Consider the following 57,671-nt stretch of genomic DNA (forward strand, 5'->3'; position numbering starts at 1 on the left):
TATAAAGACTTTTTTAATGCCATTGGTTCCGAAGGGTCATCCGCATATGTTGCTGAAACATTCTTTCCCTGTATTTTCTTTGGGCCGCTTTTTTTGAATTTCTGGAAAACGTCCATAGGCAGATCACCGTACCGATGATGGATCCGATGACATATAGGGGCAATGGATTTTGCATATTTATCCCGGTAAAATACAAAGCTGTAGAAAAGCTCAACGCAAGCGTAACATAAAAAACGGTTTTCATGTTATAAAATTACTAAGAACTTCAATGAATAGTGCATCAATTTATCCACTTATCCACATTTTGTGCCTGATGTTTATAACGTGAAAAATAAGGCGACAGCCGCAGCACCCATAATGCCAAAGGTTGACCACAATAAGATTTTAGATAACCAGCCACTTTTATATTTACCCATAATTTGATCGCTGGCGGCAATCCGTACAATCAGGAACAACAATGGAACTGCTGCTACACCATTCATTACTGCAGTGTAAACCAAAGCCTTGAGGGGATCAATGCCGACAAAGTTGATGGCCAGTCCAACTATGGTTGCTACGATAATGACACCATAAAAACCCTGTGCTTTTTTGAGTTTCATGTTCAGACTGGCATTCCAATCGAAGGCTTCCGCTACCGCATACGCTGCAGATCCGGACAATACAGGGACAGCCAGCAAACCGAGTCCGATGATTCCAATAGAAAAAATCAGTTTGGCCAGGTAACCGGCATGGGGAAAGGACTTAACCAGCGGTTCCAGAGCTTTAGCGGCATCAGCTGCATTTTTGATGTCTGTGACACCACTGTTGTGCAAAACAGTTGCCCCAACCAACAGGATGCACCAGGTAGTGAATTCTGAAATCACCATGCCCACATTATTGTCTTTGCGCATGGCGTGGATATGTGGCCATCCGATTCTCGGTTTACCATTTCTGAATAAACCTTTTTCCTGTTCTTCTTCCACTTCCTGTGAAGCCTGCCAGAAAAACATATAAGGGGTAATGGTGGTTCCAAATACACCGGTGATGATAAACAGAAAGTCGAAAGAAAACTCAAAGTGTGGAATTACCGTCGCCTTAAGTACAGTAGGCCAGGGTTGGTCAATAATAAAAGCTGTAATGGGGTAGGCCAGTAAGGCAAGTGCAAGCCATTTTAATATTTTTGAATAGGTCTTGTAATTGGTGAAAATTTCAAGTAACAAAATTCCTCCTGTAAAAATTAAGGTTAAAAGAACAAAAGGCACAGGGATCAGCAACTGGGCAGCTGAAGCCATCGCGCCAATATCTGCACCAATATTAATGGTATTCGCGACCACTACCAATCCGACCACGGCATACAGTACTTTTCGGTTATAATGTTCTTTGACCACGGCTGCTATTCCTTTACCGGTTACCAGACCTATTCTGGCACAGGCTTCCTGTACAGCAGTCATAAATGGCAGCATATATAGCGCTGTCCAGAGTTGTCCGTAGCCAAATTGGGCCCCGGTTTGAGAATAGGTAGCAATGCCGGATGGATCGTCATCTGCAGCGCCAGTGGTTAAACCAGGCCCTAAAAGGCTAAAGAATTTTTTGATCTTTCTTAAGCGGAACTTCCGCATATTTTTCGGGGCCATGGCTGAATGTTTTATAATAGTGGCGATAACAGGCGCGCGGCTTTTTCCAGCAATTGTTTGTACATCGGACGCGCATCCCAGGCAATCGGGTCAATTTTTCTGGCTTCTTTAATGTCTTCATAGAACACCTTAGTCAGTTGACAGGCAATCTCCGTGTCATATACAATGGCGTTGACTTCGAAATTGAGGTCGAAACTTCTAAAATCCATATTAGCCGTCCCAATCATGGCTATTTTTTGGTCTGTAACCATTGTCTTTGCATGTACAAAGCCTTTTTGATACTGATAAATCTCCACACCAGCTTTGAGTAAATCTTTGTAATACGACCGGGCAGCTGAATTCACCAAAATAGAATCAGAGACACCGGGAACCAATAGCTTCACAGATATACCACTTAAGGAAGCTATGGTCAATGCGTCAAGCAAACTTTCACCAGGGATGAAATATGGACTGGTAATGAGAATTTCTTTAGTGGCCAGGTTAATTGCCTGGAGTATGGAAAATAGAATTGTTGGCGACTCTGAGTCCGGTCCGCTGGCAGCAATTTGAACCACTTTATTGGCCTCACTATTTTTTTGTGCCCTTGGTTTTGGGAAAAAGTAAACATCGGGTTGTAAAACATCTTCCGAACAGAAATTCCAATCACATATGAACAGATATTGTAAGTATTGCGCGCCTGGTCCGTCAATTCTCAAATGGGTGTCGCGCCAGTACAATTGCTTGTCTTTAACACCGTTGATATACCTGTCCGAGATGTTGATGCCTCCTACAAAAGCCGTAAAACCATCGATCACGATGATCTTCCTGTGATTACGATAGTTGAGGCGGTTGGCAAACAGGATAAAGTGTACTTTTAAAAAGGGATAGGCCAGCACACCATTTTCTTTGAGTCGCGGTACCAGTTTTTTCCGGATGTCGCGACTTCCAAAATCATCATAAATGAAGCGTACAGTAACGCCAGCTTTCGCTTTTTCAATCAGTGCGTCGGCAATTGCATTTCCAATCTCATCATCTTCATAGATGTAATATTCAATGTGTATGTGGTGTTTTGCACTTTTAATTGCAGCAAGTAGTTCCGGAAACTTTTGTTCGCCATTAATTAATAGTTTTAGTGAATTTTTGGCTGTTAGCGGACTCATAGAATCATTCAGCACCATAAAAGCCAGCTCTTTATTACTCAGTACCGCTTCCCCGTTTTCTTGAAGGGTTTGCGCTGAATATTGGAGCAGGTCCTGTCTGAATTTATTAGCGATGTCATCGTTCTCATACAGCTTTTTGCTGTACATTTTGCGGTGCCGGTAATTGATGCCGAAGAAGAAGTAAAAAATCATACCTGCAATGGGTACAAAAATGGCAAACAGCAGGTAAGCCAGCGTCTTCGTTGTACTGCGGGTGTCATAAATGATGCGCAGGCAAACCAGGCCAAGGATAATCGCGTAAACGATTTCGGCGATCAGGATCCAGTTTATTGTATAGTCCATTTGTCGCAACTTGCTAAAAACTCAGGATCTGCATCTGCACCAATTCCCGGTGTATCCGGTACATCCAGAAAATAGCCATCATAGCTTAGTCCGCCAATCACCGGATCTACCAGGTGTCCCAGCAAACAAGTGTCCAGATCGAAGAATACTACATTCGGACTTGCGAGTGCAAAGTGTAGATTCGCACTTAAAGCAATGCGGCTTTCCAGCATACTGCCGATCATGCATTTTACACCATGCTGTATGGCAATTTCATGGATTTTCTGGGCTTCTAATATGCCGCCCGATTTGGAAAATTTGATGTTCAGGTATTCACAGGATTTACTGTTGATCAGTTTTCTGGCGTCATGGTGATTGTAACAACTTTCATCGGCCATCAGACTGATGGGGGAGTTCAGGCAGAGTTCTGGTAACTGATCATCGTACCAGGTACGCATGGGTTGTTCACAAAATTCAATGTTGAACTCCTCCAGCGCAGTGAGCGCAAGTAAGGCATCATCAAAACTCCAGCCCTGGTTGGCGTCCAGACGTAAAATCATTGCGTTACCAACCGCTGCTCTGATTTGCCCTACACGCTCAATGTCATCCTGTATCTTTTTACCCAGTTTGATCTTGATGATGCGGCAACCCTGGTTCTGATATTTTAGGGCAGCTGCGGCCATGTTTTCCGCTGTATCAATGCCGATGGTCATGTCGGTCTCTATACTTCTTTTATGTCCGCCTAAAAACTTGTACAAGGGCAGTCCGGCTTTTTTTGCAGCAATGTCAAATAATGCCATGTCAAAAGCACTTTTGATCGTGCTGTTGTGAGCTGCGTAGCCCAATAAATCGTTCATCCTTTCCGGGATGTCCAATGGATCTTTACCCATTAGTATTTTGGCAAAGTCCTGTGCCATGGCCAGACAGGTTTCCTGTGTTTCGCCCACAATCATAGGAAAAGCGGAACATTCACCAACACCGTGCAGGCCTTCGTCTGTATAGATACGGATCAATACATTTTGTGCGAAATGCATGGTGCCCGTAGCAATCACAAAGGGTTCCATGGGGATGCTGAATCGGTAAATTTCGGTATGCGTAATCTTCATGATCAATCGGCTTTATCGTAAAAGTACAGCTTAATCACTAAATATAAGATGGGGCAGTGCCGAATTGTTTTTTGAATGTGTACGAAAAATGAGAAAGATCTTCAAAGCCCAATGAAAGATAAATCTCTGAAGCCATTTTTTGCTGTTCTTTAATCAGGTAATACGCCTCCTGAAGACGTCTTTTTAACAGCCATTTGCTGGGTGTGGTATGAAAAATCTTTTCAAAATCCCGTTTAAAGGTCGATAAGCTTCTGCCGGTCAGGTACGCGAACTTATTTAGTGCAACATTAAAATGGTAGTTTCTTGCCATAAAGGCTTCCAGGTCTATTTTTCCCGGCTCGGAGAAATCAAAAAGGATGTTGCCAATTTTAGGATCTGATTTAAGGAGCAATAAAACGGCTTCCTTCTGCTTAAGTGCAATCAGTTCAGGATCATTTTTTTGCTGAAATATGGCTTCGAATCCTTTCAATGAACTCATATAAGCATGTAAAAGTGACGTTGAAGGCAATTGCAGAAAAGCAGGAGAAGACTCCTGTTTTTCTGAGGTATACCCAAACTCCATACTGAAATTGCGCAAGCTTTCCTGATCAAAAAAGATGGATATCGATCTGAACTCGCCACCTTCAGGTGGATATTTTGTGTATTTCATTAAGCTGTTCCTTCTGCAAAAGTACAGGTCGCCGCTTTTAAACTTGCTGATGCTTTTACCATCATTCAACTCCAGATCGCCAGAAACAATTAAACTGATGGCGTGTTCAGGTACAAATTGCTCACCTGCACTGCTCCTTGTAAAATAGCAGGAGTATTGTATGGGAACTTTTTTGTTGTCAAAGCTCATGGTATGTCGATTTTATTTTAAAGATAAGGAATCTAATTAAACCAGGATGGTTTTAGGCTCTAAGTAAGTCTCCAGTCCATATGAACCAAACTCCCGGCCTATGCCAGATTGCTTAAAGCCACCGAAAGGAGCGAGGGGATCATGGCTCAATTGATTGATCAGTACGCGGCCGGCAGCTATTTGTGCTGCAACTGTGCTGGCTCTTTCCAGATTGGAAGAACTGACATAAGCCTGCAAGCCATAATCTGTATCATTGGCAATTTCAATCGCTTCTTCCTCTGTTTTGTAGGTGATGATGGAAAGAACAGGGCCAAAAATTTCTTCCCTTGCAATCCGCATGTTGTTTTTTACCTGTATAAATACCGTCGGTTTTACAAAATTCCCGGCTTCCAGTCCTTCAGGTTTTCCAGGTCCGCCAATTAAAAGTTCTGCCCCTTCGGCCATTCCAAGTTTAATGTAATCCTGAACCCTGTTGTATTGTTTTATGCTAACCATTGGGCCAATATTGGTGTCCTCATTTTCAGGAGCACCCACTTTTACTGCAGCTACGGTGCTTTTTACCAGGTTTTTTACTTCTTCCAGGCGGTCTTCAGGTACCAGGAGGCGCGTACCTGCAATACATGCCTGTCCGCTGTTCATGTAGGCAGCAGCAATTGCAATTGGAATGGCTTGCTCAAAATCTGCGTCGTCAAGCAATATATTGGGTGATTTTCCGCCAAGTTCAAGCGTAACCCTTTTCATCGTGTCAACAGCTGCACGCGCAATGGTTTTTCCCACGAGGGTAGAACCTGTGAATGAAATTTTTGCAATGTCTTTATGTCGGGTAATCTCGGCGCCTACCACTTCGCCCAGGCCATTTACAATGTTAAATACACCCTTTGGCAATCCCGCCTCGTGCAGGCATTCGGTGATCAGTTGTGTTTGCATTGCACTCATTTCGCTGGGTTTGATGACTGCCGTACAGCCTGCAGAAATTGCTGTGGCCAGTTTGCTGCAGATGAAACCATTACTGGCATTCCATGGGGTGATCATCCCGACAACACCAAGGGGTTCCAGTCTTACTTTAGAGTGTCCTACAGTTCTCACAAAATCAAAATTTTTAAGCGTTTCAATCGCACTAGGAAATGCAGAAATCGCATGGTCGGTGCTCATCGTGGCAAATTGTAAAGGCGCGCCATATTCTTGCACCATCACGGCAATGAGCTCATCTCTTCTTTTGAGTACGGCATCGTGCATGGCCTGCAAATAAGCAATGCGTTCTGCTTTTGATGTGTTGGAAAAGTTTTTCAAGGCAGCTTTTGCACTGGCAATCGCATTTTGAGTGTCGGTCTCATCGCCTAAAGTAACGCTGCCAATCCGTTTGTTGCTGGATGGACTGATGAGGTCAAAAGTGGCAGTCCCATGCGGACTGACAAATTCGCCGTTGATGTAAATCTGATCTATTGCTTTCATCTGTTTAATGATTTGTTATCGTATTTGATGTTACAAATATCCATAAGATCTCCGTCCGCTACTTTGTTGAAACGTTCAATTTGTTTTGCTGAAAAGTTCAGCAATCGTCATCTTAAAGTTTTAAGGCGCTCAGATGATGGGATGTAAAACTTATCTTTTTACCTTTATCATTATGAATGCAGAACCAAATCGTCTGATTAAGGCCTCATCGCCTTATTTATTACAACATGCTTATAACCCGGTACAGTGGTTTGAATGGGGAGAAGAAGCTTTGCAAAAAGCAAAGGATGAAAACAAACTCATTCTGGTGAGTATCGGTTATTCAGCCTGTCACTGGTGTCATGTGATGGAACGCGAATGTTTTGAAGTGCATGAGGTGGCAGAGGTGATGAACAAACATTATGTATGTATTAAGGTGGACCGGGAAGAACGACCGGATATTGACCAGATTTATATGCTCGCCATACAATTGATGACTGGCAGTGGCGGCTGGCCACTGAACTGTATCTGTTTGCCAGACCAGCGTCCGATTTATGGGGGCACTTATTTTAAAAAGGAAGACTGGATCAATGTGTTGCTTAGTGTAGCCGATATGTGGACCAATGATCCGGATAAGGCCAGGCAATATGCAGATCGCCTGACCGATGGCATTCGTAATGCAGAAAAAATCATTCCGAATGTAAAGCCGGAACAATACACCAAAACACATTTAACTGAAATTATAGAGCCCTGGAAGCGTTATTTTGACATGGGCGAAGGCGGGTATAACCGGGCGCCCAAATTCCCGTTGCCCAATAACTGGCAGTTTATGTTGCGTTATAGCCACCTGATGGAAGACGATGCGACCCATGTGTCAGCCTTGCTTACCCTGGAAAAAATGGCTATGGGTGGTATATACGATCATGTGGGCGGTGGTTTTGCCCGCTATTCTGTAGATGGCGACTGGCATGTGCCGCATTTTGAAAAAATGTTGTACGACAACGGGCAACTGATCAGTCTTTATGCTGAGGCCCATCAGTATTCCAAATCGGCCCTTTTTAAGGAGATTGTGGATGAAACTGTGGTCTGGCTGGAAAGGGAGATGACCGCTCCTGAAGGGCTGTTCTACTCTGCACTGGATGCAGACAGTGAAGGTGTGGAAGGTAAATTCTATGTTTGGGATAAAGCGGAGTTTGACCAGGTTCTGGGAAAGGATGCAGCTTTGCTAACCGACTACTTTCATGTTTCTGAAGAAGGTAATTGGGAAGAGGAACAGACCAATATCCTGCTTAGAAAATTTTCTGAAGAAGATTATGCCGAAGTGAAAGGCATTTCAGTGGTAGAACTGCTTGAAAAAATCAGGCAGGCCAAGGCGAAATTACTTGCAGTGAGAAGTAAAAGAGTAAGACCCGGACTGGATGACAAGTGTTTAACTGCATGGAATGGCATTACGATTAAAGGCCTGGCTGAAAGTGCACAGATCATGGGCAATACCCATTACTATGATCTGGCCAAAAAAGCTGCGGACTTTATCCTGAACAGTTTAAAAATGAAAGATGGTGGGTTGTTCCGTAATTTTAAAAGTGGAAAAGCCAGTATACCCGGATTTTTAGACGATTATGCCTTTATGATCGAAGCACTCCTGGCCCTATACGAAACAGATTTTGATGAGCGCTGGTTGCGTGAAGCAAAAACCTTTGCAGATTATGTACTGGAAAATTTTGAGGACAAGGACAGTCCGATGTTGTTTTATACTGCTGCAAATGGAGAGCGGTTAATTGCCCGCAAACATGAACTGATGGACAATGTGATTCCGGCTTCCAATTCGGTGATGGCGCAGAATTTAAACAAGCTTGGGCTGCTGTTTGATGAAGATCGCTATGTGGATAAAGCCGCTGCCATGCTTGCTGCGGTACATCCCCAGATCAAAACCTATGGCTCGGCTTATTCCAATTGGGCCATTCAGCTGCTGAACGAAGTATTCGGAATCAATGAGATCGCGCTGACAGGTGCAGATGTTGATCCGGTAAGAAAAGTACTTAACCAACATTACATTCCGAATAAAATGACTTTGCATGGAACAAATTCTGCACTTCCTTTGTTAAAAGATAAGCAAAGCATTGAAACAAAAATCTATATTTGCCGAAATAAAGTGTGCCAGTTGCCCGTTACTACGGTTGAGGAAGCATTAAAATTGATAAACTAAATAACATTCTAATGAGTATTAAACCCAATACAGTGGTTTCATTAACGTACGAATTGCATACGACTAATGAAGAAGGACAACAAGTTTTTGTAGAGAAAGCCGATGAGCAAAATGCTTTGGTTTTCTTATATGGTACAGGAATGATGTTGCCGAAATTTGAAGAGCATTTGGCTGGTTTAAATGTTGGTGATGAGTATGGCTTTGAACTTTCTGCTGCAGACGGTTACGGAGAAATTGATCCAGGTGCTTTTGCTGATCTTCCGGTTGATATGTTTAAAGAAGCTGGATTGCCTGCTGTAGGTGATGTAATTCCTTTGCAAGACAACCAGGGTAACCATTTCAGAGCTGGCGTTACGGCTGTTCATGAAGATGTGGTTAATGTAGACTTAAATCACCCGATGGCTGGTAAAGATTTAATCTTTGCAGGTAAAATCATTGCTGTAAGAGAAGCTACTGAAGAAGAATTGGCTCATGGCCATGCACACGGTGCTGATGGTCATTCAGGTCACTAATATTCGGATCTAAATAAAAAAATCACGCCTCTTTTTCGACATGCGGATCTTATTTCCAGATCCGGGGAGAAAAAGAGGCGTGATTTTTTTATGAGACAATACTACTCCGGCCTAATTGCCCGATTGAAGTACACTGCACTTCTCACAAATGCCATATGCCGTGGTATTCACGGTAGAAGCAGTAAATCCGGCAGGCATTTTTATTTTAGGGATCATCACGTCTAAACAGTAAATCTTTAAGCAATTGGTGCAGTTGAAATGCACGTGTTCATCGTGATGGTGATCTACAGAACAAGATGGAGAGCAGATGGCGTAATTTGCGGTGCCATTCATATCCATGATTTTATGCAGAATGCCTTTTTCCTCGTAAGCATTCAGGATCCTATACAGCGTAACCCGGTCAATCTCTTTTCCAAGTTTCTTTTCCAGTTCAGGTTGCGAAATCGCTACCGAATCCATGGCAATCTCCTCTAAAACACGTACCCGTTGTTTGGTATGCTTTAAATCATGATCTTTTAAAATGTGAATTGGATCTATTTTCATGAGCGCTTGAGTTATATTGCTTTTGCGGCAAGCAGGGAAATTGGTGCATTGTCCATGGCATTGCCCGGATTTAGTTTTAATGTTCCTTTAATTTTCACGGTTTTATAAGTGAATTTAATGGGCTCCGTCAATTCTACCAGTACCATAATGGGTACGCCATTTTTTCCACAGTAAAAGCATTGGTTAATTGGAAGTGTAGAGAGCATAAATTTAGTTTGCTTCATCCCATCTTTTATGGGTACAATATAGCCTTCCAGTTCAAATGCCTTATTGGCATATTTTTTAATTTCGGGCGTAAAAACAGGCTGCATTTCTGTATCCTTCACAATTTTAAAATCTACGCCACCAACGATATCCCAATTTTCGGAATTGATCTGATCGTTTGGATTGTGCTGTGCCTTCGCGCCTATACCTGCAAACAGGAGGGCAATCAGTATGGTTTTCTTGATTAATTTCATGCAATCTTGATCTTGGATCTTCTTTAGTTTTTAGACAATATTTTTGAAATGTTGGAACGGTAAGCCTGCACAGCAGGAATTATAGCTGCAAATATACCAATCATAAGCCCCGCAACAAAAAGGTATAATTCTTTGTTCATAAAAACGAGTCCGCTGAGCTTAGCCTGTCCGCTCTCCTGGTAACTGCCAATGATTTGTAAAACCAGGTGTCCCAGTAAAACACCCAATAAGGTGCCTACTACTGTCAGCATAATCCCTTCTGCAATGACAATGACAAAAAGCTTGGTTTTTGAGGCGCCTAAAATGCGCATAATGGCCAGATCGTAACTGCGTTCTTTCAATGAGTTGTATAAATTGACGAATACGCTGATCGCAGCGATCAGCATAATCAATACTGCAAACCACTGTAAGGTGTCTACCCCAACACCAATTAAGGAGAACAGTCTGGTGCTTTCCTGAGCGGGCGCTGCAGCCTGCATATTGGTGGTTTCATTTACCATACGCGGAAACATGGCTACCGACATTGGTGAGCGGTATTGGATCAGCAAGGATGTGAGTTCTTTTGGCTGTTCAGTCTCTTCATGGTGATGATCGTGTTCTTCATGCATTTTCCATACACTGCCCACATTGGTGAGGATCAGGTTGTCGGTCACATTGCCTTGTGGTTCCAATATTCCATTTACGGTATACTGGTGACTTTTATGAACGTCCGTACTACCAGTCAAGCCATGTGCTCCATAAAAATGATCGCCTATTTTGAGTTTTTCGGCCTTAGCTACTGCCGAACCGATCGTGGTCTCGAAATCTTTTTGCCAGAATTTACCTGCTGCAACCTTCAAACCGTAAATCCTGACAAAATTACTATCTGTACCCACAATGCGGACGCCATTGTAATTGTCGCCCAAGGCTAAAGGTGCCGCACGTTTAACCAAAGGATTGTGCGCCAGTTCCATTGCTTCTTTTAACGGAATGTTTCCGGTAGGAAAATCGATGTAATAAATGCTGCTCAATATCAGTTGCAGCGGACTTCCTTTAGCACCAACCACCACATCAATATCTTTGGCGTTATTTTCCAGTTTATCACTGATCTGGGTAGAGGCCAAAAGCAGAATGGTTAAGATACCTGTTCCAAACGCAATCAGCATGATGTTCAAGGCAGCCGACAAGGGTTTTGACCATAAACTTTTCCAACTTATTTTTAATGGACTCATGACAATTGATAGGTGTTTTTAAAGGCGTCTTTAACTCTTTTATCGTGTGTGGCAATCACTAAGGTGGCCTGGTTAATGCCAGATTGTTTCAGCAACAGTTCCAATACGGCATGCGCATTCTTATCGTCCAGGCTGGAAGTCGGTTCATCGGCAATCAATAATTCTGGTTTGTTGATCACCGCTCTTGCAATAGAAACCCTTTGCAACTGTCCCTGGCTCAATTCATTGGGATAAGCATTTCGCTTTTCTGCAATACCAAGTGAGCTTAAAACTTCTTCAATTCTGGCCTCATTTACCGGAAGTTTTGCAAATTGTGGGGCAAGGGATAGGTTTTCTGCAATGCTTAAGCTTTTAATCAGGTGCGGGCGCTGGAAGATGATCCCGATATTTCTTCCCCTGAACTGATCCAGCGCTTTTGGCGATAAGCCATAAATTGAAGTGTCATTGATTTTAACTTCCCCTTGTGTAGGTTTTAAAATACCTGTTAAAATGTGTAGCAAAGTCGTCTTTCCACTTCCGGAATCTCCCAACAAAAGCCATTGTTCACCGTGACCAATGGTCCAGTCCTTAAACCCGATTGTTTTTCCTGTGGCATAACTGTGCGAAACCGATTTTAATGAAATCATATTGCGCTATTTGATGTGGCTTTTTAAATATTTGAGATATAGCTTCCTGCTATCCATTTGTTCGTGCTTGCAACCCGGATTGATCATGCTTACCACAATAAGCATGGCGGCAAATAGAAGTTTTTTATTCATAAGTCAATTTATATACAAACATAGCAAATGCAATCAAATTGCATATGTTATCCTTGTAAAGGATTTGCTACCGCAGTATTATTGTTTTTAAGATGGTTACAGGTCCTGCTGTACCTCCAGTTAAACAGATGGGCAGTTGCAATGCTGAAACCTCCCAGTGGGATTAAAACAGCCTCCAGATCTTCCAGCCAATAATGCCCGCAGGCGATCATGGCAAAACCAGCAAGAAGTACCAACAATGGGAGCGCTTTTTTATGCTTCGGATAGGAACTGGTTAAAGACCAGATGCCAATAATCAGCGATAAACAAATCATGCCCAGTTCTACCCAGCTGTGTGCCAGGAAATTTAAACCCCAAAGCGGGAGGGTAGTGATTACAAAAGGAAGGGCTGCACAGTGTATGGCACAGGCAATAGCGGCAGTCATCCCAAACTGGTCTAATTTGCCCGACTTAAATTTAGATCTCATCGTATTTAATTTTAAATGTATTTGTATTTCTTGCTGCAAATATAAATGCAATTAGGTTGCAAATGTAGAATATTATGAAATATATTTGCAACCTAATTGCATTTGTGATGAATAAGAAATTACCTGTAACCGTACTCAGTGGTTTTTTGGGGAGCGGTAAAACCACCTTATTAAACCATATCCTGCACAATAAGCAGGGGCTAAAAGTAGCTTTAATTGTGAACGACATGAGTGAGGTCAATATTGATGCACGGACTGTTCAAAATGGGCATCAGTTGTCAAGAACCGAGGAAAGGCTTGTCGAGATGAGCAATGGTTGTATTTGTTGTACGCTGAGGGAAGACCTGATTACGGAAGTCGAAAAACTGGCAAAAGAGGATCGCTTTGATTACCTTATTATTGAAAGTTCGGGCATCTCTGAGCCGATACCGGTCGCGCGGACCTTCAGCTATGTGGATGAACAGCTTGGTATCGACCTCCAGAAGTTCAGTAAGCTGGATACGATGGTTACCGTGGTGGACTGTTTTAATTTTAAAAAAGACTTCGGCACCAACGAACATTTGCGTGATCGAAACTGGGTGGATGATCACAGCGACCACAGAACTATTGTCAATTTACTCACTGATCAGATCGAATTCGCGAACGTCATTATCCTCAATAAAACAGACTTGATTGGTACTGAGGATTTAAAGCTGATTAGGGCAGTAATCCGGAAGCTTAATCCCGGGGCAAAACAGATTGAAAGTGTGTATAGTGCTGTTGATCTCCGTGAAGTTATCCATACCAATCGGTTTGATTTTGAAGCATCGGCACAGGGTGCCGGTTGGATCCAGGAGTTGAATACTGTTCATCAACCTGAAACGGAAGAATATGGCATCAGTAGTACGGTTTTTCGTGCTGCCCGGCCCTTTCACCCACACCGACTCTGGGAATATCTGAATGTAGATTTTCCGAGCAATGTACTGCGTACCAAAGGTCTGTTCTGGATTGCTGCCATGCCAGATCATGCACTTAATTTCTCGCAAGCCGGAGGTTCACTCAAAATTGAAAATGCCGGCAACTGGTGGGCAAGCATGACGGAAACGGAAAGACTGAATGATGTTGATTATGTAGAAAACAAGGATCAAATCAAAAGCCGATGGGATCCGAGTTTTGGCGACCGCCTAAATGAACTGGTACTGATTGGTCAGGATCTGGATCAGGAACAATTACATGCCGGGCTTACGAAGTGCTTGTTAAGCCCTAAAGAATTGATCTGTTACTGGCAGGGGGAGCATTTCGCTAACCCTTTTAGGCACTTAATCTAAAAACGAACAGCCCTTAATGCTTGACATTAAGGGCTGTTTAAATATATTGAAGCTAAGAACCGCTTATTTGGTCTGGTATAAAGACGCCCTCAATGCCGCTACATCATCACTCGTGATATATTCATCATAAGTCATCATCTTATCAATTGTACCGTTCGGTGTAATCTCAATAATCCTTGTTGCAACAGATTCCGTAAGTGCATGATCTCGTGAAGTAAATAAGGCTGTTCCTTTAAAGTCTTTCAAGCCATTGTTTAATGCGGTGATTGATTCCAGGTCCAGGTGATTGGTTGGCTCATCAAACATCAGCAAATTCGCGTGCTTGAGCATCATTTGAGAGAACATGCAACGCATTTTCTCACCTCCTGAAAGTACTTTCACATTTTTCAATACTTCTTCACCTGAAAACAACATCCGGCCAAGGAAACTACGTACAAACTGTTCGTCCTGATCGGTACCGGAATATTCACGCAGCCAGTCTACCAGATTCTCATCCTTGTTTTCAAAATATACGGAGTTATCGTTAGGGATGTCTGCTGTATTGATGGTTACTCCAAATTTAAACTCGCCAGTATAGTTTTTCTCACGGCCAGTTAATACGTTGTAAAAGGCCGTAGTCGCTAAACTGTTTTGCGATAGGATCGCTATTTTATCACCTTTATTCACCATGAAATTGATGTTTTTAAACATCACTTCACCATTTAAAGTACAAGAAAGGTTTTCAACCTGTAAAATCTGATCACCGGCCTCTCTACCCAAATTGTTGAATAAAATAGCCGGATATTTCCTGCTCGAAGCTTTAATTTCAGAAATGTCGATCTTATCCAAAGCTTTCTTACGCGAAGTTGCCTGTTTGGATTTCGAAGCATTGGCGCTAAAGCGCTGAATAAACTCCTGAAGTTCCTTAACTTTCTCTTCCAGTTTTTTATTCTGATCGCCGCGTTGTTTTAAAGCCAGCTGACTTGACTCGTACCAGAAGCTGTAGTTACCAGAGTAAATACTCATTTTGCTAAAGTCGATGTCCACAATGTGTGTACATACCGCATCTAAAAAGTGCCTGTCGTGTGATACCACCAACACGATACTCTGATAATCAGCCAGGAAATTCTCTAACCAGGCAATGGTATCAATGTCCAAATCGTTGGTTGGCTCATCCAGTAACAAAATATCAGGATTACCAAATAAAGCCTGGGCCAGCAATACCCTTACTTTTTGGTTACCATCAATTTCTTTCAGTTGTTTATAGTGATGCTCTTCTTTAATACCAAGGTTGCTCAACATGGTTGCTGCATTGCTTTCCATGTTCCAGCCGTCCATTTCAGCAAATCTGTTTTCCAGTTCTCCTGCACGTTCGCCATCTTTATCGGTAAAATCTTCCTTTAAATAAATGGCATCTTTCTCTTTCATGATTTCGTACAACTCCTTGTGACCCATCATGACCGTTTCAATTACCGTAAATTCATCAAACTCATAGTGGTTTTGCTTTAAAACCGCCATACGTTCTCCAGGTGTAAAAGCCACACTACCAGAAGTCTGGTTAACTTCGCCGGAAAGGATTTTAAGGAAAGTTGATTTTCCCGCGCCATTAGCTCCAATTACCCCATAGCAATTGCCATGTGTAAATTTTAGGTTGACATCTTCAAATAAAGTACGTTTTCCGTAGCGGAGTGATAAATTAGAAACTGAAATCATATTGCTTAAAAATAAGCCGCAAAGGTAGGTATAATTTAAAAGATGCCTATAAATGCTTCGCAGTTTTATTTAGTTTTGGATAATAAATTGAAAAAATGTGACTAAAGGTGAACTGATTACTGCTTTAGATACTTCGATGCAGGGGCAATCTGTGCTTAAACTTTCCAGCTTAATAGCGCAGTACCGGCCGGATGTAAAATTGGTTCTTGATACCTGTTTTCATTCCAAAAAGGAAGTGGCATTCCGGGCTTCCTGGATGCTGGAGTACTTGTATACCCATCATCCTGCTCTGTTTAAACCGCTGGTTCATGATTTTTTGAACAAGGTACCTTTGCAGGAGAACCTGTCCTGCAGGCGGCATTTTGCTAAAATTGTAGCCTTACTTACTGCACCCAAGTCCGACCCTGTCTTTGCTGAAGTTGTGCTGAATTTCGATTTTGACTTGCTCATCGATACTTTATTTACCTGGCTTATTGATCCGGAAACCCCAGTGGCCATCAAGGCGCATTGCGCTCAGGCGCTTGCTCACCTGGCGTTTAAACAGTATTGGATTAAAGATGAATTGCTGCAAACCATAGATTACCTCGTAGATCAGGAAAGTATCGGGTTTTTCGGAAGGGCAAGAGCTGTTCGGAAAATGCTCAAAAAGCTGTCCGCACCTGTACAAGCTTAAAAGTATTACACAACAGCTACATTTCTGCTGCGCAATAATTATATTTTTGTTTTGACCCGACAACTAACCGGGCCATTTATGGAAAACGAAATCAAGATTTTAAGCGATATCATCAGCCGCCGGAGAAGTATTTTTCCGGCAAGTTATACCGAAGAACCAATTCCGGTTGAAGTCATCACAGCCATTTTGGAAAGTGCCAGTTATGCACCCACACATAAACTGACAGAACCCTGGCGTTTCATCGTGTTCAGAGGCGAGGGGAGAATTAAACTGGGTAATGAACTGGCCCGGCTGTACCAACTCACTACACCTGCCCATCAGTTTTTGCAAAAGAAATACGACAGCATCATCGAGAAAGCGAGCCAGTCCAGCTGTATCATCACACTCAATGTCGAATTGCACCCTGATAAACTGCCAGAATGGGAAGAATTGGCATCGTTGGCCTGCGCCGTTCAAAATATGTCACTTACTGCTGAGGCCTTTAATGTAGGGGCCTACTGGAGTTCGCCCGGGATGATTGCAGATTTGAAAGATTATCTTAACTTAGGAGATTACGGTAAATGTTATGGCCTGTTTTATATGGGGTACCACAACGAAGTGCCGAGAGCAGCGAAGCGTACGCCGATGGCGGACAAAATTAAATGGGTAGAAGGATAATTTATGAATAAAGAAGGGCTATATCAGCTTTGTTTAACTTTTATTGAACAAAGAATTCAGACCGCAGAGACTGCATTGGCTCAGGCAAGAGAAGCCAGCAACGACGACACCAAGAGTAGTGCCGGTGATAAGTACGAAACCAGCAGGGAAATGATGCAGCAGGATATTGACCGCAATAAGCGCTTATTGATCGATGCACAGGAAAATTTTAAAGTGCTTGAAGCCATAGGTCATGCGCCACTGTCAGATACCATTAGTGGCGGAAGCCTGGTGCATACCAGTCAGGGGATATTTTATGTCAGCATCAGCGCGGGACAATTGCAATTTGAAGGGCAAACTGTTTTTGCCATTTCAGCAGCATCACCTATAGGTAAAATGCTGCTGGGCAAGAAAAAGGATGACCGCTTTAATTTTAACGGTAAAGATTATGTGATCAATTCGGTTGCGTAACAACCTTGTTGAAACTTTTTTGAATGCTATGGTATAGATTTCGGGCCGTATAGGTTCCGGGATCTATAATTCTACGGATGGTCAATAGAGGATATTGCTCATCCCTTTTTGTAGAAAGTATAAAGGCCGCTTTAAAACCATGTTCTTTCAGTTTATGTAAGGTTGAGGCTCTAAATACGCCATAGGGGTAAGCGAAGTAAGCTACCTTTTTGCCAGTTATTTTTTCCAGGGTCTGCGTCGGTTCATCGATTTGAATTTTCCAGTCCTCCTCCGTAAATTGAGCAAAGTTTTTATGGTTCCAGGTATGACTGGCAATTTCATGGCCATCATCAGCCAGCTCCTTGATTTGTGCTTTACTCATGTATCTCGGCCTGCCAATGGAAACCGTCATGATGAAGAATACCCCTTTAAAACCATGTTCTTTTAAAACTTTAGCACCTACAGTGTATTGATCCAGGTCGGTATCGTCAAAAGTGATCATGATGGGTTTCTCAGGCAGGGCGGTGCCATAATTCAGATAATTGTACAATTGATCCGGTAAAATACTGTGATAACCGCTATCTGCCAGCATTTTAATGTGCTGCTTGAAATTGGCAGGAGGGATGATGTCATCATGGGCCCGCTTGGAATCGCTTGCTTTCCAGTCCCTGATCTGGTGATAACACAATACGGGTACTTCTTTTCTGGCCAGTACCTCAGCAGCTGTAGCTGGTTTTTTTTCTATTGTATCCTTGTGGATTGCTGCCGGTTTGCTTTCCAGTTTTTTTCCGGCTGAGTCAGTCTGATGTTCTTCCTGACTGTTTACAGTACAGGCTGCTAAATAAAAAAGCAAACCTGTACCAATCATAAATATGCGTTTCATTAAAATCTATTCGTATAACTAAAAGCTCCTTACAACGCTGTTATGTAAGGTTTTCGGACTCCAGTAACCACTTGCAATAATTCTTCTCACTGTAAATAACGGATCGTTCTGGTCACGCTTATCAGCCAGTGAAAAGGCCATTCTGAAACCACGTTTTTTGAGTTGCGGGATGCCTTCTGCATTCCATAGACCAAAGGGATAGGCAAATTCAGTCATTTTCTTGCCTGTGATCTCTTCCAGTTTCTTGGTCGGTTTATCCAATTGTTCTTCCCAGTCCTTTCCCTGGTATTTTTTAAAGTTTTTATGGTCGTACGTATGACTGCCGATGACATTTCCTTCGTCAGACAATTGCTTGATCTGCTCTTTGGTCATGTAATCCACAAACTTTCCTTTTTTACCGATAGAAACCGTCATGATGAAATAAACAGCTTTAAAGCCATACTTCTTTAACGTTGGTGCAGCTACGGTAAACTGGTCCATATCAGTGTCGTCAAACGTAAACATGATGGGTTTACTGGGTAAAGCCGCTCCTGTATTTAAGTACGCATATAGCTGATCCGGCAATATGGAATGATAACCACTGTCGGCCAGCATTTTTACCTGGTCTTTGAAGTTCTGTACTTCTACAATATAATCCTTTCCAACCTTACCATCGGTAGGTTTCCAATTGCGGATCTGGTGGTAACAAAGTATCGGTACCTGTTTGCGGGCCAAAATGGTTTTGGCATCTGCAACTTTTATTTTAGATACATCAACAGGGCTAGTCGGACCAGCCTGATCAGTTGTGCTGCCTGCTTCAGGAGCTTTACTTTCTGTTTGATCTGTAGGATTGGCGGTATTTGACTGAGATTTAGACTGACATCCGCTAGCTAAAATAACTGCGGCAGCAATCCAGGGTAAAAGTTGTTGTTTCATGGCTAAAGTATTTGATACAAAACTATAAAATCAATCTTATATCCACCTAACTATCGTATTTATTACAAAGAAATTTTCCACTTGGGCAGGATTAATGAATATTTTTGATCTCATAACTTATACTTTATAATGAACAAAATTTACTTGCCTTTACTCACGCTCGCGACGGTTGCTATAACCGGCTTCTGTCTTCCCGGGCAGGGTTTTTCCCAAACTAAAACCTTTACCATCACGGAAACGTTGCAACCGGCAGCTAAAGCCAATTATCAGCTGGCCTCACGTTTTTCGCCGGCTAAATTGCGCAAGCTGGTCTATTCTACAGCCGTTGATCCGCATTGGCTCAAACTGACTAACCGGTTTTGGTATGAATATGAAACACCGCAGGGCAAAGAATGGTACCTGGTGGATCCGGCAGCAAAAAGTAAAAAGAAGCTGTTCGACAACGCCAGACTTGCAGCCGAAGTAACCAATATCATTCGCGATCCTTTTGACGCACAGCACTTGCCGCTGGAAAGTCTGAAGTTCTCGGCCGATGAAAAGCACGTTACTTTTGAAATCAGAAGTTCCATTGAAGAATTGAAGAAAGACCGTAAGGATAAAAAAGCGGCAGACTCTATGCAGAAAAAGGTATTCTATTTCAATTACGAAATTGCCAGTGCCAAACTTACTGAAGTTGCCAATTACACCAAGCCAAAAGCCAAGCCTTCCTGGGGCTCAGTAGCGCCAGATTCATCCGCGATCATCTTCAGTAGAAATTACAACCTGTATTGGATGGATAAAGTCAATTATCAGAAAGCAGTCAAAAATGAGGAGGATAGTACCATTGTGGAACATCAGCTGACCAAGGATGGCCTTAAGTTCTATTCGTATGGTGTAAATGGCGATGGAGAGAATAACGAAGAGAACGAGAAAAACAATAAGAAGAGACGTGCTGCTTACGTGATGTGGTCGCCGGATGCCAGGCATTTTGTACTCAACAGAACAGATTCCCGCCAGGTCAAAGACCTTTGGGTAATCAATAATGTAGCTGCGGGCAGACCCACGTTAGAAACTTATAAATACCAGATGCCAGGTGAAAAGGAATCACCGATTACTGAAATTCTGTTGTTCAACTTCGCCTCAAAAAGCTATAAAAAATTAAATACTGCGGCATTTAAAGATCAGACGGTGTCGGTTTGGTCTGCACCCATGTTGAATAAGGACCGCGACAACGAATTCAGGCCGGCACTTTGGTTGGGTAACAATAACAAAATTTACTTTCAAAGAACCAGTCGTGATTTAAAGCGCATCGATATCTGTACGGTTGACATCAATACCGGAGTGGTAAGCCCATTAATTGATGAACGTTTCAATACCTATGTTGAAGTCAACAGGCCGGGTTTGGTTAATGATGGCAAAGAGCTGATCCACTGGTCTGAGCGCGATGGCTGGGCACATTTTTACTTGTTTGATGGCGCAGGTAAATTGAAAAACCAGATCACTAAAGGCGCCTTTCACTGTGAAGAAATTGTCAACATCGATGAAAAGAACAGGGTACTTTATTTTACAGCCAATGGTCGCGAGGGCAAGGAAGATCCTTATTATCTGCATTTGTACCGCGTAAATTTTGACGGTTCAGGAATGAAACTGTTGAATCCTGGTGACTTTGATCACGGCATCAGTATGAACGACGAAGCAAAGTATTTTGTCGATAATTTTTCCAGGGTAAATACTGTACCAAAATCTGTGTTGATGGACAATAATGGCCGTGTGGTGATGAACCTGGAGACTGCTGACCTGTCGCTGCTGATGGCTACAGGTTATAAATTTCCAGAGCCATTTAAGGTAAAAGCCGACGATGGAATAACAGACATCTATGGAGTGATGTATAAACCTTTTGATTTTGACCCCAATAAAAAATACCCGGTTATAGAATACGTATACCCTGGTCCGCAAACGGAAGCCGTATACAAGTCTTTTTCAAAAGCGATGGACCGTACCGATAGGCTTGCCCAATTTGGTTATGTGGTCGTTACCGTCGGTAACCGTGGTGGCAATCCAGCCCGTTCAAAATGGTACCATACTTTTGGTTATGGAAATTTGCGTGACTACGGATTGGCAGATAAAAAGGCAGCTGTAGAGCAATTGGCCGATCGATATGCTTTTATTGATGCAAATCGTGTAGGGATTACCGGGCATTCGGGAGGTGGATTTATGTCTACCGCTGCAATGCTGGTTTATCCTGATTTTTTCAAGGTTGCAGTGTCTAATGCCGGTAACCATGACAACAGTATTTATAACCGCTGGTGGAGCGAAAAACACCATGGGGTAAAAGAGGTGGTTTCAGCCAAAGGTGATACGACCTTTAAATACAGCATTGATAAAAATCCTGATCTGGCTAAAAACCTGAAAGGTCATCTATTGCTGATGACCGGTGATGTGGATAACAATGTACATCCCGCCAATACCATTCGGGTAGCAAACGCGCTGATGCGTGCAGGAAAGCGCTTCGAACTGGTTATTGTTCCGGGTCAGCGCCATGGTTTTGGTGATTTAACAGAGTATACTTTTTGGAAACTGGCAGATCACTTTAACAAATACCTGATTGGCGATGTCACTTCTTCAGATCAGGTGGATGTGGTGGAAATGGACCGGGAAATTGAACAGAAAAAGTAATCTGTAAAACGTTGGTATATTAAAAAAGCCCGCTGCAACATTTGCAGTGGGCTTTTTTCGCATTTATTAAGTAGAGGTCTTAGAAGTGGAACTGTACACCTAAGTTTGGAGAAAAAGTATTTGCATCTAAACCAAATCCATTAGCTTTAACTTTGTTGCCGGTAGCTTCGTCCTTGATAGAGCTGTTTGCATAACCCAATCCGTTAACTGAAAATTCGATACCGATTTTCTTAGTTGGGAAGAAAGCAAAACCTGGAGCTACATTTACACCAATATTGGTTGTGCTGGCAATTTTAGCACCGCTGTTACCATCTGCATCTAAAACTTTGTTGTTACCAAATGACATTGGAACTGACAATTGTCCGAAGAATTTGAACTGGTCAGATAATCCAACATAGTAACGTCCAAAAGGAGCAACTTCAAAAGCCTGGTTTAAGATTTTTTTACTTACTGTTTTATCGTATGTGTAACCAACACCAGTACCAATAGCAAAGTTATCGCTTACAAAATAACCAACACTAGGAATAACCTTGAAACTTAAATCTGATTTGTTTGCACCATCAACTTTAGTTGTGCTAAAACCTACGTTACCACCTAGCATGAATTTTCCTTTTTCAGTTTGTGCCTGAGTGCTGAAAGCTAATGCAGAAACTGCAACTAATGATAATAATAATTTTTTCATTTTTTTATGTATTAATTTATAATCTGGTCGTTTGTCTGTTTTTATTGTTTGACCATTTACGGTATATAGTCAATACGTGTGCCAAAGGAAATCTTTGTTGAAATGTGTTAAATTGACGTTTTTTGTAACTCGCTAATTGATAATGAAATATCTTTTTTGTATTTTATGTTTATTATTTTGTCGTGACAATCAAACATGAATTATGACAAATCCAATCGGCAAATGTTTATACGATCTGACTTTTTTTGAAACATTGTCAGTGTCAGGACTGGATGTTTTTACTTACATTTTGGATTGAAAACTGACATTGTAGCAGGTTTTCTGAAAAAACTATCAATTCATTAAATCTTTCAGGCTACCTTATGCGTTATGTATGGTATGAGACTATTGATCGATCGAAAACCAATTAAAGTATATCCTGATCCAAAGCGTGTTATCGCCCGTTTTTTTTTCAACGGAGATGAACGTGCGGTAGAAGTTGTCAAACATGTAATGTCTTTGTCAGACGAAGAGGTGTTTGGCCTGATTTCTCCATTGCTTCAGGAGTACTCCAAGAGACATCGAAATATTACCAAAATATTGACACGTCACTGCAAAAAAGTAAAAAACTGTATTGAAACGGCGGGATATGATCTGGAGAATTTGGATAAGTACCAGAAGTTATTGCTGGGCTCTTACTTTACACACGAGTATTCCATTGAATCTGCTGCATTTTTCAATCCTTCTGTTGTTGCCGATCCCGACCAGTCAGACCTGGTAGAAGGTGAACTCCGGGTAATTATCAGTTTCAGGGCTGTAGGCGAGGGGCATATCTCTTCCGTAGTCTTCAGGCGTGCGTTAATTGACCGCAACCACAACATTACGGTTATTCCCGTTGGAAATTATATCGATGAAGCTGAGATCGTTAAAAATGCCATTTACAATAAAAAGCTGTTTTTTAAAAAAGCAGTGGACTCGAAAATTGATGTGGAAGTGATTGATGAACTGGGCGTTAAGCTTCAGGATAAGTTTGATTATTCTACCCTGCGTAAAATTATTTTAGACAGTAAGGGCCATGCTGATGATGACCTCAGGAAATTGGAATACGATAAGGTGCTCTGGTTATCCGATACCTATCATGAAATCAGTTTCTCCAGAGATACCGATATCTCCGACCGGGTCATTTTTCCGATTTCTGAATTTGAACGGAAGGGAATCGAGGATGCACGCTTTGTGCGTTTTGTGAAAGAGGATGGCAGCATCATGTATTATGCAACTTATACCGCTTTTGATGGTGCGATGATTATGCCTAAACTGATGCAGACGACCGATTTTTATGATTTTAAGATCAGCCCTCTGCATGGCATTGGTGCCCAGAATAAAAACCTGGCCCTGTTTCCAAGAAAAATTAACGGTAAATATGCCATGATGTCCAGGATCGACGGCTGGAACAATTACCTCATGTATTCCGATAAGTTAACCGTGTGGGACAATCCGGTCAAATTGCAATCGCCTAAATTCGCCTGGGAATTTATCCAGATCGGCAATTGCGGCTCTCCGATAGAAACCGAGCACGGCTGGTTAGTCATTACCCACGGTGTTGGCCCAATGCGCCGCTACTGTTTGGGCGCCAGTTTATTCCAGCTGGATGATCCCTCCATAGAAATTGGCCGTTTAAATGAACCGCTTGTGATCCCGAATACTGATGAAAGAGAGGGTTATGTCCCGAATGTATTGTATTCCTGTGGATCGATCATCCACAACGGGGAACTCATCATACCTTATGGTTTGTCCGATTACTGCTCTTCTTTTGCGACGGTGAAAATAGACCTGCTGCTTGAAAAATTGAAAAGCCCTTGCTGTGTATTTGTGCCGGATAAGGAAGATGTGCCAAGACCCTAATCAAAAAAGCGCCTGGATTTATGATCCAGGCGCTTTTTTTTAAATAGTTAAGGTCTCTTTTTTACTTAGTTAAGATCTCTTTTTTTACTGCGATCAGGTCATTGTTCTGCGCATATTCATATTCGAACTCTAATCCTTTAAGTACAATCAAATGCGATATCCAATAGGCAATGGTACTTTCAGCTCCCTGGTTGCGGTTAACGCCCGTAGGCTGTAAACCATCGCCGCATCCTTTTGTCTCATGGTCAAACAGTGGCAGTTTCAGGCTGTTTTCTCCTAAAAACCATTGGTAGCACGTATACATTTGTTTGATATAAGTCAGATCGTGTGTAATCTCATAAGCCTTGAAATACATCAGCACCATCGCCATGGTTTCAATAGCTTGCTGGTCATATATGGCCATTTCTCCACCGTCGCGATACAACCAGCCATCATTGCCCACTGGGTTCAGGTAACCGTGGATCAGTGTTTTCTGGCTCAGGTATTCCATACTTTCTAAAGCGATGTCCAGTGATTCCTGATCTTTAGCACATTGGTAATGGCACAATAAAGCCAAAGGCAGGATGGCATTATCGTAGGTCATCTTATCTTCAAACCAATGCCAATGTCCCTGTTTGTTGCTGCGGTAAGCTGCTTTAAGTGGCTCTGCAAGCTGGTTAAACTGTTCCTTGATGTGCTCGTCATTCGGATGCGCCTTTAAATAGCTCGAAATTCCGATCATTGTATTTCCAATCCCTCTTAAATGTTTCAGGTCTTTAAAATGTGGAACAGATTTGTTGAACAGTTCCCTGGCAAATTCACGGTAGGAATTGTTGGGCGCATTGTTGATCAGATAACCCAATGACCAAATGGTACGTCCAAAAGAATCCTCAGAGCCCACCTCGTCAAGGTAATCGCGGGTAAAGCTCAGAAAGTTCCTGAAATTACCATCGTCACATTGCATGTATTGAATGTAACTCAGGTACACGGGTAACAGTTCCAGTGCCACCTTACTCTTATTCTGCTGATAGGCTAAAATAGCCAGGATCAATGCACGGGCATTGTCATCCACACAATAGCCTTCCTTAAGATTTGGAATTCCATATTTGGCGTGTTGTACAATTCCCGTATCATCAGTAAGCCTTTGGATGTGTGCCAGACTAAACGATGGCATCGCATCCGGATCAATGATCTGTTTGTTGCTGCCGTCTTTTTCTGCCAGCGATTTATAGATGGCTTCATCCAGCACATCAACAAAAACCTCGCCGGTGCTTGGCCAGCGTAAATGCAGGCCATACTCATAGGCATTCGATTTAAGTACTTTTAATTTTTCCTGGTCTTCAAATAGCTCATTGACAATTCCTGCAAGGGCATCTGCGTCTTTGAAATCAAATAATCTACCCCTGTTGTCGGCCAGTAATTCCTGGGCATGCCAATATGGAGTTGATATGACTGCTGCGCCGGCACCAATGGCGTACGACAAAGTTCCGCTGGTAATCTGCGCTTCATTTAAATATGGGGTAATGTACATGTCACATGCTGTCAGGTAATCAAACAACTGTTCTTCGGACACAAATTTATTGACAAAAGTCAGGTTGTCTGCCACGCCAAGCTGCCTGGCGAGCTTCTTTAAGCTATCGCGATATTCCTCACCCGAGTTACGGATGACACCTGGGTGGGTGGTACCCAGTACCACATACATTACATCGGGATTTTTAGCTACAATTGCTGGCAAGGCTTCGATCACAGTTTCCAATCCTTTATTTCTGCTGATCAGACCGAAAGTAAACAGCACCTTTTTACCTTTAAAAGGAAGTGATTCCTTGACCGGGTTATCCGCTTTGGCTTCCAGATCCGGAACACCATGTTCAATCAACTGGATTTTGTTAAATGGTATGCCATAAATGCTGGTCAGGAAACCAACCGCACGGTGGCTCATCACCACTATTCTGGAAGAGTATTTGGCAATTTCCCGTATAATCGTCAGTTGCATGTACGATGGATCTTTTAAAATCGTATGCAAAATGGTCACCAGGGGTTTTTGCAACCGGGCGATTAAAGGCAAGATGTATACACCGCTTTCGCCACCGTAAATGCCAAATTCATGCTCCATGATGCAGGCGTCCACCAGACTGGTATTGATGTAATCTGCTGCACGGATATAATCTTTCTGGTTTTCCTGTCTGATCTTATATTTTACTTCTGCAGGATATTCATAAGTATCCAAATGTTCAGCATCATTCATGGCCACTACATAGCTGTCTTCAGAAACAGCATTTTTATCATAGCCAATCGCACGTAAAAGATTGTGATTGAAGGTCGCGATGCCACACTCGCGCGGCGGATAACTGGAAATATAAGCGATTTTCATAATTGATAAGGAATATTAAGTATTGAATTAACATTTCTTACCTGGAATTGTTCTTCGTAACCTGTTTTATTTATGAGATATGACAAAAGTCTAAACAAAATGCAGATATATCATAAAACATTCGTCCTCCTGAATTTAATTCAGGAGGACGAACATCGTAAAAAACTTCATCAAGTCATGACCTTTACTTGTTGTTCAGGAACACAAAATTGTGGTCGAACATGTCCAGTTTAATTTTGCTGTCTTTATCTATTTTTCCAGCCAGGATCTCTTTTGAAAGCTCATTCAAAATACTTTTCTGAATTACACGTTTTAGAGGTCTTGCACCAAACTGAGGATCATATCCCAGTTCTGACAACCAATCTAAAGCTTCATCTGTAGCCTCAATTTCAATACCCATTTCGGCAAGCGTTTCCTGTACATGTTTAAACTGTAAGCTCACAATGTTTCTCAACTCGCTTCGGTTTAAAGGTGTAAACATGATCAGTTCGTCAATACGGTTCAAAAACTCGGGTCTGATCGTTTGTTTCAACAATTCAAACAACTCGTTCTTGGTTTTTGCAATCACCTCATCTCGGTTTTCGTCGCTCAGCGATTTAAAATTATCCTGAATCAGGTGCGAACCAATGTTCGAAGTCATGATGATGATGGTGTTTTTGAAGTTCACCACACGACCTTTGTTATCTGTCAGACGACCATCGTCCAATACCTGCAGTAAAATGTTAAAAACATCCGGATGGGCTTTTTCAATCTCATCCAGCAATACCACTGAATAGGGTCTTCTCCTTACTGCTTCAGTCAGCTGTCCGCCTTCATCATATCCTACGTATCCTGGAGGCGCTCCAATTAAACGGGAAACGGCATGACGTTCCTGATATTCACTCATGTCTATCCTGGTCATCGCATTTTCGTCATTGAACAGGAATTCGGCAAGTGCCTTGGCAAGTTCGGTTTTACCTACACCGGTAGTCCCTAAAAATATGAAGGAACCAATGGGTTTGCGTTTGTCCTGTAAACCTGCTCTAGAACGGCGGATGGCGTCAGAAATGGCTTCAATGGCCTCATCCTGTCCGGCAACACGTTTGTGGAGCTCATCTTCCAGGTTCAATAATTTTTCCCTTTCACTGGCCACCAGTTTGGTTACCGGGATACCCGTCCATCTGCCTACCACACCTGCAATATCATCAGCAGTAACCTCTTCCTTCAGCATCCTGCTTTCACTTTGCAGACCTTCCAATTGGGTTTTGAGCAGTTCTACTTTATCCTGAGATTCTTTAATCTTTCCATAGCGGATTTCTGCCACCTTGCCGTAATCACCGGCACGTTCGGCCTGATCAGCTTCGAGTTTATAATTCTCAATCTGCTCCAGTTCATTGTTGATGCTGTCTACCAAATCCTTTTCACCTTGCCATTTTGCTTTGATCTCATCCCTTTCGGCCGACATGTTGGCAATTTCTTCGCCCAATGATTTCACTTTTTTACTGTCGTTTTCACGTTTGATCGCCTCACGTTCAATCTCCAGTTGCATGATTTTACGGTTCAGTTCGTCTACCTTTTCAGGAACGCTGTCCATCTCTAAGCGCAATTTAGAGGCCGCTTCATCCATCAAATCAATGGCTTTATCTGGTAAAAACCGGTCGGCAATATAGCGTTGCGACAATTCAACAGCTGCAATGATCGCCTCGTCTTTAATACGTACCTTATGGTGAGTTTCATAACGTTCCTTTAATCCTCTTAAAATAGAGATTGCGTCCTGGGTATCTGGTTCATCTACCATTACTTTTTGGAAACGGCGTTCTAAAGCTTTGTCTTTTTCCAGATATTTCTGATACTCGTCCAGTGTAGTTGCACCAATGGCGCGCAATTCTCCACGGGCAAGTGCCGGTTTCAGGATGTTTGCTGCATCCATGGCGCCTTCACCGCCTCCCGCTCCTACAAGGGTATGGATTTCGTCAATAAAGAGAATGATATCCCCGTCACTTTGCGTTACCTCTTTAACTACAGCTTTTAACCGTTCTTCAAACTCGCCTTTGTATTTAGCTCCCGCAATCAGTGCCCCCATATCTAATGAGTAAACAGTCTTGGTTTTCAAATTGGTAGGGACATCTCCTTTAATAATTCGATGTGCAATACCTTCAGCAATCGCAGTTTTTCCTACACCTGGTTCTCCAATCAGGATGGGATTATTCTTGGTCCTCCGTGATAAAATCTGGATTACCCGTCTGATTTCATCGTCGCGGCCAATTACCGGGTCAAGTTTTCCGGATTCGGCATATTCATTTAAGTTGCGTGCATATTTATTCAGGGCATTATAGGTTGCCTCGGCGTTCTGATCGGTTACATGATTGTCGCCCCTCAAAGCCACAATTGCTTTTTTTAGGTCTTTTTCTGTTACACCCTGATCTTTTAAAAGTTTAGCCGTGTGGTCATTTACAGACAACAAGCCAAGTAGCAGGTGTTCTACAGATACAAATTCGTCCTTAAATTCTTTTAAATAGGATTGTGCTTTTTGCAAAGCTGAATTGCTGCCTGAAGTTAAATAAGGGCTACTGCCGCTCACTTTAGGAAACTTTTCGATTTGCGTGTCCAATTGCTGGTTGAGCACATTTATATTCACATTCAGTTTCTTTAAAACATAAGAAACTACATTTTCATCAACAGTCAGCAGACCTTTTAGGATATGTGCTGTTTCAATAGCTTGTTGCTGATTGCCTTGAGCTATTTCAGAAGCCTGTTGAATCGCTTCCTGGGCTTTTATAGTGAAGTTGTTGAAGTTCATATCTCTGTTTAAACAAAGTAAATGCCACATTAATTTCGTGTTTAAAAACGGAAATTTTGTCTGTTTAATGTAATGTTAGCTGACTAAATGGCTGTTTTGTGTTGTTTATGCTGCACAAATAACAGTTCCGTCCAAGGATCAAAATTTGTTGGTACCGATATGAGCTTATATCAAACTCTATTTTAAATAAGTGATAAATTTATATCATATCCATGTTTTTTCGGTAAAACATGGACATGATATGGACTTGACATGGACTTAACATGGACTTTAATAAAATATAATCTCAGTTTGTACAAAATTGGACTTGTCTCATTTGGCCTTTTGTTTTATAAAATCTAGAGGATTGGGCAGGAAAATAAATAAATTTTCCGTCCTTTGCGGTTTACCTAATTTTAATGCCAACTCCACTTGAAGAATTTTATCTGCAAAAAGAGGAGCCCATCAGGGGATGTCTGCTTGCGCTAAGCGCGCTGATCCAGTCACAGGATCAAAAGATCACCGCAGAATGGAAGTATAAAATGCCTTTTTTCTATTACCAGGGAAAAATGCTGTGTTACTTATGGGTTCATAAAACCTTTAAGCAGCCTTATATTGGTTTTGCAGATGGGTACGGCCTTGATCATCCGGAATTGATTCAGGAAAAAAGGGCAAGAATGAAAATCCTATTGTTAGATCCATTACAGGATTTACCGGTAGGTGTTATCAACCATTTAATAAAAGCAGCAATTGCGCTGCACTGAGCGAGAGGATTACAGATGAAAGAGTTTTTCAGATTATATTTAGATGCCTATAAAGGCTTATCGACCCCAGCATGGATGCTGGCCCTGGTGATGTTGATCAACAGGAGTGGGGCTATGGTGATTCCTTTTTTAGGCGTATATATGATCAACCACCTTCATTTTTCATTGGAAGATGCAGGGACTGTATTGAGCTGTTTCGGTATTGGTGCAGTTTCCGGATCTTTTCTTGGAGGCTGGCTGACCGATAAGGTTGGGCATTTTAAGGTCCAGCTGGTTAGTTTGATTTTAACGGTGCCTATGTTTTTCTTATTGCCGGAACTTGATCGGGTGCCTACACTGGCTATAGGTGTATTTATGTTGAGTATCATTTCAGAAACTTTCCGGCCTGCCAATTCAGTTTCGATTGCTTTTTATTCTAAGCCGGATAACATCATCCGATCCTTTTCATTGAACCGCATGGCGATGAACCTTGGGTTTTCCATTGGCCCGGCTTTAGGTGGTTTTCTGGCAGCGATATCCTATACTTTTTTATTTTATGGTAATGCCATTGGTGCATTTTTCTCGGCGGTGCTGTTTTTCCTTTACTTCAGAAATCGCAAGGGACATGAGCAGGTGAAAAAGGCAGAGGCTGATTTACCTGCAGAGGCCAATGCCGACCGATCGCCCTACAAAGACGGTCCGTTTATGGTGTTCAGTTTGTTCTGTTGTGTTTTTGCCATTTGCTTTTTACAGCTTTTGAGCACTTTGCCGATGTATTATCGTGAGGTTTATCAGTTAACTGAAGCCAAAATCGGGATTATTCTGGCTTTTAGCGGACTGGTGGTTTTTGGATTGGAAATGCTCCTGGTGCATATCGCTGAAAAACGGTTTACCTCCCGAACCATTATTGTCTGGGGTGCTGTGCTTTGTGGGCTGTCTTTTCTCATTTTAAACCTGGCACATGGGATATGGGTACTGTATGTTTCTATATTTGTGTTGTGTATTGCTGAAATCCTGGCTATGCCTTTTATGGCCACCATTACTTTACAGCGTTCTTCTGTCAAGAAAAGGGGCGTATATATGGGCATCAATGCTTTGTCATTCTCCTTTGCACATATCTTTTCTCCTTTTTTGGGTACCCGAATTGCAGCCGCTTATGGTTTTGACATGCTTTGGTGGGGTACCGTTGCGGCTTTGTTTTTAACCGCAACCGGCTTTTATTTCGTCATGAACCGGATGAAGTTATCCAGTTAAGGGGTCTTGCTCTTTGGTGTTGTTTTATTCAAAGAACCCTGAGGGATGAGCAAGACATGAAGGGTATGACTTGAATTGGCCGGTAGAGTGGTTTCAAAGCCAACCATGACAGTTCCAGGGTTTGGGGAATCGTAGTCAGTACTTGGCTGGGTAGACCAGGTTTTGATGGAAATGTTAGCCGGCTCCTGCACCCTCAATATTAATTTTTTGCCCTTGCTGCTCAGTTCAGCTTCATTTTTACTGATGATTTTGACATCGGCAGTGGTTAGCATAGACCAGCGAACCAGTGTTTCACTGGCATTTGTTTGCAGTTCATCGTGTACTGTCACATAAGCCTTTTTGACAATCGCGATGCTGCGGATTGCTTTGTTGACTTGTCCTTTATAAACGGAACTGATGTTTACAACGGCATTCATATGCATCGGATCATTGGAGTAACTGACAATTGGTGCAGAACCGTCTACCCGTTGCAACTCCTTGTTTATGGTCAGTGTATTGTGGTACATGTTGTTGTAGCGCAACACTTGCCAACGTTGCGAGTTTTGTTTCATATTCCATAAATCAATGCCTTTAGACTCTAGTGATTCGTAAGCTTGCATGCCAAAATCACTTGCCCAGCGAATGTGGTCGGCCTCCATAACAAAAGAGCCTACATCCATGTGACCGTGATTGATACCTGGAGAGCCGCCTTTCATGCCTACAAAAATGGCATTTGGATCTGTCCAGGAGCTGCGCATGAGTGCGATCGGGTTGATGCCTTTACCTACAAACATGTTGGTCTTTGGTGCAGTTATTTTATTCAGGGAAATCCCACTGCTCCAGATCAGCATGGCTGGAAGCAGGCGGTCGTCTGTAAATGTCCTGGCCGGTTGTTTCAGGTAATTTTGTTCATTGAATAGTAACGAGGGATCGTTTAATTTTGATGCAAACCAGAACATAGCCGGATTAAGTTCTCCTTTGGTTCCAGAATCGAAAAAGTTGAAGGGTTGGCCGGTAGGACCGGTCATATTTAAGAGGAAACCTGCCGTTTTTAAAAATCCAGGCTTATCGGCCAAACCAAAGTCTGTTCCGAAGGCTTTTTGAAAGGCGCTGATCAGCATGACATTAAATGTAGTGCCATAAGCCCAATAGCCATATCCCTCAGGGTAGGCGCCGTCTGGTTCATAAACCTGCATCGGTAAATTAACAGTGCTTACCGCCCGGTTGATGATGGTGTTAGAGAAATCAGCCTGATCTTCATATACGGCTATGGCACCGAAAGACAAGCCGGCATTACAAACCTGGTTCCAGTTGTGGGCTGCCTTTAGCCAAAATGTAGTTGAATTGGATTCCATAGAAGGAGTAAGCCCTTTTTGAATGATCGCTGTTTTGATGCTTTCACGAGAATTTTTGGAGAGGTCGTTGTAGAGCCAGTCGTACCCAATGGCAACAGCCATGGTCATTTCTGCCACATCTAAAAAGTGTGAAGGATTCCAATCGCTGAAAGCCGATACGGCAAGGAGTTCTTTTTCAGCTCGTTTCAGGTATTTTTCCTCATGGGTCATTCTCCAGGCATAAGACAAATAGAAAACCCTTTCCAGGCAGGTTCTCGATTTATCCAGTAAGCGGCGCCCAATTTTGACGTGCTCTACAGGGGGAAGGGTTAAAAAAGCATCACATTTAGTCAGTATGCCCTGGTGTACTTTTTCCCAGAGCGGATCGTTTTTTAAAGTCTGCCTGATTTTTTCTTCTTCTCCTTTTAACAACAATAGCCGGGGGTGATCCGGAATGTTTACTTGTCCGGTGAGTTTTTGCTGTGCATTGCTGATCAGGGTAATGAGCATCAGGGAGCAGGTGAAGAAAAATTTAGCCGCAACTTTCATATTTTCTGGTTTCTATAAATTTGGTTTCTAAAACTACAAATATTTAAGCTTATCAGACTAATGTCATCTATTTTAGATTTATAGGTATATCGGGAAAAGTCGATATACCTTTGCTTTATGGATCAGTTAGAAATATTCAAAGCACTTTCCAATAAGACCCGTTTGCAGATTTTGCAGTGGCTTAAAGAACCTGAAAATCATTTTGCGAAGCAGGACCATGCCGATTTTGAGACCATTGGGGTATGCGTTGGGCAGATACAGCAAAAGGCCGGTTTAACGCAGTCTACCGTGTCGGATTATTTGTCTATGCTGCAGAAAGCGGGTTTACTGGAGTCGACCCGAGTTGGGCAGTGGACTTATTACCGGAGGAATCCTGTTGCTTTTGAGGCGCTTTCTGATTTTATTAAAACAGCAATATAGATTTAGAAATATATGAATACAAACAATTTATTCAGGCCTTTTAGTCTGAAATCATTGAACATAAAGAACAGAATCGTGATGGCGCCAATGACCCGGTCATTTTCGCCTGATGGCATTCCAACAGCTGATGTTGCTGCATATTATACTAAAAGAGCAGCTGCTGAAGTGGGATTGATCTTGTCGGAAGGGACCGTTATTGAACGCGTTGCATCTTCCAATGATCCGAACATTCCTCATTTTTATGGTGAAAAGGCTTTGGCTGGTTGGAAAGAGGTGATCAACAGCGTACACCATGCTGGCGGAAGTATGGGCCCGCAGATCTGGCATATGGGGGTGATGGAAAATCACCATTCGGGATGGCTGCCTGCTGAACCTTTTGAAGGTCCTTCGGATTTAAATAAGCCAGGTTTTTCTAATGGTAAAGCCATGACAGAAAAAGATATTCAGGAAGCTGTGCTGGCTTATGGAAGGGCTGCTGCTGATGCCAAACGACTTGGTTTTGATTGTGTGGAGATTCATGGTGCACATGGTTATCTGATCGACCAGTTTTTCTGGGAAGGAACGAATAACCGGACAGATGGATATGGCGGACAAAGCCTGGCAGCGCGTAGTCGTTTTGCGGTAGAAGTGGTGAAAGAGGTGCGCAGACAGGTTGGGGAAGATTTTGCGGTGATCATCCGTTTATCGCAATGGAAACCTCAGGACTATACTTTTCAATTGGCGAAAACACCTCAGGAAATGGAAAGCTGGTTACAGCCTTTGGCAGATGCGGGTGTGGATATTTTTCACTGTTCTCAACGTCGTTTCTGGGACGCAGAATTTGATGGTTCTGACCTGAATTTTGCGGGCTGGGCTAAAAAGATTACTGGTAAAGCGACCATTACTGTAGGCTCTGTTGGGCTTTCAGGTGAGTTTTTGGCCGCATTCAGAGGGGAAAGTTCTGAGCCCAGTTCATTAGAGGAACTGATGCGCAGAATGGACCGTGGAGATTTTGACCTGGTAGGTGTTGGCCGACCTTTGTTGGCAGATCCACAATGGGCACATAAAATACATGAGGGACGTACAGCAGAGTTGAAAGGTTTTTCTAAGGAAGCTTTGATGAAACTGGTGTAATTTCATTAAGGCATAAAAAAAGCTGATCATCAGAGATGATCAGCTTTTTTTATGCCTTTGAACGGCTATTTGCTTGATTAGTTTTTCACAAATTCTGTGTTTGCATTTAAAGTAACTTCTTCACTTAACATCGCAGCTGGGTATTTGGTACCGAAACCGAAATCAGATCTTTTGATTGTTCCGCTAACTTTGAAACCTGCGGTAGCTTTTTTAGACATTGGGTTAGTGGTTACACCTCTTAAAGTTGCATCTAAAACAATTGGTTTAGTTACACCATGGAAAGTCAGGTTACCGCTCACTTTGAATTTATTAGCAGCTACTTTTTTAACTGAAGTACTTTTGAAAGTCAATTTAGGGAATTTAGCAGCATCAAAAAAGTCTGCCCCTTTTAAATGCTCATCTCTTTTTTCATTGTCTGTATTTACTGAATTTACATCAGCGCTCAATTCAACCACTGCATCAGAAAAATCATCTTTAGAAGTTGTGATTTTAGATTCAAAATTTTTGAATGATCCTTCAACATCGGTAATCAGTAAGTGGGTGATTACGAAGCCTATTTTAGAGTGCGCCGTATCTGCCGTCCAGGTTGATTCAGCAAATGGTTTGAATGCGAAAAGGGCAGTACTGATAACAACTGCAAGCAAGACTAATTTTTTCATAATATTTTGTTGTTTTTTTTAATACAAAGAGCGGGATTTTAAAGCATACCCGCATTGATGTATGGTAAGAAATGAAAAATTTAACTTTTATTTTTTAAGCATTGTAAACATAGAATTTTTTACCACGGATTTGTTGTCCTTTAATTTCCAGGTACTGCCCTTTGTGATCGCGTGCATTTTTAATGACGAAAGGTTCATCTGTATTTTGCGCCAGTTCAAAGGCAAGCTTCAGCTTGTCGATCTGCGTTTCTGCATTTATTTTCCATTTTTTGCCCAGGTACCAAAAATAAGCCACTGTATTTCTGGATGAGCCTAATATTTTGCCGTCTAGCCTGATATGGGTTGGATTTTTTTCTTTGTAAGGGACTACCTCTTTCTGATAAAATTCTTTGAAATCCTGGTATTCCGGAAGTGATTTGATTGTATTCATAAAATAATTTCACGCAATTTACATCATTTATATACTCGGTGTATTGATAATGTTAAATTTTAAGGGGTAACATTTTTCATAGTGGCTTGATCTCTCTCTGTAAACCAAGACCAAAACATGAAAAAGCTCATCACCACCTTAGCCAACATTCGCTGGACCGGCTACAAACCGCTGCTGGCTATGGACCTGAAAACCCATGCCTGTAATTTCAATTGTGAAAAACCGATCAGAATTGTAAAAGTAGGGTACCGAACCTGGAAAACAGGAATCACTTATCAGATTTCTTTATGGCAAACCGGGGTAAAAATGCCTTTGGCTACTTGTAAGGTTACACCGGAAGATACAGGTGTAATCCAGTTCTTCGCATTGACAGAACCAGTGTATGCCTGGCCGGGTATCAGTTACTATATCAGTCGTACCTACGTCAGCGGGGGGCCGAACCATAGCATTACCGATTATATCGGTTGGCTGAGCACAAAAGGTGGCGCGGCTGTTTACCCGATCCGGGCTGAGGAAATTACCCTATCTAATGGCTTTTTTAGTGATGACGAAAATCCGATTGAGAGTGACAACGTATCAAATATCACTACAAATACCTTATTGCCTTTGATTGATTTTGAATATACCCTGCAGTTTCAGTGAGCTGAATTCTGGATCGGGAAGGGAGGGCATAAAAAAGCCTGCGAGATCATGATCTGCAGGCTTCTACATATTTTTTATGGAAGTTAATTCAATACTTCCGACAGTTTTTCGGTCTGGTGGTTGGCCAATTTCTGTAATGGTCCTGCAGCAAGCATTTTCATCATCATGTTTAAATCTGCAGAAATGATCAGGCTGGCTGTTGTACCGCCGTTTCCATTGTCTGCTACCGTCCATTTCAATTCAATATCAAAAGGTGCTTTTTCCGTTGGTATTGCAATCAACTGCTGGTTTTCTACGCGTTCAGAGATTCTGATGGCCAATTTAGCCATGTTCTGAATGGTAAAACTTGCCTCATCTTCTGTAGAAGACCAGTTGTAGATGTTTTCAGGCATCAATTGCTGGTGATTGTTCAGGTCGGCTAAAAATGCGTATACTGTTGCTACTGGTAAATTGACTTCCGTAGTACTTTCAATAACTGTCATGTGGATTGTTATTTATATTTTTTCTAATTCAGTACCCCATTCAGCAGGGTTTCTGCGCCATTTGTTCAGCAAGTCAACATCCTTTTGAGCAATAAAACTATGCTCAGCTGCATATTCAATCAGGGTATTGTAATTAGATAAGGTTGCGTAACGGCATTTGGCTTCTTTGAAGTTTTCATCCGCTTTATCAAATCCGTAAGTGAATATGGCAACCAGTCCGGCAACTGATAATCCTGCATTTCTAAGTGCTTCTACGGCCTGTAAGCTGCTCTTGCCTGTAGAAATTAAGTCTTCGATGACCACTACGCGCTGTCCTTCTACAATTTCGCCTTCTATTAAACTTCCGGTACCATGTTCTTTGGCTTTTGACCGAACATATGCAAATGGTAAACCCAATTCCTGGGCAACAAGCGCTCCCTGAGGGATTCCTGCAGTTGCTACACCGGCAATCAGATCAACTGAACCAAACTCTTCCTGAATCAATTGAGATAACTTTTGTCTGATATAAGTTCTTACAGACGGATGTGAAAGTGTAATCCTGTTATCGCAATAGATTGGAGATTTCCAACCAGAAGCCCATGTGAAAGGGTTATTTGGTTGCAGTTTTATGGCTTTTATTTGTAATAAAAATTCAGCTACCTTTAATTCAATATCACTTTTATTATACATGCTCCAAAATTACTGAAAAACTTACATTTGTACTAGCACTATCTAAAACAATGTTAGGTTTGTTGTGAAAAGGTATTGAATACCAGTGGGATAAATGATCCATTTACTACAGGTCTTTTCTAAGCACGGCCAGTGGGGGCTGACTTAACATTCCGCGGCTGCTCCAAACGCCTGTGATCACCACCAGCGAAGTTATAGATCCGAAAAGTAAGGCGATCGGTATGAGAGCCGGCGTAAATGGTGCGTCAAAGACAAATGCGGCCAGTGCCCAGCTTCCGCTTAGGGCCAGGAGCAGCCCTGTCGCTGCCGATAAGCTCCCCAAAAACAGGTATTCAATGGCAGTAATACTTAGAATCTGTTTTCTGCTGGCACCTAAGGTACGTAACAAGACACTCTCTTTTAAACGTTGTCCTTTGCTGGTCAGCACGGCAGAGATGAGCACAATCCATCCGGTTGCCATACTGAAAGTGGCCATAAACTGGATTACGAAGCCTATTTTCGAGAAGAGTTCATCCAGAACGGATAGTACTAAGCCGAGATCTATGACAGATATATTGGGGAACGCACTCACTACCGCAGTCTGAACTTCGGCCGAACGTTGCTGATTGGGTACGTGCGTAGTGATCACCTGGAACTGTGGCGCTTCTTCTAAAACACCTTTAGGAAATACGACCCTGAAATTTGTTTGCATTTGCGCCCAGTTTACTGACCTTAAGCTGCCTACAATGGTGTTGATGGGCATACCTTGTACATTGAACAAAATCTGGTCGCCAATTTTTACTTTGAGGCGTTTGGCATAGCCTTCTTCCAGAGAAACATATATTGGACCATCCGGTTTTGCGATACCTGTCCACTGACCTTCGACCAGTGTTTCTGCTGAGGTCAGTTTTTCCTGAAAGGTTACCCGCAGTTCACCATTGAAGGCAGAGCGGTTTGATACGGGCTTTTTGCCGTTGATTTTTTCCAGTCTGACGGTGACAATAGGTACCTGGCTCAGGACAGGCAGTTTATAGGTTTTAACCAGGTTGATCAGGGCTTTGGCTTGACTGGTTTGAATATCAAACATGACCATGTTTGCCTGATTTGGTCCGGAGGATAAGGAAAGCCGGTTTAATAATATGCCTTGCACAAAGAATAGCGTGGCGATAAAGGCGGTGGACAAACCTATCGAAACAGTGAGCATTAGCGTTTGATTATTTGGTCGGTAGAGGTTGGCAAATCCTTGTCGCCACAGGTAACTTAATGGGCCTGACAATACCTTGCGCAGGATCACCATCATGCCCCTGGACAATGCAAAAAGTAAAACAAAAGCAACTACTACACTTAAAGTGAATACAGCTGCCATGGTCCAGTTTTCCATTTGGAGGTAGGTAAATCCAAGTACAAAGCCAAAGATCAGCAGGTAAACCAATCCTTTTAAAGGATCTCTTTTTCCAGTTGTTTTTTCAAAGGACAAACGCAGGGCGTTGAGTGGCGAAACCAGTCTGACTGTCAGTAATGACGGCATTGCAAAAAGTACGGCAATGATCAGTCCGACGGCAATACCCTGTCCGATGGCATACCAGGAAATGTTCATGGTCAATTCAACCGGGATAAAGTCTTTGAGCAGATAGGGCAGGAGGAACTGAATGACTGTTCCCAATATGGCGCCGATTACAGCGCCCAGGAGGCCGATTCCGGCAATCTGGATCAGGTAAATCAAAAAGGCTTCCGAAGATTTTACACCAAGACAGCGGAGTGTGGCAATGGATGTCAGCTTTTCGCGGATATACACCTGTATGGCGCTGCCAACACCTATACAGCCCAATAATAAGGCAATGAAACCGGAAAGGGCCAGGAAACGGCTGACATTTTTGAAAGATTTTCCGGTGTTTTCTTTGGTGGAGGCAACGGTTTGAACTTCCATACCTTCTTTTTCCAGCTTCGGTTCCAATTGTTTCAATACTTTGGCCAGTTGAGCAGGCTGATTGTATTTAAAATAGTATTTATACTGGATGCGGCTTCCGGTTTTACTAAGGCCGGTTTGCTCCAGATATTTCATAGGGATATATACAACGGGATTGACCGCCGACACAATTCCGGTCTGACCAGGTGCTTTTTTCAATGCCCCTGCAATCTGGAAGGATAAATTACCCACCCGAATCGAGTCGCCGGGTTTGACACCGAACTGCAACATCAAGGTTTGGTCGACCAGCGCCTGTCGTTCATTTCTGAAATTTTTTTCTGCCGCTGCGGGGCTGGTTTCGATAGGTCCATAGAAAGGGTAGTTGCCTTCCAGTGCACGTACCTGTCCGAGCCTGCTGTTTCCTGATTTAGAAAAATACAGCATGGAGACAAAAGTTCTTTCTGCTGCTTTTTCATCGCCCAGATTGGCGATGATTTTTTCGGTTTCCGGATTTGCCGGCTGCCGGGATTCGAGAATCAGATCTGCACCGGCCAGTGTTTTGGCCTGATCATCGATGTCTCTTTGCAGGTTGTCTCTAAACGCATATACCGCTACGAGTGCAGCAATCCCCAAAACAATGGACGCGATGAACAGCAACAGTCGTGACCTGTTTTTGCGGCTGTCTCTCCAGGCCATTTTGAACACCCATTTGAGATCGATGGCACGGCTTTCTGATGTTTCTTTATTTTGCATGTTCATCCGATTGAATGATGCCACCTTTTAATTTGATGATTCTTCCTGTGCGGGAAGCGAGTTCCAGATCGTGTGTTACAATGACCAGGGTGGTACCAGCTTCTTTATTCAGGTCGAACATAAGTTTTTCAATCTTTTCGCTGGTTTCATCGTCCAGATTACCTGTGGGCTCATCTGCAAACAGGATGGCAGGCTGATTGGAGAAGGCACGGGCCAGCGAAACGCGCTGTTGTTCACCGCCAGATAGTTGTATGGGATAATGCTGGGCACGGGCACTGAGGCCAACTTTATCCAGCAACTCCAGGGCACGGCCCTGGATGTTTTTTTCGCGTCGCAATTCCATAGGTACCATGACATTTTCCAGCGCAGTAAGGGTAGGCATGAGCTGGAAGTTCTGGAAGATAAAACCAATGGAATTGTTACGTACTGCGGCACGCTGGTCTTCGGTTAAATCATCTAGTTTGATGTTATTGAGTGTAATGCTTCCCGAGCTGGCCCTGTCCAGGCCGGCACATAGACCGAGTAATGTGGTTTTGCCACTTCCTGATGGTCCGGTGATGGCCAATGTAGCACCAGAGCTGACACTGAAATTGATGTTGTTCAAAACCTGAAGTTCCTTACCGGCACTTTGATATATTTTATTGACGTTGTTGATTTCGAGAATAGTTTCAGCTGACATAGAACCGGGCTTATGGGTAGATAAATGCACAATTATGTAAACTTAACAATTGCTTTTCTGTTAAACCTATAAGTAATTGCTATTTTAGATTTAAATTACATCTATGTTACGTATTCAGTTGACCAGTGCAGCCATGCTGCTCACCATTTTAATTTCCTGTGGTAATGGCGGAGATCAAACCACGACAACCGTAGCGGCAGAAAGCGACAGCACTGTTGTTTCAAAAGTAAAGGCCCGGCGCATTTTATTTTTTGGTACCAGTTTGACTGCAGGCTATGGTCTGGATGATGTAAATGATGCTTATCCGGCCTTGATTCAAAGTAAAATAGATTCGCTGCATTTACCTTACCAGGTTGTTAATGCGGGTTTAAGTGGTGAAACTTCTGCCGGAGGCAAGGGGCGGATTGATTGGCTGCTGAAGCAACCCGTTGATATTTTTGTACTTGAGCTGGGTGCCAATGATGGTTTAAGAGGCTTATCTGTGAGCCAGACTGCGGGCAATCTGCAAGACATCATCGACCGGGTAAAAGCAAAATATCCGAAGGCAAGACTGGTGATGACCGGAATGCAAATGCCACCAAGTATGGGTGAAAAATATACCGCTGATTTCAAAAATCTGTTTAGTGACCTGGCGGCCAAAAACAAAATGGTATTTATACCCTTCCTGTTGGAAGGGGTAGGCGGTATTCCGAAATTGAACCAGAAAGATGGTATTCACCCCACTGCTGAAGGTCAGAAGATCCTGGCGGCCAATGTATGGCGTGAGTTGAAACCTTTGTTGTAAAGTTTTTAACTGCTGATGATCCCGGCCTGGAATTGTAGTAAAGTCTTTTTTAAATTGAAATGGTGTTTGAATACCACGAGTGTGAAATCAGTCACCACAGCAAAAAAGGCATCCACTTCGGCATTGAAATAGGTGTCATGACCAAAATAACTCCAGTTCTTGTCCAGGTACTCTTCAAACCTCGTCCTCATTTCAGTACTAATGACTTCCTGGTAACCGATATCTTCCATGATGAGTCTAACCTGAGTTTTAAAAGGTTCTTCCATTTTTTTTACCTGTACCATTTGCGTTCTGATCTGTTCCAAAGGGGTTGAGGTTTGCATGAAAGCTGTGGCTTCAAGTAAATTGACGCAGGCGTCCTGTTGTGCCTGTGAATGGATTGTGCCTTGTTGATAGGCGAGTATGTGCTTTTTAAATTCAGCCAATTCACCTTGTCGTACTGCCTGGGTTAAAAAGAATTTGAAGAGGTCTGCGTCTCTTTGATCCAGCGCTTTGTTCAGATTTTCAATCTCTGTTGCTAAGTAATCGATGAGCGGTAAAGCATCCATTGCACTGTATTTGGTTCCGTCGTAATCAAAGCTTTGGATTTGTATTTCACCACGATGGATTTTACCAATGGTTTCCTTGTCTGCTATTGCCGTTTTTAGGCTATTGAGCTCAGCTGCGCTTTGCTCATTAATCAATTCTTCAAACCGAAGTGTCTGGTCCAGTGCCGGACTGTCCAAATCAGCCGCTGTAAAATTTTTATAGGGATTTCGTTCGTCAAAAAAGCCTTTGAAAACCGGAGGATAGGAGCTTTCGGCTTCCTGTTTCTTATAGTCAGTTATAAAATCTTCCGGAGCCAGTAGACTTGGTTGTGTCTCATAGGTTATGCCTTCAAACAAACGTTCTGTAATTAAATTTTGAAGTAGTTCTTTATCGGCGAGTAGATCTATCGCAATGCCTTTGTGATTTCCTTTTGAAGGCAGATTTAAGGCATTCAATTTGGCTACACGTTGTTCCGTGCTTGGATGTGAGGACCACTGATCATCCAAAACCAGTTTTGTTTTGTTGAATTTCTTGTAGCTTTCTACGGAAAGCGTTGGCAGGCCATCCTGTATTGGCAGTTCTTCTGCCGATGCAAGTTGATTCAATACGAAATACTGCTGTGGATAAAAGTTATTGGCCTTTTGTGATTCGGCAATTTTACTGCTGTAATAATTGAATACGACATTGAGCGACTGATCTGCCAGTTCTAAGCGGAGCAGGGAATTCACCAGTGGTTGCGATCCTGCAACGCTTGCGGCTACTGCATCAGCATGAAATTCCATTTCCCTGGATAAGGCCATGTAATTGAGATTCAATACCGCGTGTACTTTGACCAGAACATACTGGATTCCCTGTACGACGAGGATGGAGCCTTTAGCGAATAAGATGAAGTAAGAACTGGCATCAGACCACCGGCCGATTAAATTGCTGTAACCTTCATTGTCATACAGCATGTTATAAATGACTTTATTGACCTGGTGTACGTAACTGCCAACCTTCATGCTGCGTTGCGAGAAATGTCCAAATTCGTGTGCCAGAATGGCTTTCAACTCAATAACGGAGATGGAATTCATCAGGCCAAGTCCGATTTGCAGGTTCTTTTTAACAGGAAAGAACATGCTCCAAAAGTTAGAGTCGTAAAAAACCGAGGCATTGACGTCTGAGGAAAGGTATACCTTTTTAGGAAAACTGGTTTGTACTTCGTTTACGATTTCATGAATGAGTTTAAACAATTCCGGCTGTTGTTTTTCGGTGATTTCCAACAAGTGACTCCGGTCTATCTTATTCGACTTGCTGAAGATGAATTTAATCAGGAAGAAGAAAATGAGGAAACCCATTCCAATAAATCCAAGGGCCAGCATCAAAGTAATGAACATAGCCTTGGATACTACTAAAAAATAGGCAATTAAACCACAAAGTAAAATGACACCAATACCTAAAGTAATCAATAGCAGGTAGGTGAAAACAAACAGTACAATTGAAAATACAGACCTGAAGGCCATTCTTCTAAAATTGTCTGAGATCTGGAGTGCGTTAGTTTGCATGAAGTATAAATTTTAATCCAAATTAAGGAAAAAAATATACTTCAGAAATTAGTTTTGAGATTGCATCTGTTTATAAGTATCCTCGTCAATAAGATGTACCGGGTTTTTCGGATCGTAATGGAAGGTTACTGAGTCACCAATATCGGTAGTGGTAAAAGTCGTTTCAGCCTGGTATTCACCAGTGTATTCTTTACCGTCCTGAGCTTTAAATTTTACGTCCCAATGTGGGGTATGTCCTTTTCCAATCCGGCCGTTATCACCTTTTCCAGTAATCACACCGGTAGCAGTTGGCCATTTCATGTTGTCTTTATAGCCACAAGCGGCAATGAACAGTGCCATTGCAGAGATTATTAATGTCGATTTTAGCGTTTTCATATCACAATAGGGATGAATGGGTGTATAAAATCAAAAACTTAGCAATAGTAGAGCCAAAAACTGTAAAGATCTTTATCTTGCGCAAAAAATTGCCCTCTACCCTTATAATTTACGCGATGAATACCCTAAAACAGATTTGCTTTCCACTGATTTTTGTACCTGCATTGTGGACACAAATGTCCTGCTCCAATTCCAACGGATCAAAAAATACTACAGAAAATACGACCAGTCCTGGTTCTGTCCAGACTGAGGGAACTGCTCCTGTTCCGCAGGTCAGGAAGACCGGAGCTTTTGTACCCAATGAACTTGGGCGCATCATGGTGCTGGAATATCACCTGATTGGTTATCCTGAAGACGTTTGGCGACGTACACCTGAAAACTTCAGGAAAGACCTGCAAATGTTGTACGATCATAACTATTACCCGGTTTCTGTAAAAGACCTGGCTGCTGGACAGGTGAATGTGCCTGCGGGTATGACGCCATTTGCCATGACCTTTGATGATTCCAGTGCGGGACAATTCCGTTACCTGGAAAAAAATGGTAAACTGGAATTAGACCCGGACTGTGCCCTGGGCATCATGGAGGCCTTTAAAAAGCAACATCCTGATTTCCCAATCACAGCCTCTTTTTATGTGTTGCCAGCCATTAAACCCAAACTCAGGTTGTTTGCGCAACCCGAATATCAAAAGCAAAAACTGGCATGGCTGATTGCGCATGGTTATGAAATTGGAAACCATGGTTGGTTTCATGTGCCCTTGCATAAACTGGACGATGCTGGTGTACAGAAGCACCTGGCTATGTTTGTAAAGGAAATTAAGGCATTTATCCCGGATTATGAGGTGAAAAGTCTGGCTTTGCCCCTGGGTATGCATGCAAAAAATCGGATATTGGAATCAAAAGGTAGTTTTGAAGGTACCAATTACAAACATGATGCGGTATTTTTGGTAGGTTCTGTGACTTCTGTATCTCCCTATGACAAAGACTTTAATCCGCTTGCTATTCAGCGGGTACAGGCAGGTGATACACCCACCGGACCAGCGGCTTTTACGAAACAACTCGATCAAAGTGGAAACCGGTTTATCAGTGATGGTGATCCCAATACGATATCGGCACCGTTGAAAATGAAAGCACGGTTGAAACCGGTATTGGAAAAAAAGTTTGTGGCAAAGTAATTTGTATTTCAGAATTTTCATACTTTTAAACACTCATTTATGAAAACATACAGAATTTACATCAACGATAACACACTATTCATTTCGGATACAATACCAGAGGTAGCAAGCAAAATTAACCAGTTGGATCTGGAAAGTTTTGATTTTAAGACCTTTTATAAAAACCTGAGCAAGGACACTGCCGATTTATACATGATCCGTTGTGCTTATCCAAAGGAAATATTCAAAAAGATTAAGAAAAGCTGTGTGTTGATTAAAGCCGCCGGAGGCCTGGTTTCAAGTGCTAAGGATAATTTTCTGTTCATTTACAGGAATAAGAAATGGGATTTGCCTAAAGGGAAGGTAGAGAAAGGCGAAAAGATGAAGGAGGCGGCCAAAAGAGAAGTGGAAGAGGAATGCGGGGTTAAAATTCTGACCAATGATGAGAAGCTTTGTAAGACTTATCATGTGTATACTTTAGGTAGCAAGGTGGTTTTGAAAAAGACGAATTGGTACAGCATGACTGTTAAGGGCGAACCTAAGCTTGTACCACAAAAAGAAGAAGGCATTACCAAGGCCAGCTGGCTGGACCAGAGTGAACTGGAGCCCGTAGTTGTCAACACTTATCCATCCATTATGCATGTGCTGGAGGTTGCCAGGTTACTGGTTTAAGCTTTTAGCTTACAAGAAGGAGATCGCTTCTTTTGGAAGAAATGGAGTCACATCTCCATGGTTTCGCAAAATATCGCGAACAATGGTAGAGCTGATTGCTGAATATTCTGGCTTACTGAGGATGAAAATGGTTTCCATTTCAGGCATCATGGTCTGATTGATCTGGGCAATGGCACGTTCATACTCAAAATCTCCAACGGAGCGGATTCCCCTAACCATATACTGGGCATTGATCTTTTTACAAAAATCAACTGTAAGTCCCTCATAAAGCTGAACCTCGATATTGTCATGGGTTGCAAACACTGCTTTCACAATTTCTTCCCGCTTTTCGGCAGAGAGAAAGTTTTGTTTGGAGCTGTTTAACCCAATGCCAACTACAATCTTATCGAATAGTGGCAGGGCACGTTTTAGAATGTCAACATGGGCAATGGTAATCGGGTCAAACGAACCTGGAAAGAGTGCAATCTTCATATGGGTGAAATTATTGAGGCTTTTCAAAAAAGCTGAATGAGGAGTTTCCGTATCTTCTGGTTTCCTTATAGCCTGGCTTGTCTTTCAGCTTCAATAAGGAAGGGTGTTCCACGATAAGCAGGCCATTGTCTGTCAACAGGTTGTTTTTAAAGACCAGTTCTGAGATTAGTGGAATGGTGGGCAGGTCGTAGGGTGGATCGGCAAAAATGATCTGGTAGGATTTCTGATGTCCTTCCAAAAACTTAAACACATCTGCTTTCTGCACAGAGATTTCGTTCAGATCGTATTTACTGATGACTGATTTAAGCCAGTACACACATCCCGAATGCTTATCTACCGAAGTTACGGCTTTGATTCCTCTGGATGCAAACTCGATGCTGACGCTTCCAGTGCCGGAGAAGAGATCCAATACTGAGCAACTGTCAAAATCGTAGGTATTGTAAAGTATATTAAACAAGGCTTCTTTAGCCATGTCAGTTGTTGGTCTTACCGGTAAGCTTTCCGGAGCATTGAACCGGATTCCTTTTAATTTTCCACCTATTATTCGCATACATCAAGGGCTAGCAGACTGCTGTAATAATGCGCAGGCATGTCATCTAATATTTTTTGATCAGTATGCTCCAGGGGAGGCAGACTGAAGTTAATTTGATCAAAGTATTTGGCTATACATTGATAATTGGGATCACCTTCGTGAATAATGCCGCTTAAAAATGCTGTAGTTTCTGTTGGTCTGATAGCCAGTCGGTTCAGAATCAGTAACAGGTAGTAGTTAAACTCTTCAGAATTGTCTGTCTGGTAAAAGTTTTGAAAAATGAGTTGGCCATCTTTGATATAGGCTGCATTGAATGACGTTGCTGTAAAATCAAGAATGAGGGCAGCGTGTAATTTGTTTTTAGCCAGACCTAAAATGCTTGCATTTTGGGCATAGAGCCTGCAGTTTTCCAAAGCAGATACCAGGGTGGTTTCGGTAAACTCCTGCAAGGTAAAGATGGAGGTAAAGCCAAAACTGGCAAAGGGCTGGGTGTATAAATTTCCAGATTGTGGTGTGGAAAAGAAATTGTTGTATTTGTTCAGATCTGCAGGATCAAACAGTTCATTGGGGATGGCAATTGCATTTTCTGTATATACAGCGGCTTTAATCTCTTTAAAGGGCAAACTTAAATAAACATCTTGTTTAAGCTTTTCTGCAAGGGTATCGGCTACGTCATCACATTCCTGCTGGTCGTATACAGCCTGAAGCTTTTCGCTGCTTTTATCAATGATGGCATACGAGAAACTATCAGGCATAATCTTAAGTAGCAAAGTACAATTTGCTGCCGTTTTCGGATCAAATTCCGGATCAACCAGTAGTATGTTGTTCTTATTATCCATATTAGCAAAATTAATCCTTTTTTCTATAACATCACCATCGCATATTTGTTAAATGGATAAAGCAGCAATTATAGCACAGTCATACGAATTCACACCGACAGCGGAACAGCTTGTTTTTTGTGACCGGATGGCTTCTTTTTTATCGCATGAGCTGGATGATCAGTGTTTTATATTGCGGGGTTACGCGGGAACTGGTAAGACGACTTCGGTAGCTGCACTGGTAAAGGCTTTGCCTAAATTTAAACTTCGGGCAGTTTTACTGGCGCCTACGGGTAGGGCTGCGAAGGTTATGAGTAATTATACGGGTCGTAAAGCGCTAACCATTCATAAGAAAATTTACAGAAAACGCTCGGCTGTGGCGGTCGACATGTCTTTTGAGCTTGCCCCCAATTTAGCCGAACATACCCTGTTTATCGTAGATGAGGCTTCGATGATCGCCGATGAATGGAATACAGGAACCGGTTCATCTTTTCTGAAGGATCTGATGGAGTTTGTGTACAATCATAAAAATTGCGGATTGTTGTTTGTTGGGGATACGGCACAGTTGCCTCCTGTTGGAAGCATCGACAGCCCGGCTTTAAACCAGGGATACCTGGCTTTGAAGTTTGGTAAGAAAATGAAAGCCGTTGAACTGAGGGAAGTGGTGCGGCAGGAGAAAAAATCGGGGATCTTGGCCAATGCGACGATGTTGCGAAAACTGATCAACGATACGGCACCTGATGAAAAAATGGATTTGCCAAAATTCATCACTAAAAATTACAAGGATATTTTTAGAATGACCGGATTGAAACTGGTAGAGGGCTTGGAATATGCTTATGGAAAGTTTGGAATTGAAAACTCCCTGGTGGTTTGCCGGTCCAATAAATCTGCCAATGTTTACAATCAGCAGATCCGTGCGCGCTTGCTATATCGTGAAGAAGAGTTGACGGGTGGCGACCAGATCATGGTGGTTAAGAATAATTATTTCTGGCTGCCCGAGAATGAATCTGCGGCATTTATTGCAAATGGGGATATGGCACGGATTGTTCGGGTTCGGAATACAGAAGAGCGTTATGGTTTCCGGTTTGCCGAAACACAACTGGAGTTTCTGGATTTTCCGGAAGCGGGTAATGTGACTTGTAAAGTGATGCTGGATACCCTGACTGCAGAGACGCCCAATTTGCCCTTTGAGCAGGCTAATTTGTTGTTTGAACAATTGAATATAGATTACGAGCACATTAAAAATAAGCGGGAAAGGTATAATGCCATTAAAGAAGATCCCTATTACAATGCGTTGCAAATTAAGTTTGCTTATGCTGTAACCTGCCATAAAGCACAGGGCGGGCAATGGGATGCTGTATTTGTTGATCAGGGTTACTTAACAGACGAAATGGTGGATATGGATTTTTTACGGTGGCTGTATACTGGGGTAACCAGGGCAAAAAGAGAATTATTTTTAGTAAATTTTGCCCCAAATCTGTTTTTGGCCCCGGCTGAAGATCAGTTCTAACTTAAAAATGATAAAATGAAATTTGGATATAGCATCAAACAGAAAACCAAAATTGCCATCCTGTTATTTTGTATTATGGGCTGTACCATTTTGATCCGGTTTTTGGAAGATAAAAGTGTGAAGAATATGAACAATTCTTTTGTGTCTTTGTACAATGACCGTTTGATCCCGGCAACGGATTTGTTTTATATCGCAGAATATGTAGATCAGAAACGCCTGCTGCTGGACAATGCGTTGTATCCTGCAGTGCATGATGTTTTTAATGGGAAAAAGTTGAAAACCGGGTTAAATAAAATCAACGGCTCTATAGATTCATTGATTTCCGGTTATGAAAAAACTTACCTGGTTAAGCAGGAGAAAGAGCAAATGGCTAACCTGAAGAAGATATTATGGGGAAATAGAATGTTTGAGGAGAAAACCTTAACCACCATGGAGCATGAAGGCCTGGAGCGGGCCAGGATTGCACACGAGGTTTTTGGCCGCAATGCATCCAGTGAAATTATCCAGCAATTGTCAGAATTGATGCGGATCCAGCGCATGGTAGGTCAGGAACTGATCAAGGATACTGAATTTATGGTTTCGGGCAATAAACTTTATTCCTCCCTGCAAATGGTATTGGCCATTGTGATTGGGATCTTGATTGTAGGCATTATATTTACTTCGAACGTAGTGAAGATCAAAAACGAGAAATTTAACCTGAACTAGCTTAATTTTCCGTTAATTCTAAAGATAGTCCCTTTGTTTTCTTCAGTTTCTAGGCTGAGTTCGCAACCATGTTGTTCAATAATGGTTTTAGAGATGTGCAGACCTAAACCGATGGATTTTTCACCATTTAAACCGGTCCTGCCTGCTTTTGAAAACTGATCGAATAACATCGCCCTGAGGTGTTCCGGGATTCCGATGCCCTGATCGGCTATACTCAGTTCGTATGTGGTTTCTTTTTTGATCAAAGCGACTTCAATCGGTGTATCTTCATTGGAAAATTTAATGGCATTTCCGATCAGGTTGTCTATGGCCCGCGTAAATTTTGAGTCGTTGACATGGGTGTTGAGCCGCTGTTCTGTGGCCTTGAAATTGATCTTTCTTTCGGCATTCACATTGGCCTGCCAATTGGCACATATTCCCTGAATGAGGGCAATGAGGTCCGTTTCCTGCATGCTGAAAGGTGTTTTATCATGCTGGATGACTTCAATTAAATCGTTGATGATACTTTTTGCCTGTCTGGCAGAGGTTAAAATCAGCTGTAGCTCGGTATCTTCTTTACCGTCTTCTATCAATATCCGGCTGAGGGCTTCAATATTGTTTAAGGGATTTCTCAAATCGTGTGCTACAAAGCCAAGAATTTCTCCTTTTTGCTGATTGAGTTCTACTACCTCTTCATTTTTTTCTTCCAGTTGTTTAACCTTTACAAACTGCTCGGCCTTGAAATAATAACCGTATCGGGAGCAGGCATATAGAAAAAAAGCAAGTACGCCAGACATGATGACATTCAGTAATTTTTGCTGGGTACTCATTTCGGGAATGAACATGGCTGCCACGAAAAGTACAATGATGTAGGCCGAAATGATGATGATCTGTGTCAACTCCAGTGCGAAAAATACACTGACCGCTACGATACCGGTCAGAAATATGGTTAAGGTGTTTTTTGGATTTTGCTGGGAAAATAAATAACTGACTGTGAAAGAGGAAGTCAGTAAGAACAAACAAAAGGCCAGGACCAGTGCATTTCTGCCAGCAGTTTTCCAGGAATGGGATTTTAAAGCTAAACTGGCAGCAAACAAAAAGAACAGCGAACCAGAGATTTGCACCCAGTTTAATACATTATATTGTGGCAGAAAAGGCATTGACATCAGCTCCGCACGATAGAAAATAGAAGTCAGCCTAACCCCAAGCGTGATGGTTAGGAGTACGGTACTAAGAACGGTTACCTGCCTAAGATTGATATAGCTGTAGGCATGCCTAAACTCGGCAGCGTACTTATTAAAAATCTTGTATTTAAATATTTGAAACAAGCGATGGTTTTGGAACAAAAATAGAGAAAGCAAATGAGTTATCCATTATTATCTTATTTTTGTGCCAAAGCATATTTTTATGAGTACCCTAGCTACAGTTGAATTTAATAAAGCCTTCATTTTCAAGTTTTTAAAGTTCGGTGTGGTTGGGTTTTCGGGACTGATTGTTGATTTTAGCATCACCTATTTCTGTAAGGAAAAATTAAAAATCCACAAATATATAGCGAATTCTTCAGGCTTTGTGGTGGCAACGGGGACAAATTATATGTTAAACCGTTACTGGACGTTTAGTAGTCATAATCCTGGTTTAATTATTCAATTTGGGAAATTCTTCATGGTTTCCCTGGTTGGACTTGCATTGAGTAATGCGTTGATTTATCTGTTGCACGATAAGTTGAGATGGAATTTTTACTTTGCCAAAGCCTGCGCCATTGTGATTGTTTCGCTTTGGAATTTCTTTGCCAATTACCTTTATACTTTTACCGGATAACAAATTTTTATGATAAATACCAAGCGGAGTCCTGAACAGATTTTATTTATTTTTTTAGGAATCTGGACGCTGATCAATATTGTACAGGCCAGTTTTGTAGAAGTACATGCAGACGAAGCTTATTACTGGGTATATTCCCGGTTTTTAGACTGGGGTTATTTTGATCATCCACCTATGGTGGCCTTGTTCATCAGGATCGGAGATGGTCTTTTACAATCCACATTGGGCTTAAGGTTGCTGACAGTCATCACCAGTACAGCATCAGCCTACCTGCTGTGGAAAATGGTGAGTCCATATGGCAAGGACATCAAGCTGTTTATTTTGCTGTTTGGTTCGATTGTTCTTTTCCATGTTTATGGTTTTATTACTTCTCCTGATGCGCCCCTGTTCTTTTTTATGGTACTCTTTTTTTATGTGTACCAGCGGTATGTAGTGGAAGATAAATTGAAATGGGCGTTTTTACTGGCCGTGGTTATTGCCTGTATGCTCTATAGCAAGTACCACGGTATTTTGGTATTGTTCTTTACCATTCTTTCGAACTGGAAGTTGTTAAAAAGATGGAGCTTCTGGTTGGTTGTGGTCATTTCTATGGTGGCGTTTATACCGCACATCTGGTGGCAGGTTCAAAACAATTATCCTTCTTTCTATTATCATGTGATAGACCGCTCGTCTGCCTATTATAAATCAAGCTTTACAACAGCGTATATTTTGGCCCAGTTGGCTTTAGCCGGTCCGCTAGTGGGTTGGTACCTGTATCGTTCTGCTGTCCTGGTTAAGCATTCGGATCCCTTTATCGCTGCGGTTAAGTTTAATTTTTACGGTATTTTTCTGTTTTTCCTGCTGAGCACTTTGAAAGGAAGGGTAGAAGCGCATTGGACCTTACCAGCCATGCTGTGCCTGTTTATACTGGCTTATATCAGCATGTCGAAGTCCCGGGTGCCAAAATGGTTTAATGGATTGGCTATGGTGAATATTGGATTGGTCATTCTGGTCAGGTTGATCCTGATTGTTCCGATACCTGCTTTGATGAAAATCAAAGTGGTAGACTATTATTTTGGAAATAAAACCTGGGCGGAGGATATCCAGCAGAAAGCAGGTGATGCACCTGTGATCTTTGTAGACTCTTTCCAGGTGCCCTCACGTTACAATTATTATACCCGGAGCACCCTTGGTTTTGGATATGATTCCAGGTATTACCGTAAAAACCAATATGACATCTGGCCATTAGAGGATGGCATCAGAAATCATAAAGCTTATTTTGTACAGCAGCACGTGATGGATGGCGCAGGCCAGGTAGATACGATTTTGACCAGTAAAGGTCCTTATTACGGAATTTGGATTGATCAGGTACGCATGTACCAAAAGCTAAGTATAAACCCGGTTGCTGTTCCTGCAGACTGGAAAAGCGGGGAGCAGCGCGAATTGGAATTGAGGATCACAAATCCTTACGCAGATGCGGTCCATTTGGGAAATAAAAACGAAAAATGGAAGTGTTTTCTGGAGTATAGCTTTAAGTTGGGGCCGGATCTGGATGAATTTAAACCTGTGGATGCGGATTTAGAAGGGGTAGCAGTTAAACCGGGTCAGTCCGTATTGCTAAAAGCTAAGATAACGGCTCCCGCCAATCCTGGTAAATATAAACTTGTAATTTCTGTCAGGACGGAACCTTTTAAAGGAAGCCGGAATAGCAATATGGTTGGGGTAGAAATTAGATAGGCGCCTGTAGCGCCTATCTAATTGGATAAATTATCTTTCTCTGATGATGGTGATGAAGCCGATCATTGGAATGTCGTAACCGTACCGGATGGTATAGTAGTAAGTGCCTTCTGGTAATGGCTTACCATTGTAGTAACCATTCCAATCGTTGGTATAACCTTTTTTACTGTAAACAAGTTTGCCGAGGCGATCTGCGATTTTGACTTCATTGTTTGGATACAACTCAATGTTCTCAATGACAAACAGGTCATTGTTGCCATCTCCATTCGGTGTTAAAATGTTGCGGGGTCTGATTAAAGAGCTTACTGTTACCTTAACCTCTTTTTCTGTAGCACAGCCATTTGAATTTGTACTGGATACTTTATAAGTTGTATTCACCAGTGGATACACTGTTATGGACGAGGTGTTGAGATTTCCAAAGTATAAGAAAGGCCTTTGCCAGGTGTAATTGCTGCCACCACTTGCGGTTAAAGTAATGGATTGACCCAGACCAATATTTAAGGGTTTGTTGCTGGCAATCTGCAAATTTGGCAGGGCTGCAACCTGGAGTATTACCTTTTTACTGATTTTATTGATTCCTCCAAATTCTGTTCCCCCGTTATCGGTTAAGATCACATTGAACTCGACCATTCCACTGACTTCAGGTTTTAAGCGGTATTTGACAAGTGCGGTTCCATTTGCATTTAATTCTGCAGTGAGCAAATCGAACTGTCCTGTTGCAGCAATGGCTTCAATAGAGAGGCTTTGACTGCTTTCAGGTCCTGCTGTAATGCCGCTGAGTGAAATGGTTTTTGTTTCGGCTGCCTGACATAACGTTTGTGTCGGGATTTCATTTAGTGTTGGTGCCTGATTTACGTAGGCCGTTTGAAAATTCCAAACCGTGCCTTTCGCTGTTTCTCCGTCGTTGAGTGCATCTACGCGCCAGTAATAGGTGCTGAGGGGCTTTAGATTTTGCAAGCTGAAGTATTTGGTCTGGATGTCATTTTGCTGAAGCATCAGGCTGTCCGCATGGGTTCCGACGTAAAACGCATAGCGTTCTGCACCTCCGGTCCAGCTGAAATCTGTCTGCTGGGGGCTCAGGTTTATGCTTTGATTCAGGGGACTCACGTTCTGAACTTGTTTGACCAGCTTTTCGCCATTGAACAGGTTGGTAATTTCTTCTGCAGATAGGGAATAATTGTAAATTCGAACATCATCCATGGCCTCTTTATAAGGCTTATTTTCCGTAGAATTACCGAGCAAAAGGGCTTTGGCCTGTCCGATAGTTCCCGTTGTTGTTGCTGAAGTTTTGCTGCCTGCAAGTATGCCGTCGATATAGATTTTTAATAAATTACTATTGGCATCTCTCACTGCAACCAGGTGTTTCCATCCTTGGGCTAAAATGTTGTAAGGCGCTTTATTGATGGTAATGTCTAAATTGCTTTTGTTGATCCCATCATCGATGGCGAAGGTGAGCAGGTTGCTTTTTAATTGTAGTCCGTACCATTTTCCTGTGGTGGCTTCGAAAGTGCCTTTTTGCAGGAGGTAGCAATCTGGCGAGGTTGTTGCCGCAATTTTAACCCACATGGAGATGCTGAAAGAACCCTGGTCGAACTGGATTTGCCCGGCGTCGGGAATGCTGACTGCTCCATTGGCTAAAGGATTGCTGAATAGCAGGCTGCCTTTGAATCTGGCATCATCAGACCATTGGTAGGTGGTGAAATTCTGTAAGCTTCCATGATTTGCATACCGACTGCTGTCAGCGGCAAGCTGGCCGGTTTTTTCATCGAGCATCCAGTGTCCGGTTAATCCTTTTTTGAATTTGGCTGTGCGAAAGTTCCATACACTTCCGCTGGTTTTGCCACCCGGACCGATGGCATCGACACGCCAGAAATAAGGGCTGTTGATGCTTAGGTTTTCCACAGTGAAAAATGGCTTATCAACTGTGGTTGATCCTTTTAAAGTCATTTGCTCAGCTGTGCTGCCCAGATATACCTCAAATGAGGTGGTTTTCAATCCGGCCGTCCAGCCCAGTGTCACCTGGTCTGACTGTGCGGCTGTTGTTGTTGTGGCGGGACTGGGGTTGTAGGCTTGCATGGGATGCGGATCGGTATAGAACTCGGTCATGATTTCCGTATCCGATAAAGCGTAATTGAACATTTTAAGCTCGTCCAGCATCCCGCGATAAGGTGCCGATTGGTTTGTGGTAGACAGAAATTCATATGCTCCAATATTTCCGATGATCAAGGCGCTGCTTTCTCCGATACCGGCATTGGCTTTGGTAATGTCCGATTCCTTGAACAGTATTCCATTTTGGTAGATTTTCAGCTTTTTGTTTTCTACGTCCCGGATCACAGTAACGTATACCCATTCATTGTTAAAAAAGCTGGTGGCGGCAGCCTGAAGTTCATCTTTCCCACCGCCATTGGCATCATTATCATCGTCTATGGCAAAACGGAACTGTTTGTTTTTAAATTCAATATCAAATCGCTTTCCGGTAGCCTGAGTAGCTGCATTTTTGGTAATTGAACCCTTACACAACAGGTAAGCACTGGAGTTATTGTCCTGTGGCAGCATCGTTGGATTGGCCTTCATCCAGAATGATAAGGTGAAGGAGTTTTTATCCAGGTAGAGCTGATCTTCATGAGGTATGCTGACCACGTAAGAAGAAACATCCGCTGTAGAAAAATCGAGCGCATTTTTCTTTTTACCTGTGGTTCTGATGTTGGCATTGTCGTCGTCAAGACCTAGAACACCATGGTTTTCATAACTTGTAGAATCGCTAACCTGTATGCCTTCTGTATCGTCGAAACTCCAGTAGCCGATGATTCCTTTGGGAATGGTTTTACTGGTCCTGAAGGACCAGGTTTCGCCCGGCGACAGGCCTTTGGCATTTGAAGCATCAATACGCCAGTAATACGTGCTGCCTTCTGTAAGTCCATTTATTAAAAGGGAAGGCGCTGTACTGTAGGCGACATCTGCTTTTTTAACCAGGGCTTGCGGATCAGTTCCGAAATAAACTGCGAAATTACTGGTATTGCTGCTGCCGGTCCATTTTAAGGTTACAGCAGAATTGATTAATTCTGCGTATTGAAATCCTATAGCTGGATAAGCGATTGCCGGAATGGCCGGAGCAGTGGGTATGGGTGGAGTTTTTATAGAAGCTACGGCACTGTAGGCCGACTGATCTGTAGTATGAGTTGCTTTAATGCGGTAGTAATAGGTTGTATTTGGAACCAGGTTTTGCTGGTCTGTATAGCTGATCACATTTGCATTCACAGTAGCTATGAGACTATAATTGATGTTGTTTGTGGAGCGTTCCAATACGAAATTTTGTTCGTTTTCGGAGTTGTCAAGCCATTTGATGGTGACCATGCTTGCAGGAACAGGACTTTCTGTAGAAGTTGCCGTTAAGCTTACATTGGAGGGTGGCCTGATGAAGTCGGGAGCGGCTGTGCTGGCCAGGCCATTGATGTAAACTTCAATGTTCAGATAACCCGGATTGTCTGTATTCATGAGCAAGGCATCTGCAGGGTTGTTTTTGTTCAATCCGTTGGCGTCTTCCCAGGCATCTGGTATCCCATCCTGATCGGTGTCAGCCGGGGCCTGTGCGCTGAAGACATTCCCCAATCCGCCATTGCTAAGTGGCAGGTCTGTTTCACGATATACATACAGACCTGCCGTACCACGGGATTTTACCTCATCAATCATCAGCTGATCTACCTGGTCTCTTCTTGGATAAGTGGCTCCTGCCTGATCGATGACCTGCTGGTAAGCCACTGCAGCAGCATACTGTGGGGCTGCTGTAGGATAAGCAAAGGGCTGGGTCTTAAATCCATCATCTGTGATGCCTGGATAACCCGTAATATTTGCCGGAACCAAGGTGCCGTCAAGTTGTCCGTTTTGGTTGTTGTCGAAATAATTGCCAGCTCCGTACAGATAGAAATTACCTGATCCCCTGGAAAAGGGCGTGGTTTTACCGGGTGGGGTATTGGGGCCACCCACAAAATAAT

The 57,671-nt window shown here is 42.5% G+C and carries 52 protein-coding genes (1 of these 52 running past the window's edge); 20 read left to right on the forward strand and 32 right to left on the reverse strand.

What is annotated here, in order from left to right; genetic code table 11:
- Positions 1-13: 13 nt before the first annotated feature.
- The 6 genes from IM797_RS18950 to IM797_RS18975 all read right to left on the reverse strand — a co-directional run bounded on the left by IM797_RS18950 (position 14) and on the right by IM797_RS18975 (position 6,469).
- Entirely contained in the window at positions 14-244 is a 231-nt protein-coding gene (locus IM797_RS18950; protein WP_194128751.1) for a hypothetical protein, read from the reverse strand.
- A gap of 73 nt (positions 245-317) precedes the next feature.
- Entirely contained in the window at positions 318-1,613 is a 1,296-nt protein-coding gene (locus IM797_RS18955; RefSeq protein WP_194128752.1) for an NRAMP family divalent metal transporter, read from the reverse strand.
- An 11-nt stretch (positions 1,614-1,624) separates the two neighbouring features.
- A complete protein-coding gene (cls, locus tag IM797_RS18960) occupies positions 1,625-3,094 on the reverse strand; it encodes a cardiolipin synthase (RefSeq protein ID WP_228098956.1) in 1,470 nt (489 codons plus the stop codon).
- Positions 3,079-4,179: a mandelate racemase/muconate lactonizing enzyme family protein gene (locus IM797_RS18965; RefSeq protein WP_194128753.1), complete on the reverse strand. Its 1,101-nt coding sequence runs from the start codon at positions 4,177-4,179 to the stop codon at positions 3,079-3,081. The genes cls and IM797_RS18965 overlap by 16 nt, the downstream gene beginning before the upstream one ends.
- A 37-nt stretch (positions 4,180-4,216) precedes the next feature.
- Complete coding sequence (locus IM797_RS18970; protein ID WP_194128754.1) at positions 4,217-5,017, reverse strand: AraC family transcriptional regulator; 801 nt, start codon at positions 5,015-5,017, stop codon at positions 4,217-4,219.
- A gap of 36 nt (positions 5,018-5,053) precedes the next feature.
- The gene (locus tag IM797_RS18975; RefSeq protein ID WP_194128755.1) at positions 5,054-6,469 is read right to left on the reverse strand and encodes an aldehyde dehydrogenase family protein; all 1,416 of its coding nucleotides are present in this window, start codon (positions 6,467-6,469) and stop codon (positions 5,054-5,056) included.
- 172 nt (positions 6,470-6,641) lie between these two features.
- On the opposite strand from IM797_RS18975, the gene IM797_RS18980 reads away from it, so the two are divergent.
- Positions 6,642-8,654, forward strand: a complete 2,013-nt coding sequence (locus tag IM797_RS18980) for a thioredoxin domain-containing protein (RefSeq protein ID WP_194128756.1) — start codon at positions 6,642-6,644, stop codon at positions 8,652-8,654.
- A gap of 11 nt (positions 8,655-8,665) precedes the next feature.
- Complete coding sequence (locus IM797_RS18985; protein WP_194128757.1) at positions 8,666-9,166, forward strand: peptidylprolyl isomerase; 501 nt, start codon at positions 8,666-8,668, stop codon at positions 9,164-9,166.
- A gap of 111 nt (positions 9,167-9,277) precedes the next feature.
- Here the strand turns inward: IM797_RS18985 and IM797_RS18990 are convergent, their stop codons facing one another.
- From IM797_RS18990 to IM797_RS19010, 6 genes are read right to left on the reverse strand one after another with little or no spacing between them, the layout of a single operon-like run.
- The gene (locus IM797_RS18990) at positions 9,278-9,709 is read right to left on the reverse strand and encodes a Fur family transcriptional regulator (protein ID WP_194128758.1); all 432 of its coding nucleotides are present in this window, start codon (positions 9,707-9,709) and stop codon (positions 9,278-9,280) included.
- An 11-nt stretch (positions 9,710-9,720) separates the two neighbouring features.
- Positions 9,721-10,167 carry a hypothetical protein gene (locus tag IM797_RS18995; RefSeq protein ID WP_194128759.1) on the reverse strand — a complete coding sequence of 149 codons (447 nt, stop codon included), beginning with the start codon at positions 10,165-10,167 and terminating at the stop codon, positions 9,721-9,723.
- Positions 10,168-10,190: 23 nt separating this feature from the next.
- Positions 10,191-11,378 (reverse strand): FtsX-like permease family protein, encoded by a 1,188-nt coding sequence (locus IM797_RS19000; protein WP_194128760.1) that lies wholly within the window; start codon positions 11,376-11,378, stop codon positions 10,191-10,193.
- Positions 11,375-12,004 (reverse strand): ABC transporter ATP-binding protein, encoded by a 630-nt coding sequence (locus IM797_RS19005; protein ID WP_194128761.1) that lies wholly within the window; start codon positions 12,002-12,004, stop codon positions 11,375-11,377. The genes IM797_RS19000 and IM797_RS19005 overlap by 4 nt, the downstream gene beginning before the upstream one ends.
- 6 nt (positions 12,005-12,010) lie before the next feature.
- Positions 12,011-12,136, reverse strand: a complete 126-nt coding sequence (locus tag IM797_RS28545) for a hypothetical protein (RefSeq protein ID WP_255526927.1) — start codon at positions 12,134-12,136, stop codon at positions 12,011-12,013.
- A 47-nt stretch (positions 12,137-12,183) separates the two neighbouring features.
- Positions 12,184-12,603 (reverse strand): MerC domain-containing protein, encoded by a 420-nt coding sequence (locus IM797_RS19010; RefSeq protein WP_194128762.1) that lies wholly within the window; start codon positions 12,601-12,603, stop codon positions 12,184-12,186.
- A 107-nt stretch (positions 12,604-12,710) separates the two neighbouring features.
- On the opposite strand from IM797_RS19010, the gene IM797_RS19015 reads away from it, so the two are divergent.
- On the forward strand, positions 12,711-13,910 hold the full coding sequence (locus IM797_RS19015; RefSeq protein WP_194128763.1) for a GTP-binding protein: 1,200 nt from the start codon (positions 12,711-12,713) through the stop codon (positions 13,908-13,910).
- 63 nt (positions 13,911-13,973) lie between these two features.
- On the opposite strand, the gene IM797_RS19020 is transcribed toward IM797_RS19015, so the two are convergent.
- Entirely contained in the window at positions 13,974-15,602 is a 1,629-nt protein-coding gene (locus IM797_RS19020) for an ABC-F family ATP-binding cassette domain-containing protein (RefSeq protein WP_194128764.1), read from the reverse strand.
- Positions 15,603-15,699: 97 nt separating this feature from the next.
- Here IM797_RS19020 and IM797_RS19025 point away from each other — a divergent pair, with 97 nt between their 5' ends.
- From IM797_RS19025 to IM797_RS19035, 3 genes are all read left to right on the forward strand, one after another.
- Positions 15,700-16,275 (forward strand): hypothetical protein, encoded by a 576-nt coding sequence (locus IM797_RS19025; protein ID WP_194128765.1) that lies wholly within the window; start codon positions 15,700-15,702, stop codon positions 16,273-16,275.
- Between the two features lie 78 nt (positions 16,276-16,353).
- Complete coding sequence (locus IM797_RS19030) at positions 16,354-16,932, forward strand: nitroreductase (protein WP_194128766.1); 579 nt, start codon at positions 16,354-16,356, stop codon at positions 16,930-16,932.
- A gap of 3 nt (positions 16,933-16,935) precedes the next feature.
- A complete protein-coding gene (locus IM797_RS19035) occupies positions 16,936-17,382 on the forward strand; it encodes a 3-oxoacyl-ACP synthase (RefSeq protein WP_194128767.1) in 447 nt (148 codons plus the stop codon).
- On the opposite strand, the gene IM797_RS19040 is transcribed toward IM797_RS19035, so the two are convergent.
- Both IM797_RS19040 and IM797_RS19045 read right to left on the reverse strand, forming a co-directional pair.
- A complete protein-coding gene (locus tag IM797_RS19040) occupies positions 17,366-18,244 on the reverse strand; it encodes a polysaccharide deacetylase family protein (RefSeq protein WP_194128768.1) in 879 nt (292 codons plus the stop codon). The two genes, IM797_RS19035 and IM797_RS19040, sit on opposite strands and share 17 nt — an antisense overlap.
- Positions 18,245-18,262: 18 nt before the next feature.
- Positions 18,263-19,159 carry a polysaccharide deacetylase family protein gene (locus IM797_RS19045; RefSeq protein WP_194128769.1) on the reverse strand — a complete coding sequence of 299 codons (897 nt, stop codon included), beginning with the start codon at positions 19,157-19,159 and terminating at the stop codon, positions 18,263-18,265.
- 129 nt (positions 19,160-19,288) lie between these two features.
- Here IM797_RS19045 and IM797_RS19050 point away from each other — a divergent pair, with 129 nt between their 5' ends.
- Positions 19,289-21,814, forward strand: coding sequence for a DPP IV N-terminal domain-containing protein (locus IM797_RS19050; RefSeq protein WP_194128770.1), 2,526 nt, complete (start codon positions 19,289-19,291; stop codon positions 21,812-21,814).
- 79 nt (positions 21,815-21,893) lie between these two features.
- Here IM797_RS19050 and IM797_RS19055 read toward each other — a convergent pair whose 3' ends face one another.
- The gene (locus IM797_RS19055; protein WP_194128771.1) at positions 21,894-22,496 is read right to left on the reverse strand and encodes an outer membrane beta-barrel protein; all 603 of its coding nucleotides are present in this window, start codon (positions 22,494-22,496) and stop codon (positions 21,894-21,896) included.
- 378 nt (positions 22,497-22,874) lie between these two features.
- Between IM797_RS19055 and IM797_RS19060 the strand changes: the two genes are divergently transcribed.
- On the forward strand, positions 22,875-24,377 hold the full coding sequence (locus tag IM797_RS19060) for a glycoside hydrolase family 130 protein (RefSeq protein WP_194128772.1): 1,503 nt from the start codon (positions 22,875-22,877) through the stop codon (positions 24,375-24,377).
- Positions 24,378-24,438: 61 nt separating this feature from the next.
- On the opposite strand, the gene IM797_RS19065 is transcribed toward IM797_RS19060, so the two are convergent.
- Complete coding sequence (locus IM797_RS19065) at positions 24,439-26,727, reverse strand: glycosyltransferase family 4 protein (protein ID WP_194128773.1); 2,289 nt, start codon at positions 26,725-26,727, stop codon at positions 24,439-24,441.
- Between the two features lie 184 nt (positions 26,728-26,911).
- The gene (clpB, locus tag IM797_RS19070) at positions 26,912-29,506 is read right to left on the reverse strand and encodes an ATP-dependent chaperone ClpB (RefSeq protein ID WP_194128774.1); all 2,595 of its coding nucleotides are present in this window, start codon (positions 29,504-29,506) and stop codon (positions 26,912-26,914) included.
- A 398-nt stretch (positions 29,507-29,904) separates the two neighbouring features.
- On the opposite strand from clpB, the gene IM797_RS19075 reads away from it, so the two are divergent.
- Positions 29,905-30,249 carry a DUF1801 domain-containing protein gene (locus tag IM797_RS19075; protein ID WP_194128775.1) on the forward strand — a complete coding sequence of 115 codons (345 nt, stop codon included), beginning with the start codon at positions 29,905-29,907 and terminating at the stop codon, positions 30,247-30,249.
- A gap of 15 nt (positions 30,250-30,264) precedes the next feature.
- Complete coding sequence (locus IM797_RS19080) at positions 30,265-31,482, forward strand: MFS transporter (RefSeq protein WP_194128776.1); 1,218 nt, start codon at positions 30,265-30,267, stop codon at positions 31,480-31,482.
- Here the strand turns inward: IM797_RS19080 and IM797_RS19085 are convergent.
- Complete coding sequence (locus IM797_RS19085; RefSeq protein WP_194128777.1) at positions 31,479-33,344, reverse strand: heparinase II/III family protein; 1,866 nt, start codon at positions 33,342-33,344, stop codon at positions 31,479-31,481. The genes IM797_RS19080 and IM797_RS19085 overlap by 4 nt on opposite strands.
- Positions 33,345-33,461: 117 nt before the next feature.
- On the opposite strand from IM797_RS19085, the gene IM797_RS19090 reads away from it, so the two are divergent.
- A complete protein-coding gene (locus tag IM797_RS19090; protein WP_194128778.1) occupies positions 33,462-33,764 on the forward strand; it encodes a helix-turn-helix transcriptional regulator in 303 nt (100 codons plus the stop codon).
- Positions 33,765-33,776: 12 nt separating this feature from the next.
- A complete protein-coding gene (locus tag IM797_RS19095) occupies positions 33,777-34,877 on the forward strand; it encodes an NADH:flavin oxidoreductase (protein ID WP_194128779.1) in 1,101 nt (366 codons plus the stop codon).
- Between the two features lie 77 nt (positions 34,878-34,954).
- Here IM797_RS19095 and IM797_RS19100 read toward each other — a convergent pair whose 3' ends face one another.
- Complete coding sequence (locus IM797_RS19100; protein WP_194128780.1) at positions 34,955-35,536, reverse strand: YceI family protein; 582 nt, start codon at positions 35,534-35,536, stop codon at positions 34,955-34,957.
- Positions 35,537-35,630: 94 nt separating this feature from the next.
- Positions 35,631-35,966, reverse strand: coding sequence for a hypothetical protein (locus IM797_RS19105; protein WP_194128781.1), 336 nt, complete (start codon positions 35,964-35,966; stop codon positions 35,631-35,633).
- 117 nt (positions 35,967-36,083) lie between these two features.
- Here IM797_RS19105 and IM797_RS19110 point away from each other — a divergent pair, with 117 nt between their 5' ends.
- Complete coding sequence (locus IM797_RS19110) at positions 36,084-36,608, forward strand: hypothetical protein (RefSeq protein WP_194128782.1); 525 nt, start codon at positions 36,084-36,086, stop codon at positions 36,606-36,608.
- 83 nt (positions 36,609-36,691) lie between these two features.
- Here IM797_RS19110 and IM797_RS19115 read toward each other — a convergent pair whose 3' ends face one another.
- The 4 genes from IM797_RS19115 to IM797_RS19130 all read right to left on the reverse strand — a co-directional run bounded on the left by IM797_RS19115 (position 36,692) and on the right by IM797_RS19130 (position 41,076).
- The gene (locus IM797_RS19115) at positions 36,692-37,090 is read right to left on the reverse strand and encodes an SRPBCC family protein (protein ID WP_194128783.1); all 399 of its coding nucleotides are present in this window, start codon (positions 37,088-37,090) and stop codon (positions 36,692-36,694) included.
- A 12-nt stretch (positions 37,091-37,102) separates the two neighbouring features.
- Positions 37,103-37,759, reverse strand: a complete 657-nt coding sequence (gene pyrE / locus IM797_RS19120; RefSeq protein ID WP_228098957.1) for an orotate phosphoribosyltransferase — start codon at positions 37,757-37,759, stop codon at positions 37,103-37,105.
- Positions 37,760-37,865: 106 nt separating this feature from the next.
- Positions 37,866-40,397, reverse strand: a complete 2,532-nt coding sequence (locus IM797_RS19125; RefSeq protein WP_228098958.1) for an ABC transporter permease — start codon at positions 40,395-40,397, stop codon at positions 37,866-37,868.
- Positions 40,387-41,076, reverse strand: a complete 690-nt coding sequence (locus IM797_RS19130; protein WP_194128784.1) for an ABC transporter ATP-binding protein — start codon at positions 41,074-41,076, stop codon at positions 40,387-40,389. Before IM797_RS19130 ends, IM797_RS19125 begins: the two co-directional genes overlap by 11 nt.
- A 103-nt stretch (positions 41,077-41,179) precedes the next feature.
- On the opposite strand from IM797_RS19130, the gene IM797_RS19135 reads away from it, so the two are divergent.
- A complete protein-coding gene (locus tag IM797_RS19135) occupies positions 41,180-41,860 on the forward strand; it encodes an arylesterase (protein WP_194128785.1) in 681 nt (226 codons plus the stop codon).
- A 5-nt stretch (positions 41,861-41,865) separates the two neighbouring features.
- Here the strand turns inward: IM797_RS19135 and IM797_RS19140 are convergent, their stop codons facing one another.
- Positions 41,866-43,932, reverse strand: a complete 2,067-nt coding sequence (locus IM797_RS19140) for a M48 family metalloprotease (RefSeq protein ID WP_194128786.1) — start codon at positions 43,930-43,932, stop codon at positions 41,866-41,868.
- A gap of 48 nt (positions 43,933-43,980) precedes the next feature.
- Positions 43,981-44,307, reverse strand: a complete 327-nt coding sequence (locus tag IM797_RS19145; RefSeq protein ID WP_194128787.1) for a DUF3592 domain-containing protein — start codon at positions 44,305-44,307, stop codon at positions 43,981-43,983.
- Positions 44,308-44,423: 116 nt separating this feature from the next.
- Between IM797_RS19145 and IM797_RS19150 the strand changes: the two genes are divergently transcribed.
- Together IM797_RS19150 and IM797_RS19155 are read left to right on the forward strand one after the other, a co-directional pair.
- Complete coding sequence (locus IM797_RS19150) at positions 44,424-45,479, forward strand: polysaccharide deacetylase family protein (RefSeq protein ID WP_228098959.1); 1,056 nt, start codon at positions 44,424-44,426, stop codon at positions 45,477-45,479.
- 39 nt (positions 45,480-45,518) lie between these two features.
- On the forward strand, positions 45,519-46,130 hold the full coding sequence (locus tag IM797_RS19155) for an NUDIX hydrolase (protein ID WP_194128788.1): 612 nt from the start codon (positions 45,519-45,521) through the stop codon (positions 46,128-46,130).
- A 9-nt stretch (positions 46,131-46,139) separates the two neighbouring features.
- On the opposite strand, the gene coaD is transcribed toward IM797_RS19155, so the two are convergent.
- From coaD to IM797_RS19170, 3 genes are read right to left on the reverse strand one after another with little or no spacing between them, the layout of a single operon-like run.
- The gene (gene coaD, locus IM797_RS19160; protein WP_194128789.1) at positions 46,140-46,601 is read right to left on the reverse strand and encodes a pantetheine-phosphate adenylyltransferase; all 462 of its coding nucleotides are present in this window, start codon (positions 46,599-46,601) and stop codon (positions 46,140-46,142) included.
- Between the two features lie 10 nt (positions 46,602-46,611).
- A complete protein-coding gene (locus tag IM797_RS19165; protein ID WP_194128790.1) occupies positions 46,612-47,151 on the reverse strand; it encodes an RsmD family RNA methyltransferase in 540 nt (179 codons plus the stop codon).
- Entirely contained in the window at positions 47,142-47,972 is an 831-nt protein-coding gene (locus IM797_RS19170) for a DUF3822 family protein (protein WP_194128791.1), read from the reverse strand. Before IM797_RS19170 ends, IM797_RS19165 begins: the two co-directional genes overlap by 10 nt.
- 52 nt (positions 47,973-48,024) lie before the next feature.
- On the opposite strand from IM797_RS19170, the gene IM797_RS19175 reads away from it, so the two are divergent.
- Together IM797_RS19175 and IM797_RS19180 are read left to right on the forward strand one after the other, a co-directional pair.
- A complete protein-coding gene (locus IM797_RS19175; protein ID WP_194128792.1) occupies positions 48,025-49,461 on the forward strand; it encodes an ATP-dependent RecD-like DNA helicase in 1,437 nt (478 codons plus the stop codon).
- A gap of 15 nt (positions 49,462-49,476) precedes the next feature.
- Positions 49,477-50,166: an MCP four helix bundle domain-containing protein gene (locus tag IM797_RS19180; protein ID WP_194128793.1), complete on the forward strand. Its 690-nt coding sequence runs from the start codon at positions 49,477-49,479 to the stop codon at positions 50,164-50,166.
- On the opposite strand, the gene IM797_RS19185 is transcribed toward IM797_RS19180, so the two are convergent.
- Entirely contained in the window at positions 50,163-51,473 is a 1,311-nt protein-coding gene (locus tag IM797_RS19185; protein WP_194128794.1) for a sensor histidine kinase KdpD, read from the reverse strand. The genes IM797_RS19180 and IM797_RS19185 overlap by 4 nt on opposite strands.
- Before the next feature lie 79 nt (positions 51,474-51,552).
- Between IM797_RS19185 and IM797_RS19190 the strand changes: the two genes are divergently transcribed.
- Both IM797_RS19190 and IM797_RS19195 read left to right on the forward strand, forming a co-directional pair.
- Complete coding sequence (locus tag IM797_RS19190) at positions 51,553-51,963, forward strand: GtrA family protein (protein WP_194128795.1); 411 nt, start codon at positions 51,553-51,555, stop codon at positions 51,961-51,963.
- Between the two features lie 9 nt (positions 51,964-51,972).
- The gene (locus tag IM797_RS19195) at positions 51,973-53,679 is read left to right on the forward strand and encodes a glycosyltransferase family 39 protein (protein ID WP_194128796.1); all 1,707 of its coding nucleotides are present in this window, start codon (positions 51,973-51,975) and stop codon (positions 53,677-53,679) included.
- 30 nt (positions 53,680-53,709) lie between these two features.
- On the opposite strand, the gene IM797_RS19200 is transcribed toward IM797_RS19195, so the two are convergent.
- Positions 53,710-57,671: the 3' portion of a LamG-like jellyroll fold domain-containing protein gene (locus IM797_RS19200; protein ID WP_194128797.1), read on the reverse strand. The gene runs 832 nt beyond the window's last position; 3,962 of the gene's 4,794 nt are visible here — the last part of the coding sequence; the start codon falls outside the window, past its right edge; it ends in the stop codon at positions 53,710-53,712.

Origin of the sequence: Pedobacter sp. MC2016-24 (assembly GCF_015223055.1) — a bacterium.
GTDB lineage: Bacteria > Bacteroidota > Bacteroidia > Sphingobacteriales > Sphingobacteriaceae > Pedobacter.

Bases quoted from the DNA above. Each gene is read 5' to 3' on its own strand.
- IM797_RS18950 (WP_194128751.1), bottom strand. From the start codon at position 244: ATGAAAACCGTTTTTTATGTTACGCTTGCGTTGAGCTTTTCTACAGCT.
- IM797_RS18955 (WP_194128752.1), bottom strand. From the start codon at position 1,613: ATGGCCCCGAAAAATATGCGGAAGTTCCGCTTAAGAAAGATCAAAAAA.
- cls (WP_228098956.1), bottom strand. From the start codon at position 3,094: ATGGACTATACAATAAACTGGATCCTGATCGCCGAAATCGTTTACGCG.
- IM797_RS18965 (WP_194128753.1), bottom strand. From the start codon at position 4,179: ATGAAGATTACGCATACCGAAATTTACCGATTCAGCATCCCCATGGAA.
- IM797_RS18970 (WP_194128754.1), bottom strand. From the start codon at position 5,017: ATGAGCTTTGACAACAAAAAAGTTCCCATACAATACTCCTGCTATTTT.
- IM797_RS18975 (WP_194128755.1), bottom strand. From the start codon at position 6,469: ATGAAAGCAATAGATCAGATTTACATCAACGGCGAATTTGTCAGTCCG.
- IM797_RS18980 (WP_194128756.1), top strand. From the start codon at position 6,642: ATGAATGCAGAACCAAATCGTCTGATTAAGGCCTCATCGCCTTATTTA.
- IM797_RS18985 (WP_194128757.1), top strand. From the start codon at position 8,666: ATGAGTATTAAACCCAATACAGTGGTTTCATTAACGTACGAATTGCAT.
- IM797_RS18990 (WP_194128758.1), bottom strand. From the start codon at position 9,709: ATGAAAATAGATCCAATTCACATTTTAAAAGATCATGATTTAAAGCAT.
- IM797_RS18995 (WP_194128759.1), bottom strand. From the start codon at position 10,167: ATGAAATTAATCAAGAAAACCATACTGATTGCCCTCCTGTTTGCAGGT.
- IM797_RS19000 (WP_194128760.1), bottom strand. From the start codon at position 11,378: ATGAGTCCATTAAAAATAAGTTGGAAAAGTTTATGGTCAAAACCCTTG.
- IM797_RS19005 (WP_194128761.1), bottom strand. From the start codon at position 12,004: ATGATTTCATTAAAATCGGTTTCGCACAGTTATGCCACAGGAAAAACA.
- IM797_RS28545 (WP_255526927.1), bottom strand. From the start codon at position 12,136: ATGAATAAAAAACTTCTATTTGCCGCCATGCTTATTGTGGTAAGCATG.
- IM797_RS19010 (WP_194128762.1), bottom strand. From the start codon at position 12,603: ATGAGATCTAAATTTAAGTCGGGCAAATTAGACCAGTTTGGGATGACT.
- IM797_RS19015 (WP_194128763.1), top strand. From the start codon at position 12,711: ATGAATAAGAAATTACCTGTAACCGTACTCAGTGGTTTTTTGGGGAGC.
- IM797_RS19020 (WP_194128764.1), bottom strand. From the start codon at position 15,602: ATGATTTCAGTTTCTAATTTATCACTCCGCTACGGAAAACGTACTTTA.
- IM797_RS19030 (WP_194128766.1), top strand. From the start codon at position 16,354: ATGGAAAACGAAATCAAGATTTTAAGCGATATCATCAGCCGCCGGAGA.
- IM797_RS19035 (WP_194128767.1), top strand. From the start codon at position 16,936: ATGAATAAAGAAGGGCTATATCAGCTTTGTTTAACTTTTATTGAACAA.
- IM797_RS19040 (WP_194128768.1), bottom strand. From the start codon at position 18,244: ATGAAACGCATATTTATGATTGGTACAGGTTTGCTTTTTTATTTAGCA.
- IM797_RS19045 (WP_194128769.1), bottom strand. From the start codon at position 19,159: ATGAAACAACAACTTTTACCCTGGATTGCTGCCGCAGTTATTTTAGCT.
- IM797_RS19050 (WP_194128770.1), top strand. From the start codon at position 19,289: ATGAACAAAATTTACTTGCCTTTACTCACGCTCGCGACGGTTGCTATA.
- IM797_RS19055 (WP_194128771.1), bottom strand. From the start codon at position 22,496: ATGAAAAAATTATTATTATCATTAGTTGCAGTTTCTGCATTAGCTTTC.
- IM797_RS19060 (WP_194128772.1), top strand. From the start codon at position 22,875: ATGAGACTATTGATCGATCGAAAACCAATTAAAGTATATCCTGATCCA.
- IM797_RS19065 (WP_194128773.1), bottom strand. From the start codon at position 26,727: ATGAAAATCGCTTATATTTCCAGTTATCCGCCGCGCGAGTGTGGCATC.
- clpB (WP_194128774.1), bottom strand. From the start codon at position 29,506: ATGAACTTCAACAACTTCACTATAAAAGCCCAGGAAGCGATTCAACAG.
- IM797_RS19075 (WP_194128775.1), top strand. From the start codon at position 29,905: ATGCCAACTCCACTTGAAGAATTTTATCTGCAAAAAGAGGAGCCCATC.
- IM797_RS19080 (WP_194128776.1), top strand. From the start codon at position 30,265: ATGAAAGAGTTTTTCAGATTATATTTAGATGCCTATAAAGGCTTATCG.
- IM797_RS19085 (WP_194128777.1), bottom strand. From the start codon at position 33,344: ATGAAAGTTGCGGCTAAATTTTTCTTCACCTGCTCCCTGATGCTCATT.
- IM797_RS19090 (WP_194128778.1), top strand. From the start codon at position 33,462: ATGGATCAGTTAGAAATATTCAAAGCACTTTCCAATAAGACCCGTTTG.
- IM797_RS19095 (WP_194128779.1), top strand. From the start codon at position 33,777: ATGAATACAAACAATTTATTCAGGCCTTTTAGTCTGAAATCATTGAAC.
- IM797_RS19100 (WP_194128780.1), bottom strand. From the start codon at position 35,536: ATGAAAAAATTAGTCTTGCTTGCAGTTGTTATCAGTACTGCCCTTTTC.
- IM797_RS19105 (WP_194128781.1), bottom strand. From the start codon at position 35,966: ATGAATACAATCAAATCACTTCCGGAATACCAGGATTTCAAAGAATTT.
- IM797_RS19110 (WP_194128782.1), top strand. From the start codon at position 36,084: ATGAAAAAGCTCATCACCACCTTAGCCAACATTCGCTGGACCGGCTAC.
- IM797_RS19115 (WP_194128783.1), bottom strand. From the start codon at position 37,090: ATGACAGTTATTGAAAGTACTACGGAAGTCAATTTACCAGTAGCAACA.
- pyrE (WP_228098957.1), bottom strand. From the start codon at position 37,759: ATGTATAATAAAAGTGATATTGAATTAAAGGTAGCTGAATTTTTATTA.
- IM797_RS19125 (WP_228098958.1), bottom strand. From the start codon at position 40,397: ATGCAAAATAAAGAAACATCAGAAAGCCGTGCCATCGATCTCAAATGG.
- IM797_RS19130 (WP_194128784.1), bottom strand. From the start codon at position 41,076: ATGTCAGCTGAAACTATTCTCGAAATCAACAACGTCAATAAAATATAT.
- IM797_RS19135 (WP_194128785.1), top strand. From the start codon at position 41,180: ATGTTACGTATTCAGTTGACCAGTGCAGCCATGCTGCTCACCATTTTA.
- IM797_RS19140 (WP_194128786.1), bottom strand. From the start codon at position 43,932: ATGCAAACTAACGCACTCCAGATCTCAGACAATTTTAGAAGAATGGCC.
- IM797_RS19145 (WP_194128787.1), bottom strand. From the start codon at position 44,307: ATGAAAACGCTAAAATCGACATTAATAATCTCTGCAATGGCACTGTTC.
- IM797_RS19150 (WP_228098959.1), top strand. From the start codon at position 44,424: ATGAATACCCTAAAACAGATTTGCTTTCCACTGATTTTTGTACCTGCA.
- IM797_RS19155 (WP_194128788.1), top strand. From the start codon at position 45,519: ATGAAAACATACAGAATTTACATCAACGATAACACACTATTCATTTCG.
- coaD (WP_194128789.1), bottom strand. From the start codon at position 46,601: ATGAAGATTGCACTCTTTCCAGGTTCGTTTGACCCGATTACCATTGCC.
- IM797_RS19165 (WP_194128790.1), bottom strand. From the start codon at position 47,151: ATGCGAATAATAGGTGGAAAATTAAAAGGAATCCGGTTCAATGCTCCG.
- IM797_RS19170 (WP_194128791.1), bottom strand. From the start codon at position 47,972: ATGGATAATAAGAACAACATACTACTGGTTGATCCGGAATTTGATCCG.
- IM797_RS19175 (WP_194128792.1), top strand. From the start codon at position 48,025: ATGGATAAAGCAGCAATTATAGCACAGTCATACGAATTCACACCGACA.
- IM797_RS19180 (WP_194128793.1), top strand. From the start codon at position 49,477: ATGAAATTTGGATATAGCATCAAACAGAAAACCAAAATTGCCATCCTG.
- IM797_RS19190 (WP_194128795.1), top strand. From the start codon at position 51,553: ATGAGTACCCTAGCTACAGTTGAATTTAATAAAGCCTTCATTTTCAAG.
- IM797_RS19195 (WP_194128796.1), top strand. From the start codon at position 51,973: ATGATAAATACCAAGCGGAGTCCTGAACAGATTTTATTTATTTTTTTA.